Source organism: Amphritea sp. GJ51-11, from assembly GCF_055808735.1.
Map to the genome: position 1 here is coordinate 2,565,202 of NZ_CM147881.1, position 57,671 is coordinate 2,622,872.

Here is a 57,671-nt window from a genome sequence, read left to right on the forward strand (position 1 = left end):
CCATCTGCTTCTCGATTTGTATACCCGCAGCACGACCAAAGACAACCAAGTCAAGCAGTGAGTTACCACCTAAGCGGTTAGCACCGTGTACTGATACACAAGCCACTTCACCACAAGCAAACAGACCATCAATGATATAATCATTGCCGTCCGTATCGCGACCAATCGCTTGGCCACCAACGTTAGTGGCAACGCCACCCATCTGGTAGTGACAGGTCGGTACAACCGGCACAGGCTCTTTAACGGGATCAGCATGAGCGAATGTCTTAGACAACTCACAAATACCTGGTAGACGAGACTGCAAGACTTCTTCGCCGAGGTGATCGAGTTTCAGGAATACATGATCGCCGTTTTCACCGCAACCACGACCCGCTAGGATCTCAAGTACCATTGAACGTGCAACAACGTCACGACCTGCAAGGTCTTTGGCGTTTGGCGCATAACGTTCCATGAAGCGCTCACCGTCTTTATTGACCAGGTAACCACCTTCACCACGACAACCTTCAGTCACCAGTACACCCGCACCCGCAATACCGGTTGGGTGGAACTGCCACATCTCCATATCCTGCGCAGGCACACCCGCACGCAAAGACATACCCATACCGTCACCGGTATTGATCAGAGCATTGGTAGTAGACTGGAAGATACGTCCAGCGCCGCCAGTAGCCAGCACCGTAGCTTTCGCTTTAACGTAAACCGTTTCACCGGTTTCAATACAGATAGCGATAACACCAACAACTGCACCGTCTTTATTTTTGACCAGATCAACCGCATACCATTCATTCATGAAGGTCGTACCGGCTTTAATATTCGCCTGATACAGCGTGTGCAACAGTGCGTGACCCGTACGGTCAGCGGCAGCACAGGTACGAGCAGCCTGACCGCCCTCACCGAAGTTTTTAGACTGACCACCAAACGGACGTTGGTAGATACGGCCTTCTTCAGTACGGGAGAACGGCAGACCCATATGGTCTAGCTCAAATACCGCTTGAGGGCCAACAGAACACATGTATTCGATAGCGTCTTGGTCACCGATATAATCGGAACCTTTAACGGTATCGTACATGTGCCAGCGCCAATCATCGTTCGGATCAACACTCGCAATCGCACAGGTAATACCACCCTGTGCTGATACGGTGTGCGAACGGGTTGGAAATACTTTAGTAATACACGCGGTATTGAGGCCACCCTGGGCCAATTGCAGTGCGGCACGCATTCCTGCGCCACCACCACCGATGACAATACCGTCAAAAGTCAGCGTACGTAACTTGCTGCTCATCTTACACTCCCCACAGAATCTGAACGCCCCAAGCGACGTATATAAACGTCAAGAGACCACAAGCGGACTGGAACAAGAAGCGAATGCCAGTTGGCTTGATGTAGTCAGTTGAAATTGACCACATACCGATCCAGGCGTGAGCCGCCATAGACAGTATCGCCAGCAATGCAAAAATGCGCATAGCGGTACAACTGAACAATTCACTCCACTGCTGATAATCCAAATCTGGATTGAACAGCATGTAGCCCATCATAAAAACTGTAAAAGCAAGCAGCACAACAGCAGTTACACGCTGAATCATCCAGTCGTATAGCCCACTCCGGCCAAAACTTGTAATTGAAGTTACCATATCCATACTCCTGCCAGCAGAATAGCAACAGCAGATACCACCAAAGTAACCTTGGCAGCCATCTTACCGCTCTCTAACTCTTCACAATGACCAAAATCCATTACTAGATGTTTGATACCGGCAAAGAAGTGATACAGCAACGCTGAAACCAGTCCCCACGCAATCAGCTTCGCGAAGAAGCTCTCAGTCAACATCTGAGCAGCAGCATTAAAGCCTTGCTCGGACTCAAGAGACATTCCAAGTGCATACAGCATAAAGAAAGCGCCAAAGAACAACGCTAGCCCCGTTGCACGGTGCAGTATGGAAGTGATAGCCGGAAGTGGCTGTTTAATAGTTCGTAGATCTAAGTTTACGGGTCTTTTCTCGTTCACGGCTCTTGTTCACACTTATGTTAAGCCCAATTGCAGGGCCAGGTTGTTAAAGGTAGTGTACAAAGACAAAGATAAGTACCTCGGTCCAGCGCCTGCACCCCATCCCGAAATGAGCAATGCAAGCTGGAAACGGAGTATACCAGCAAATTGTCGCAATACAATTAACCAACACTGTTTCTACGTCTATTGTCTAGTGTTTTTTATACTGCACACAGCCTTCTAATCGCCTACAACCAAATGATTATTCAGCTAATTTAATTTTCCTGTTAGAGCGCTAATACAAAGGCTTAGCGCATTGCTGCATTGCAATAAAAGGAGGCGTAATTGAATTGACAAACGCATTCAACTCACTATAGTGTCAGGGTCCTGTTACGAGCTAAACCCTTTAGACTGTGACTGATAATTAAGGGCCGTGCGCCCACAGGATTAACTGCAAACCCTGCTGTGGCGACAAAATTACCCTACTACAATTTATAAAGTCATTCAGATTAAACAGAAATGATAGGAGCCTATAATGGCTGACAAAAAAGCACGCTTAACAGTCGACGGCATCGACGAGGTATTCGAATTACCGGTTTACACCGGTACTATGGGACCTGATGTTATTGATGTACGCGCCCTGACTGGTAAAGGCCTGTTCACTTACGATCCTGGCTTTGTTTCTACTGCGGCTTGTGATTCCGCTATTACCTACATCGATGGTGGCAAAGGCGTTCTATTGCACGGTGGCTATCCGATTGAGCAGCTGGCAGAAAATTCTGATTACCTCGAAGTATGTTACTTGCTGCTGAATGGAGAACTACCAACTCCCGAGCAAAAGCAAACCTTCGTCGATACTGTTAAGAACCACACTATGGTTCACGAACAGATGCTCCACTTCTTTAACGGCTTCCGCCGTGACGCACACCCAATGGCTATCATGGTCGGCGTTGTGGGCGCACTGTCGGCCTTCTACCACGACTCCTTGGATATCGATGATGCGCATCATCGGGAAGTCTGCGCTTACCGTCTGATTGCTAAAATGCCGACGATTGCGGCCATGTGTTACAAGTACAGCATCGGCCAGCCATTCCAGTATCCACGTAACGATCTGGACTATGCTGACAACTTCCTACAAATGATGTTTGGCAACCCATGTTCTGACTATGTCACTAATCCTGTGCTCGCCAAAGCGATGGACAAGATCTTCCTGTTGCATGCAGATCATGAACAAAACGCCTCTACATCTACCGTGCGTCTGGCTGGCTCTTCTGGCGCTAACCCATTCGCCTGTATCGCTTCCGGTATTGCTGCACTTTGGGGCCCTGCCCACGGCGGCGCAAACGAAGCCGTGCTGACCATGCTGAACGAAATTGGTGATGAATCCAATATCGAAGAGTTCATCCAGCGCGCTAAAGATCCTGACGATTCTTTCCGCCTAATGGGCTTCGGTCACCGGGTTTACCGTAACTTTGACCCTCGCGCCAAAGTGATGAAGCAAACCTGCGACGAAGTACTGGCTGAGCTAGGCATCGAAAATGACCCTCTGCTGAAGATCGCTAAACGCCTCGAGCAGATCGCCCTAGAAGATCAATATTTCGTGGATCGCAAACTCTATCCAAACGTAGACTTCTACTCAGGCATCATCCTTAAAGCGGTCGGCATTCCGACTAACATGTTCACCGTTATCTTCGCGCTGTCACGTACTATCGGCTGGATCTCCCATTGGAGTGAATTCCACAGCAGCCCGAACAAAATCGGTCGTCCACGTCAGCTGTACACAGGACCTGTACAACGCGATTACCCTAAGAAGTAATACGCCAAAGACAAAAAAGCCGCTACTAGCGGCTTTTTTTGTCTCTTCAATAATGCACGCACAGATCCACACCAACCACTCCTTCACACGATGACCACAGCCACAGCACGATCATTAATCCGCACAGTTCGCAGCACAGCCCAAGCCCGTCATGAGCCCCAGATACCGGCAAAACGAAGAACAACCCAACAAAACCCTAAAGATCAATCCTAAGGCCTTTTCAACAACCTCACCACTCAAGCAACAAAAACTTAACCGCTTTCAACACCTATGCCATAAACACAAAAAAACCAGGCAAGCCTGGTTTTTTAATCGGCCCGCTGAGGCAGGCTTAAGCATAGTGTTTATGCAAGCTTAGTCAGCCGATACCGACTCAATATTATGAATAGAGAGGTCCGCACCGCTGAATTCCTCTTCTTCATCAAGCCGCAGCCCCATAACGACCTTCAACCCACCATAAACGATAACACCACCGACCACCGCGATAGCAATACCCATCCCAGTACCGACCAACTGCGTCAGCAGACTGACACCGCCCAAACCACCTAACGCGGTTGAGCCAAAGATACCGGCCGCAATCCCGCCCCAGGCACCACAGAGACCGTGTAATGGCCACACACCGAGAACATCATCAATCTTCCAACGGTTTTGCACGATGGTAAACATCCAGACAAATAATGCTCCAGCTACACCACCAATTATCAGCGCACCGATAGGATGGACAATATCGGAACCCGCACAGATCGCCACCAGCCCAGCCAAAGGCCCATTATGAATGAAACCCGGGTCATTTTTACCCAACAGCAATGACACGATAATACCACCAACCATCGCCATCAAACTGTTCACCGCCACTAAGCCCGAAATACCTTCCAGCGTCTGCGCAGACATCACATTAAAACCGAACCAACCGATACATAGAATCCACGCACCGAGCGCCAAAAACGGAATATTCGATGGCGGAAACGCCACCAACTTGCCACCGCGATAACGCCCCTTACGGATACCCAACATAATCACCGCCACAAGACCTAACCAACCACCGACGCCATGTACCACAACCGATCCAGCAAAGTCATGAAATGCAGCACCAAAAGACGCCTCAAGCCAATCCTGAATACCATAGTTACCGTTCCAGATAATGCCTTCAAAAAATGGATAAACAAAACCAACAATCAACGACGAGGCAATCAAGAAGGGCCAAAACCGCGCCCGCTCAGCAATACCACCCGAGACAATAGCGGGAATTGCTGCCGCAAAGGTCAGCAGAAAGAAGAATTTAACCAACTCATAGCCATTACCTTGAGATAACGTTTCCGCATCCTGAAAAAACGTCACATCGTACGCCACCCAATAGCCGATAAAAAAATAAGCCACTGCGGAAAATCCGAAGTCCGTCATTATTTTCACCAACGCATTCACTTGGTTCTTCTGCCGTACTGTGCCTACCTCAAGAAAGGCAAACCCAGCATGCATGGCAAACACCATGATCGCCCCCATCAGAATAAATAACGTATTTGAACTCTGGACGAGTGTTTCTACAGCACTATTAACGCTTTCCACGGAGATCTCCTGCTGAATAACGCACTCATTTAAGGCTGACTTCTATCATCAGCACCTAAATAGTGCATTTAAATTTTATTAGAATAGTTTGGATGCTGGCAGCAACCCTCTATATCAACCTGATAGCGAGGGTTTATCGACAATAGCCAAAATCGCTCCAAAAAGGCGCAATATATAAAGCATAGACCATGCCAATCTAATCAACGCACCAGTTCAACGCAGCCTAAACGCGCCAAAAAAACCACCGCGAGGTGGTTTTTTTAACATGCAGCGTCATCTAAGCATTAATCGCCATCAATCTCAGATTTAGCGGATATTTCAAAGCACTGGTGAATCTTACTGTTACGCTTGAAATCCAGGTCGATCGTTTTACGGGTAATATCGACCACCTTAAAGCGCTCAGACAATACCGCATCAATTTTAAAGCGTCGGTAGTTATTGGAGAAAATCAACTTACCGTCGGGACGCAGCAGACCCATCGCTAGACTGATTAGCTCCCCATGATCACGCTGCACATCAAAGACATCATGCATCCGCTTTGAATTGGAGAATGTAGGCGGGTCCATAAAGATCAGGTCATAGCCCTCACCCTTCTGCGCCCGCAGCCATTTTACACAATCTTCCTGCAGAAAGTGGTTACGCGCTTCGGCAAAGCCATTCAGGGCAAAATTTTTCTTAGCCCAGTTCATATAGGTGGCGGACATATCAATACTAGTGGTCGACCGTGCACCACCTTTGGCAGCGTGCAGAGAGGCTGTGCCGGTATAACTGAATAGATTAAGAAAATCTTTGCCTTTCGCCTCTTGCTGAATCTGCAAGCGAATCGGACGATGATCCAAAAACAAACCAGTATCAAGATAATCATCTAGGTTAACCAGAATCCGACAACCCCCTTCAGTGATATCAATAAAGCGTTCGGTTTGATCCTGCTTCTCATATTGATTAGTCCCCTGCTGCTTGCGCCGTTGCTTGAGAATAATATTCTCCGCCGGGATATTCAGCACCGCTGGCAACACCGCGACAATTTCTTGCAAACGCGCAAAGGCTTTAACCACATCGACACTTTTAGGCGCCTGATATTCCTGCACATGCACCCAATCATTATAGATATCGATGGCGGCGGAATATTCCGGCAAATCAGCATCGTATAATCGATAACAAGTGATATTCTGACGTTTAGCCCACTTACTCAACTGCTTCAGATTTTTGCTCAATCGATTAGCTAACATCTGCGCGCCATCGCTTAATACAACAGGCGCAGCGTCTGCCACCGCATCATCAACGGATTCCGTTACCACCTCAGGCATAGCCTTCGCGGCCAGCACAGGCTTACTGGCTGCCGCGACCTCTTTCTCACTACGGGCGCGAATATTAAAGATTTGTAGCTGACTAGGGATCGCACCGTTATACAACTTATAGGTTTTATCCGACGCCAGTTTCATCATCTTGCAAAGTTCAGGGTTGCCGGTAAAAACCGCCGCCTGCCAACCGGTAAACTCTGCTTTCAAGCGCTCGCCAAGGTGCTGATAAAGGAAAAACAGGGTCGGCTCATCCCCTAAACGCTCACCATAAGGCGGGTTCGTTAATACCAAGCCTGCGGTATCAATGGCGGGATGCGATAATCGAGATAATTCGCGGCGCTCAAGATGAATCAGATTTTCGACACCGGCACGGCGCGCATTATCCCGCGCAATCCCCAACACCTTCGCATCCGCATCAAAGCCCTCAAAACGACTTGCCACCTGTTTGAGACCAACGTCACGGCGCTCCCGCGCCTCCTCCAGCAAGGTTTGCCAAAGGACGTTGTTATGCTGTGTCCAGTAAGTGAAGCCGTAATCACGCCGCAACAGACCTGGGGCAATATCAGCCGCCATCAACACACCTTCAATTAACAGGGTGCCTGAGCCACACATGGGGTCGAGCAACGCTTGGCCTTCACGCGCCTTCTCAGGCCAACCACAGCGATATAGCAGCGCAGCAGCCAGGTTTTCCTTCATTGGCGCAGCCCCCGACTGCAAGCGATAACCACGGCGATGCAAACTATCTCCGGAAATATCCACGGCAATGGTCGCCTCACCCCGTTGCAGGTGAACATTTACCCGTAGATCAGGCTTCTGCCGATCCACCGAGGGTCGACGACCGGTTTCATCACGAATCTGATCGACAATCGCATCCTTAACCTTTTGCGCACCGAACCGACTATGGTTAATCCCCTCGGACTGGCCGGTAAAGTCAATAATTAAAGTCCCTTCAGGCCGCATATGCTCGAGCCACTTGATTTCCTGAACACCACGGTAAAGCGCTTCAGCTGTTTCCGCTGGGCAACGGTGCAACTCAAGCAACACACGGTTAGCCACACGCGACCATAAGCAGGCGCGATAAGCGGCTTCTAAACCGCCAGAAAAATATACACCGGCCAAGGTTTGTTTTGGCGTTTCAACATTCAGGGCCTGAAGTTCATCAAACAGAACAGGCTCCAGCCCTTTCGGGCAGGTAGCAAAGAATTTCATACTCAGGGGATACCTCTTTTAAGAACAGGCATATTAACGGCAAACGCTTTTAAGACCAATGACTAAGATGCGAATTCAAAGAAAACTCTAATAAAGTGAATTTTTTTCAATCAGCCATTGTTGTTTGACAACCCCCACGCAAGCCGTTGAAGTCATGCTCTTTTGCCAATACATTTATGACAATTCAATTAAAATTCGATTCTTGATACTTTTTTTTAATTACACACAGGAAACCATTTCAGCCATTGTGAATCATAGTATTTAACACCAACAACAGGAGCTATATGTCACTGTAACTGGGATTACTGAAATGTAACCGGCGCCACGCTTAACAAAGAGCCAATGCGCTTGGTTGCCACATCAGTAACCCACCCGAAAATATTAAGCACTATATAGAGGCATCTTTACATGAAGAGACAAAAACGTGATCGTTCTTCAGTACTTTTCAACCGTGGCTTTACAGCCGGACTCGTGGGTAAATCTAAAGACGAGTGCCCAGTCACTCTGGGTGAGCTCCGTAACCACTGGTTAAGTGGTTGGCGCGAGGGCCGTGAAGCACATTGGGATGGTCAGTCGGGTGTCTCGGCTATACATATAAATCCATCTTTACATTAAGCCACCATATTAATGCTAAGGCATATAAACTGAGAAAGGCTCCTAGGGAGCCTTTCTTTTTGTTTACACCACAGGCGATTAACCACTTAAGAAAAAGCTATGCATCATCTCACTCAAAATAACCTAACTGAGATCTAGAACCCTAGTTCAGATAGCTCTTTTATAGCGTCACAGCATCAAGCTCGGCGATCGCTTTAACCGATTCCGCAATCAATTCAGGGCCGCGATAGATAAAACCGGTATACACCTGCACCAATGAAGCACCCGCTTCAATCTTCTCCGCCGCATCAAAACCATTGGTAATACCACCAACACCGATAATCGGCAATGCGCCACCCAGTTCACGAGACAGTATACGGATCGCTTTGGTCGCCGCATTACGCACCGGCACGCCACTTAAACCTCCCGCTTCTTGTGCCACCGCAGAGTCTTCAACACCGGCTCGCGAAAGCGTCGTATTGGTCGCAATCACTCCATCCATTTCATAAGATTTAAGCGCTGCAGCCACCAGCACGAACTCTTCTTCACTCATATCAGGTGCAATCTTAACCGCAACCGGAACATACTTCCCATGCAATAAGGCAAGTCGGGCTTGCTCGGTTTTAAGCGCTGCCAACAACTCATTAAGGGAATCACCAAACTGAAGGGAGCGCAGCCCCGGCGTATTTGGCGAGGAGACATTAACTGTAATATAGGTTGCTTTATCGTACACTTTACGCATACAGATCAGATAATCATCGATGGCATTTTCCACCGGGGTATCGAAATTTTTACCGATGTTAATCCCGAGAATACCGTTATAACGGCTCTTCTCAATATTTTTCAGCAGCGTATCAACCCCCTGATTATTAAACCCCATCCGGTTTATGATCGCTTGGTGCTCAGGGATACGGAACAGTCTTGGTTGAGGATTACCCGGCTGAGGCCGTGGCGTAACAGTGCCCACCTCAACAAAACCAAACCCCAATGACGCCATACCGTCAATCGCAATGCCGTTTTTATCCAGCCCTGCCGCCAGTCCCACCGGGTTTGGGAATTGAATTCCCATCACTTCAACCGGTTGACTGAGTGTTTTAACACGAAAAAGTGAATTTAATCCGACACTGGCCATCAGGTTGAGACTGTTCAGAGACAGGTCATGGGCCGTTTCAGGGTCGAGCTTAAACAACAGAGATCGGGCAGCTTGATAGAGCATGGAATTCCACAAGTCAATTTAAAGTGCGGGCATTATATGCAAAGTCGCCGGCACTGTAAAAAAATCAGAGCTTTTCTATGGCACTGAATTTACCAGAATCACTAAAAGAGATGCGAAAACTCCCCTGAATGCCATTATGAAGCAGATAAGGCTGCAACAATGATGATGGAAACCGCACCCGTCGGCCATCACGGCTTCTGGCCACCACATCCTTTACCTCTTGCCGATAGTGGGCGAGGTATTGTTCGGCAGTTAAACTGATATCGACGATGATAGATTGCATATACTCAGCGCTTAAGACCAGCTCTGCGGCCTCGTTATGGTTTGATAGCTATTTACGGTTAGCCTGCATCGGCGATCGGTTTTACACCGAGATCCACCATAACCCAGTCACAGGACAATGAAGGCACTCGGTGATTTAGCCTGCAGCTAGACCATTCAGGATTCTGAATATAGCAAAAACAATGGCTTATAAAACCCCAAAAGATATCTTTTAGAGCTATTTTTCAGTTATGCTACGATGCGTTGTAATAGCGGTCGCGAGACCGTCTATAGGCCGCTGTAGCCCGTCACATGACTCTTGGAGCCGGATAGTCAACCGGAGATAAAGCCACTTATGTCACACTTGCTTCACCATACCCGTTTACTCTTTGCCGGACTCATCGCCTGCTTATCTTTTCCGGCATATGCCCAACTGAATGTTTATCCTGATCGCTTCGCCATTGCGGAAGGGGAAACCATTCTGCTGACGGTTGAAGTCGACCAACGCACCGCTAGCCGGCCAGACTTTTCGCCACTCACACAAGATTTTCATTTTCTCGGCAGCAAGCAGATGACAGTGTCTAGCTACGCCAATGGTGCAAACCAAAACACCACACGCTGGAAAATCCTACTACGTCCTCGCCGGGCTGGGGATATACAAATTCCCGCGCTACACATGAACAACCAATATAGCGAACCGCAACTGATCAGTGTTGAGGGTTCTAGCGGGGCCGCGGCACTGGTTAGCCATGATGATTATCTCGAAAGCTCCGTTAACAGTCATGAGGTCTACCAAAACAGTCAACTGCTCTACAGCACCCGATTGTTTCACCTTAATGATCTTCCGCCAATGTCCACACTGTCAGCCCCCGTGCTGCCGGGCACTAAGATCATTCCACTCGGCGACCAACAACACTACAGTCGCCAAATGAAGGGCCAGACCTATCAGGTGACGGAGCAAAGTTATGCCTTATTCCCGGAAAAAACCGGCCAACTGACGATTCCCGGTGCAATTTTCAGTGCCGGCCCTGGGGCACCCGAACTCAATACCGAACCGATGGCGATCGATGTCTTTCCCCCTGTAGCGCAGCAAAAACGTGGCTATTGGCTACCAACCACCAGATTAGACCTTGAAGAACTGACCAGCGGTGCTGTAAACACCCTGACGCTGGGTGAAAGCCAGGTGCGTACATTTAGAATCAGTGCCGAGGGCTTACTGGCCGATCAGCTGCCGGCCATTATGCCGCTGCGTAATGAACTGGCACAAATTCGTGTCGATGATGTTAGCCTAGAACAAAAAGTCACGCCGAGTGGCATTATCAGTAGTCGAACCGAAACCGTACACATCACCCCAACCGAGCGTGGCGAAGTCACCCTCCCCGAGATTGCAATTCCTTGGTGGAATATCAATCAAGATAGTAGTGCAACCGCCCGCTTACCCCTGCGAATTTTAAACGTTACGCCAGCGACGCCAGCCTCTCAGGCCGTTGTCTTAAACAGCAATGACAAGCCCGCCGATCCCCCCGAACCAAGTCTCGATCCAGAGACAGAAAAAAATGCACAGTTGTTGGTATGGTTATTGGCGGCAATCGCAATCATTTCCTCCCTTGGCTGGTTATATAGCTATGCCTCTCAACGCCGTAAGAAGTTTGATATCGGTGAGCAAGACAAAGGATCAACAGCACAGAAACCGCAAGTGCCGCCATCGCCGCAGGCACAAAAATCCCGCGGGAAGCAGGAAACTAATCGGGACAAATTGAATAAAATGCTACAGGCCGAGCAAAAAGCATTTAACCTCGCCATTGAGGCCTGCTACAACGATCAACCGCTGGAAGCTCGGCTATTAATTCTCGAGTGGGCTAGGCTGTTCTGGCCCCACAACCGCTTTAATGACAGTCTCGATTTAAGTGATCTAAAAAAGAGTAAAACACTCGAGCTCTTATTGATCGATATGGAAAGTTATATTAGCGGCTCTGAGTCCGGCCAGTGGTCCGGCGACCTATTAGCCAAAGCCCTCGAGCATATCCGCTCATAACAACTAAACAAAATCCGACGCTATTCGCTGTATTTAATGCCCCTTAATGTGGTTTATCAATAATCTGCTTCAAAGCGGCGGACAGTTTAGGGTAGGCAAATTGATAACCCGCGTCGAGCAGACGCTGGGGGTAAACCCGCTGCCCCTTAACCAATAGATCACTGCCCTGACCCAGCAATAACTGAATCACAAAAGCAGGCACTCTAAACCAAGCGGGGCGAGATAGTGCTGCCGCCAGTTGATCACTAAAGACGGCATTCGTCACCGCCTCTGGTGAGGTAAGGTTGAAGGCCCCGTTAAACTGATCATGGGTTAACAACAGACAGATGCTCTCTATTTGATCATCCATATGGATCCAAGACATCCACTGACTGCCCTGCGCGACAGGCCCTCCTAGCCCAAGCTTAAACGCCGGTAACATTTTCGCTAATGCGCCACCGTCTCCCAATACAATTCCGGTTCTCAGTAAACACACTCGAACGCCCTGCGTCTGGGCCTTAAGCGCTTCCGCTTCCCAGCGTTGACATAATTGATGGGTGAAATCATCAACCACCTCTCCCTGTTCATCCAGTTGCAGTCCGTCACTGCGGCACCCATAGTAACCAATAGCAGAGCCACTGATCATCACATCAGGTTTATCTTCCAGCCGGCTAATCAAGCCGTTTATTTGAGCGGTCAGATCAACACGACTATCGACGAGAGTCTTTTTATGTGCTTCGCTCCAGCGCTTATCGGCAATTCCCGCACCGGCAAGGTTAATAATGCCATCAAGCCTCTCGTCACATAACAACTGATCAAGGTGAGTAATGACCTGTACCCGATCACCGAACAGCCCACGTGCTTTTGCTGCATCACGGGTCAAAATGATCAACGCATGTCCATCCTCAAGCAAACGCGGTACGAGATGGCTACCGATAAAACCGGTAGCGCCACTGATAAGAACCTTCATGCAGATCTCCTTTAAGGCATTGCAATCAATGCAGTCTGTCTTTATAACCATAGTCCAGTGATAATCAACAGGAAAAATTATGTTCACCGGTATCGTTCAGGGCACGGCTACAGTTGTTACGGCAATCATTAAAGACCAGTTTATGCAGCTCACACTGGCCTTTCCCCACTCTCATTGCGACAACCTACAAACCGGCGCCAGCATCGCCATTAATGGCACCTGCTTAACCATTACGGCGTTTAACGATAATCAGATCCAATTCGACCTTATTATGGAGACCTTAAGAGTCACCAACCTAGGCAAACTCAAAGCTGGCGACCGGGTGAATTTTGAGCGAGCCGCCCGTATCGGCGATGAAATCGGCGGACACCTGCTATCGGGTCATGTCCATGGGCAAGCGACCATTGTCGACATTGAGCAACCGGCGGATAATCGCATCGTTTGGTTTGAAGCCCCCGCCGAAATCATCAAATACATTTTACCCAAAGGCTTTGTCGCCCTGAATGGCTGCAGCCTTACCATCGGCGAAGTCGAGGCAAACCGTTTCAACGTCTTTCTGATTCCCGAAACACTCTCAGTGACGCTGTTTGGCCAAGCCGCGGTAGGCGACCCCATCAATTTAGAAGTGGACAGTCAAACGCAAGCCGTGGTTGATACGGTTGAGCGCTATATGCAATCGTCTAACCAATAGACGCGAACCATTTGCGACTCGATATGAATACAACGTTAGCCTCGCAGAAGATAAAATAGCCTTACCCATTGCGTTAGCTAAACAGCGATCTACAATAGCCGCTTTATTTCTGTACTCAGAGGCTTCTTTGATGGAAACCCGCAATATCCGTGCTGATCTAACGCTACTGCTCGTCGCTGCTATCTGGGGACTCGCTTTTGTTGCACAACGGATGGGCATGGACCATCTCGGCCCCTTTAGCTTTAACGGTGCTCGCTTTCTGCTAGGCGCCATATCATTACTACCATTACTGCTGATATTTCGCCCGAGTGCGGCACCAACCGCCCCCCGGGCGATGCTCAAAGGCAGTATTACCGCGGGTCTTTTTCTGTTTCTCGGGGCCTCATTACAGCAAGTTGGACTACTCTGGACATCCGCTGGGAATGCCGGTTTTATCACCGGGCTCTACATCATTATCGTCCCCATCATTGGTCTCTTTCTCGGTCATGTTACCCGCATTAATACCTGGCTCGGTGGGTTATTAGCGGTGATGGGGCTCTATTTTCTCACCGTAACGCAAACCGGTGGCGACAGCCTCGATATCAACACCGGCGACCTGTTAGTCTTAGGTAGTGCCTTCTTCTGGGCTGCGCATGTGGTGGTAATTGGCAAGTTAGCCAGTCAGCTCGACAACCTGCGACTCGCCATCATCCAATTTTTTATCTGTGCACTGCTGAGCTTTTTGATCGCCCTTATCTTCGAGATGGATAGTCTCAACCTCACCAACCTGTTACTAGCATGGCAGCCGATCGCTTATGCAGGACTATTATCCGTTGGTGTTGCCTACACCTTGCAGGTAGTAGCACAACGCCATGCTCCGGCGTCCCACGCGGCAATCATTATGAGTTTAGAAGCGGTGTTTGCGGTAATCGGCGGTTGGTGGTTACTGAATGAAGCCTTTAGTCAGCGAGCCATGATCGGCTGCGGTTTGATGTTATTGGGGATGATCATCTCTCAGCTCAACCTGTTCCGACATCGTAGCCCGGTGGCTCATAGCGAAGCGAGCTAATACGCCACCGATCGAGGCGCTAGTCAACGACGATCACAACCGGCCCGATGCCTTCACCGTTAAGTACTGATTGATTAAAGCCACCGGCAGCTGCTTAGCCAGCAGATCGAGAGGCATTGCACCTTGATGCCGTAAGGTCTCATGGTGCTGCTGTCGGCTGTCAAGGTACTGCTGCACTCCATGAAAACGCAGCGCTGAATCGAGATCAGAAACTCGCGTAGCTTGTGCCTTATCGAGCACCTGTTCACGCAGATCAGCCACCACCACTAGGTGGCGGCGAGACAGTAAGCGCACCGCCATCGCAAGATCATCACTGTCTTCATCACGGGTATTGGTGACCAATACGATCAACGCTCGTCGACGCTGTAGCGGCATCAGTTCCCGCGCCGCTTCAAGATAGTCAGCCGCTTCCATCGTCGCTTCAAGATCATAGCTACCGGCAATCATTTGGCGAACAACGGCGCTACCTTTGACCGGCGGAAACCACCGCTTGACACCACCAAAGGTATGAAAACCCACCGCATCGCCCTGCTGGGCCGCCACATAGGCCAGCAGCAACATCGCATTCAAAGCTTCATCGAGATGTCCACTCTCCTCTTCACGGTGACGCATACGCCGACCACAATCCAACATAAAAACAATCTGCTGATCCCGCTCATCCTGGTATTCACGGGAGATTAGCTTGTGATAGCGGGAGGTCGCCTTCCAATCGATTTGACGCAGTGCATCCCCGGCGCGATATTCCCGTAACTGATGAAAGTCGTTACCTTCACCACGGCGTAATCGATGCTTTATACCCAACTGGCTCAGTTGATGATCGGTCGCCAATAAGGTGTATTGGCTAACGGCTCTAAAATTAGGATAAACCTTAACGCTATCCGGCAGTGCCACATGCTGCTTACGCTGCCACAATCCCAGCGGTGATACGGTAACCAGATCGATACCGCTAAAGTCACCATCCCCGCGTCGATCTGGTTTAATACGGTAAACCGCTTTAGCGCCCCGTTGCGCCGGCAGTGTGAGTGTTAGCGGCAAGCCCTCGACACCATAATCAGCCGGGTGATGGTCATGCAATGTTAGCTGCTGCGCTCGCTGAGTGAGATTGGTTAATCGCAGCGTGACCTTACTCCATACGCCTACCGGAATACTGCCCTTTAACTCTCGCGAGACCTGCGCAGTCGGCTCTCGTCGATGTAACAACAAATCCAGTAACAATAAGGTGCTCGCCGCCGCCACGATCACATTACGCAGCCCTGCCAACGCAGGCCAGAATGCAGCACAGACCGCTACGACCAATAGCAGTGCGGCCAGCATCACCGTCCGGCGGGATGGGATCATACTCGTGGAGCCTGCACATTACTGAGGATGTCGTTTAACACATCATCGACCTTATAGCCCTCAATCTCCAAATCGGCACTGAGCTTAATGCGATGACGCAATACCGCCGGCGCAACCGCCTTGATATCATCGGGCGTAACAAAGCTTCGCCCGGATAACACCGCATTCGCTCGACCCGCCCGCAATAACGCAATGCTGCCACGAGGGCCGCTACCAGATTCAATACCACTCCAGTCTCGGGTGGCACGAACAATATTCACCGCATAACCCAAAATCTGCTCATCCACCGCTAATGTGGAGGTATAGCGTTGGAGATTAAGAATCTCCGCAGGGGTTAACACCTCTTCAATCTGTGACACATCGAGCTTATCGGCGACTGAACCGGCGGTAATCTGCTTCACCATCTCCAGCTCTTCCGACCTATCGGGGAAATCGATAAATACCTTGAGTAGAAACCGATCGAGCTGAGCCTGGGGCAACGGGTAGGTGCCTTCCTGCTCAATCGGGTTTTGCGTCGCCAACACCAAAAAGGGCAACTGCAAGCCATAGGTCTGCCCTTCGATCGTAACCTGCTGTTCTTGCATCACTTCTAACAATGAAGATTGCGTTTTTGCCGGTGCCCGGTTGATCTCATCAGCCAGTAAGAAGTTACAGAATACAGGCCCTTTGCGTACTCGGAAGGAATCACTTTTGCGATCAAACATAATATGACCACTGATATCGCTGGGCATCAAATCCGGCGTAAACTGTACCCGATTGAATACTCCGCCCACTGCCGCAGCTAAACTGCGCACCAACAACGTTTTACCTAAGCCAGGCACACCCTCCACCAGCACATGACCACCGGCCAATAGCGCAACCGTGGTATCACGAATCACCTGACGCTGCCCGATGACCGCTTTACCGATCTCCTGCTCCAACTGCCCGAGCTTGCGCAGCACCTTGTCTGACAGTTGCTCCTGCCCCTGCAAATCGCTCATCTTAACTCCCGCTGTTTTAAACCACTGGCCAGTTGCTGCAATACCAGTGTCGCTTTAATAAAATCCTGATCTTTGGCAATATCCTGATAAAGGCTACGCTCGACCGCCGCGCCGGCCATACCGGTTTTCTCGCCAATCCACTGCGCCCGCTGCTGGTTATCCATGCTATTCAAGCTTGGATGGCGCTTACGCCAAGCCTGCTCAATTACGTTACGATTATGTTCAAACAGACTGTCAGCCTTATCGATACGCCAAGCATAATCAGCCGTAGCATCGATGTGCTCCAATAGGTTGCGCCGCTGCTCTTTATGTAAATTAAGCGGTGGACCGGTATATAAAAACAAACGCCAGCCCATGCACAACAACAGCACAGCCAATGTCATGATTACAAAGGGTATTTTCTGCCATAACAGCTGAGGCAACGCCGGTGTATCATTACCATATTGCAACCACACCTTATGACGCCCGCCGACCAGTTGACCGAGTAAATAGGCATGATCGAATAACCCGATGCGTTCGTTGGTAAACAGATCAAGATCACTGAGTACAATCACGCGCCCCAGACCGGTTTCAAACAGTAGATACTGAGTGCCGTCGACACCAAACTGCTGAGATGCCCAGTGGTCACGATCCTGAAGGTATCGATTACGTCGAAAACTCGCCTCTATCGGTTCAGCTTCACCAGTGAACAACAACCGAATGGTTTGATAACCACCATCACTGGCTGCTTCGCTTTCGCTACCCGGTTGGCCAGCGTGTAAGATGTCCATTTCTGTCTCGATCTCGTCCACAGGCTCATCGATACTGCCGGACACCATCACCACACCAAGATCCGACAGAAAGTCATCACGGTTAGAGCCGTCACCAGTAAAATAAGGAGGGGTTACAATCAGTACACCACCGGCCTCTAACCATGTATTTAACCGCTCCCGCTGCTCATCCGAAAGATCCGTTTGCATCCGCCGCACCAACAGTGCATCACTAGGTGGCGGTAACTTCGAGATTAAATCCCGGGCGCGAAAACTCTCTGCCTGATACCCCAGCGTTTGTAGAAATCGTTCCGCCGCCAAAAAAGGGTTGCGCTGCGCCGCCGGCGATACGTCCACCCGCTGTGACTGGGTCTGCCGCTGGTAGTTGTTAAAAAACCATTGGCCATACCACGCGAGGCACAGTAGCAACACGCCGCCTAAGCCCCACAACACAAGGCGATTAGTCTTCGACACGGCCGTAGACCTCCTGCCAATGTTCACAAAGCGCTAACACAGGCGCTTCAGCAGGGGCTATATGCCCATAAGCCATGCGCAACCAATGCTCGGTCAACTGATTAAAGTATTCCGCTTCTAACTCACTGCGATAAGTTCGAACCAATATTTCACACTCACCCTCAGTGGCACTATCCGGTATATCGATATGCGCTCGAGTCACTAGATACACCAACGCACCGCGATATAGTAAGCTCAACGCTTCACGGTATTCCCCTTGCGTTATCAGTCGATGGGCATCAACTGCAGGATCTGACGGCAACGCCTCCGGTCGCAGATCTAAACCAAACAGTTCTACCGGTAAGGTTTTATCGGCACCTGAGGACTGGCGCTGAAATGCTCGTAACCATTGGCGATTATTAACCACTTTATAGAGCAGAAAAACACTCAGTAAAATCCCCGCAATCCAGATAAGAATTTTGCCCACTGCCGCAATAGCATCATAGGAATCCTCTGCACCGTTAAAAAAACCCGCCAGCCACTCAATAAAAGCATTGGGGTCTGAGCTTTCTTCAGCTTCGTTGGGTTGACCAATATACTGCCAGTATTGGGTTTCTTCTATCCGGCCAAAGGCTTCATCCTGCAGCACTTGCTCAATTAACGGTTTAGCATCGGCGGCATTTACTGATTGGGCTGCATCGGCAGGCGAACTGGTGAGTGGCGACAGGCACACGAAGACTGCGATTAGTAACAGGGTTTTACCGCGACGCAAACCTACTGACGCCGCTTTAATACGCTCACCGGTACGGCGAAAGCTGATCTCAATATCCCAAGCTTCTAACTCACTGCGACGGTTAAGATAGAGGGCAAACCCTGCCGCTACATAAAAGGGGGCAATAATCGACATACAGAGCAAACCACCGAACCACTGCAACCAGTCGCCAACACTACCTGGGGCCAATAGCAAATCGCTAAAACTAGCCCAGCGTAAATCCTCCGGTATCAGCAAGTAGACCCCAGTCATAAAGGCGACCTCCAATACCGTCTCAAGATGAATACCCACCACCGTCAACCAAGTTGCCGCATGCTGATTCCGGGACAAGACCCGTATCCGCTGACGCCGAGCTTTTCCCTGCAACCCTTCAAGTAACGCAACCGGCAGCGTAAATGAACGGGAAGGATTAAGACGACGCAAAGTAAGATTAAGCAGCAGTTGCGGCCGAACAACCGCCCACCACTGTCGTAATACAACTTTAACCGGTAGCGATTCACCAAATACTGCGCGACTCAACCAAAACATGAGTGGCGGTTCGTATAATGGTTTAAACCACCAGATCAATAACATCAGTAACCAGAACTGGTCATATAAAAAGAAAAACAGGCAGAGCCCTACCGGCACGGCGGTACTGATCCAAAGTAACCAAAGCGGCATAAACCATCGACGGGCTAGCGCAAAGCCAAGATCGATCGCCTCCCAAGGAGTTCGCCGACGCAGGGATATTTCGAGTTTATCGAGCTCCACTCGCCCCCCGGCCTGCATAGACAAAATAAACAATCATGGTTATCCAGAGAATCAGCGAAGCTACATACTTAATCCCATTAGGCAGGCTACTCGCCGACCAGAACGCCTCAATAAAAGCCGCTGCCAACAACATCAGCCCCGCCCCCATCACCAAGGGTATGGCGCGGCCCGCCTGCAACCGAATAGCATCGAGGCGACGATAACGACCGGGGCAGATCACCCCTCGACCGACCATCAAACCCGCCGCTCCACTGATAACAATCGCCGTCAGCTCCAATGCCGAATGCCCGCTGACAAAGGGCCAAAATGTCTCGGTATACCCAAGACCAGTGAGATAGCCCGCCACACCACCGATCACCAGACCGTTATAAAACAATGTAAACACCGTACCAATACCGGCCAAAATGCCCATGGCAAAGGTACGAAAGCCGATACCGATATTGTTATAAATGTAAAAACCAAACATAGCGAAATCAGATTCTGCGCTGCGCTCAAAAGTTCGACCTAGATGAGCATTGTCGGGCCGATACATCTCTTCCATTTTGCTCACTTCAGCCTCACTCATCAGGCTGTAGATAAAGCTATCGTCATAGATGCAATATCCCCCCACCAACATCCCCGGCAGCAAAAACAGTGATAACGCCACCCAGAAGTATCCACGATTCAATCTCAGGCTCACGGGGAAGTCACGCCCCAGAAAGGTCAGCAAACGCCATAACCAAGCCCCTCGGCGGGTATAGAGTTGTTGATGTCCACGCAGCACAAGGCGGTGTAAAAACTCGACTAACTGAGGGCTATAACGACGCGTCTTAGATAACGCATAATGATTACACAGTTGGCGATACAGTTGGGGCAGGTCAGCGGGCAACTCAGCCTTGCGGCGTAAACGAAAGGATTCCAGCTGATTCAGTTGCTCATCTAGCCGTTGCCAAAGCGGCTGATAACGCGCTTCGAACTGCTCCTGCTTCATCGACTGCCCCGAGTTAGCCAAGCTGCATAAGCTAAAATCTCTTGCACAGCACCCGCGCATCGCTTACCGGTCACCGGGAAAAGTAAACTCGCTAACTCAATCTGCCGTTCCCGACTCAATTGCGGGCAACGCTCGGCAAAACGAATAAGCTCGCGTTGTTCATCGACACTCAAATCTACCGGCGGACGGCGCCGCTCCGTTTCTGGTAACTGAACCCGCGGCGAGGCGGTCTCACGATAGATAACTAAGGTGCCGGCAGCCAAATCACCAAGACGCTGAAATTGACGATTCAGCAACATTGACAATAGACCTGCGGCATAGAGAAAGGGTAAGAAGTCCGCTGCGCGTAAAAGATTGCGAATCAGAGAAGAGGAGAATGTTACCGGGGTGCCATTATCCTGAATCACCACCAGCCCCATGGCTTTTTTACCCGGCGAAGCACCGTTATATAACTCAAACAACACCGGGTAGAACCACTCGATCAGGAAGAACAATATCAACATCAGCGAAGTACCCACACCACCGAAAAAGGCGAAAACGCCCGCTACCAAGCCATACAGAATGACCCGGATTAGCATATCGATACTCCAGGCACAGGCTCTTACTACAGGCCCCGCTAAGCGTAGCTCGAGTAAGATGCCTTCCGGCGTTTCATGTTCTCTGACGGTATCAGTCAGGGGCACTGGGTTACGCACAAGCGTCAATTTCACGCATTAACCGTAAAAAATATCACGATAGGCGGTATACATTGATGCAGCAATCATCGGCACCACCACCAGCAGCCCTAAGCCAAACGGAATAGCACCCACGATAAACAGAACCATTGCGATAAGCGAAAAGACCAAACCGGGCAGCATGTTTTTCAGACAAGCACTGAAGCTTAGCTTCATCGCCGCAACGGCGGACATATCATTCAGCGCGACCAACGCCGGTGCAAACCAATACGCCATCACAATAGGGATAATCAATAGCGTACCGATCAAAACAGGCAACATCATCGCTGACATATCCTGTCCTAAACTTTCAAAGCTATTGCCCGCTACCAAAAAGAAGCCACCGATAATGAGCAACATCGCCACAAAAATAAACACGAGATAGAGCAGACCCACCAAGATCAGCTGCCCCACATTATGACTAAAGCCACTAAAGAGATGACCGATACGGAAATCATCGCCCTCCTCTTGAGCCTGGCAGCCCAACATAAAGCCAGCGGTAATCACCGGCGATAGCAACGTCACTAAAATGGAGCCAACCACCGGAATAATACTCAAGACGGTAGACAGCACGACCCAGATTAGCAATGCGACAAGCCAAGCAACGGGGTTTTGTTTGAAATGGTTAAACCCATCCGCCAACCAGCGCCAACCATGACCTGCAGGTACAGAAACAGGTCCGGTTAAATCGTCATCTTCATACGCCTGAGTCAAATCAGCTTCGGGTGCCTGATAAGGGTTTGAATAGCCGGTATCCGCGGTGGCTTGATCATCTGAAGAGCTGGACGAGGCACTAGATGAGGCATTAGAAACAGAATAATCAACCACACCTGACGCGGCCGGTGCAAGACCACCGGACTGTAGTGCCAAATATTTAGAGATAATAATCTTACAGCTTAGGCAGCGGTCATCCGCCATTTCCACCGAACCACATTTAGGGCAGGATTTAATGGTTTCTCCAGAAGCGGGATCCACCGTCTCATTGTCGGGTTCATCACCTTCGAGTTCAAAGCTAATGCTTGGCTTAACGACTAGGGCGACAACCTCAGTCTCAAGTCCTATCGCCGTTAATACCGCCTGATATTTTTCAGCCTGCAGTTTATCGAGATCACTTTTGATGACGGTTTCTTTACCCGACATCACCAACGCCCGCGCCTTGGTTTCACTACATCTGAATTTTTCAGCAAATGCCGCTATGACGTCTTCTGGCTCATGCTCGTTGGCCAGCGTTCCAGTAAAGACTACTTTAAATTGATCTGACATTTGCAAATATCCCTGTTGCGCCCAGTTTGAATGGTTTTCATTCTAACGCCAACCAGATTATTCACAAGAGTAAACACTTAGAAATAGGACTGAAAAACACGTAAAATTAGTAGCTTACTGCCGTTAAACTCAAAGACAAAGCTGTTCACACCGAGCTGGCAAACACGCCTCAATAACCCATTAGCGAGCCAGATCAACCGACACTTCCTCACCACCATAGCCATGCACAAGATCATGTGCACGCACTATCACTCGCGTAATATGGGCAGGAATCACCACGCCGGTCAAACCACGGGTAAAAGGCTGCTCATCTACATGGGGATGCAGTAAGACTCGACTCGCAATAATGTTACCTTCAACATCAATTAGGTCCCACTGATTGGCATAGTGATCCCAACCACTGTCTGCATGTCGAACAGTGACACTCACATCATAACGATGTGCTCCCTGCGGAATCATCTTAACCGCAATAACATCCGCCGCACCGCCCAGCGAAACACCCGGCAGCAATAACAAACCACAAAAGAGACCTACAAAATATTTAGAATTCATAACGGCAATATAACCTATTCAGCAAAGCTTCGGTCTCAGCATTTCTATTAGAACGCCCGGACGCATTAATATTCAGCTATCCCACCCTCAAACCGCAATAACTCTACGCCGATACGCCACGATCATCAGCAAACAGCTACAGGCAACAGCAATAGACAACGGAAACAGCACCGTTGTGATGGAGTAATGTTCCAACGCAAGAATAACAAACACATTACGCAGCATAAACGAGAGAAAAAACAGCTGATTCTCTTGATGTGGAAAACCATAGGCTTTACGCATTGTCGGCCCAAAGCCCAGCAGATCAACTAGGGTCAAAACAACCACCGTCCATAACGGATCTGAGGTTAAATACCAGAACGGCAACGACGCCAATGCAATCGTAAAGAACACCCAATCTGTACGCGTAATACTGATATCCGCTCGCTTAAGGAAGGCTAATACAGCAACCCCCACGGTAACAACGCCGGATAAACCGATAGGCCAAGCCCCGATGCCGCCTTGCGCTTCAAGCTGAGCAAAGAAAACAATAACCGTGGTGATGCCCCAGATAAACCAAGAAAAAACATGTGGCCGCGTGTTACCTCGTAAGATTGAACGAATATAGGGAACAAACGCCGCGAAGGTTAACAGGATGGCCAATCCACTGAAAATAAGCTTAAGGTGAGTATCAATCATAACGTCGGCTATTCCTTTTTAACGCTGCAGGGCACAAAACAGAACCCACGACTCTATCAAGAACGATCATTCTTAATAGTCTGCACAAGAAGGTCAATGCCCGTTAACGACGCCTTATTGATGAGAATTCACCAAGACTCTCCACCAAGATAGACACTCACTTAAGCCATAAAATATCAACGGGTCCGCTGCTTTAGCTTCATCAACCATACACCCTTAGCATCCGCCTATGGTGGCCTTACCGGCCACTAACACTGCCAATCATTAACGCTTGCTCAGAGTACTTGCCTGAAGACGACACTGAGACACAAATGAAAACAAGTACGCTTTAATAAACCAAAAAGGCCGATACATCGCGGTATCGGCCTTTTTACATACTCGACATTAACAGCTCTTAAAGCATTTCAACCGCAACGGCTGTCGCTTCTCCGCCGCCGATACAGAGCGTCGCAACACCCGTTTTCTTACCTAGGTTTTTCAGTGCATAAAGCAGTGTCACCAGAATGCGTGAACCGGATGAACCGATCGGATGACCCAAGGCACAAGCACCACCGTTAACATTCACTTTACTAGCGTCCAGATCCAGCTCACTAATCGCCAACATAGACACCACCGCAAAGGCTTCATTGATCTCATACAGATCAACATCATCTTTGCTCCAACCCGCACGCGCCAGCACTTTACTGATGGCACCAATTGGGGCGATAGAAAACTCGGCCGGTAACTGTGCATGAGTCGAATGTGCAACGATACGGGCCATCGGTTTAAGACCCCGTTTTTGTGCTTCAGATTCGCGCATCAACACCAATGCAGAACCACCATCAGAGATTGAACTTGAATTCGCCGCAGTGATAGTGCCATCCTTTTTAAAGGCGGGGTTCAGCTTACGAATTTTTTCAACCTGGGCATTACCAGGCTGCTCATCGGTATCAATCACCGTATCCCCTTTACGGGACTTAACCGTTACCGCGGCGATCTCATCTTTGAAACGGCCGGTTTCGATCGCTTTCAATGCCTTTTCCAGTGAGCCAATGGCGAAATCATCCATCGCTTCGCGGGTCACATTAAAATCATCAGCGCTTTGCTGAGCAAAACTACCCATCAAACCACCTTCGTAAGCATCTTCAAGGCCATCAAAAAACATATGGTCTATCGCTTGTTGATGCCCCATACGCATACCTGCCCGCGCCTTAGGTAACAAATACGGTGCCTGACTCATATTTTCCATGCCACCAGCAACCATAATATCAACCTGCCCCGCTTTGAGCTGATCATGCGCCAGCATCACGGCTTTCATACCAGAACCACACATCTTATTGACGGTGGTTGCTCCAGCAGCATCATGAATGCCTGCACCACGAGCCGCTTGACGCGCGGGCGCTTGCCCCAAACCAGCTGGCAGCACACAACCCATGATAACTTCATCAACTTCGTTACCCTGGACACCTGCGCGCTCCAGCGCCGCTTTAATCGCCGTGGCACACAGATCAGGAGAGCGCACATCACTCAACGCGCCCATCATTCCGCCCATAGGTGTACGGGCTGCACTGACAATTACAATTGAATCCTGACTCATCTTTCTCCACTCCTGACCAGATAGATTAAACCTTAACGGTAAACTTGACGGTAAAAAGGGACGCAGGCTTGCGTCCCTTTTATAGTATCTATGCGTTTAAAAACAGCGCATTCAGATAATTAGCATGACAGCCTTAGTTGAAGTTTTTCTTCATCATCTTTTGGAACTCACCCACTAAACCGCTGCGGAATGCCAAGACACAGATAATAAAGATAACGCCCATCACAATATTGATATAGTTACCCAATTCGCCCCCAGACAGTAGGTTCTGAATTGAGACCACCACACCGGCCCCCACCAAGGGTCCGAAAATAGTGCCCATACCACCGAGCAAGGTCATCAACACCACTTCACCGGACATGTGCCAATGAACATCGGTCAATGACGCCAACTGGAATACCAATGTTTTGGTTGAGCCAGCCAAACCGGCCAAGGCTGACGAAATAATAAAGGCGACCCATTTGTAATCATTAACGTTGTAACCCAGAGACACGGCACGCGGTTCATTTTCACGAATCGCTTTCAAGATTTGCCCAAATGGAGAGTGCACCGTCCGATGAATTAACCAGAACCCGAAGACAAAGATCGCTAAGACAAAATAGTACATGGCGAAGTTGTCAGATAGATCGATCAAACCGAACAGCGAACCACGCGGCACCCCTTGCACCCCATCTTCACCACCGGTAAATGGCGCTTGCAGATAGAAGAAGAAGGCTAACTGAGCCAATGCCAGTGTCACCATCGCAAAGTAGATACCCTCACGTTTAACCGCCAACTTACCGTAAACAGCGCCTAGCAATCCGGCACCAACCGTCCCGGCCAAAATACCCAGCTCAGGCGTAATTCCGGTTTCCAACATTAGATAACCGGTGATATAGCCCCCGGTTCCGAGAAACGCGGCATGACCAAATGAAAGTAAACCAACATACCCCAACAACAGGTTAAAGGCGCAAGCAAACAGTGCAAAGCACAGTAGTTTCATCAAAAAAACTGGATACACAAGACTCGGTGCAACCAAAGCAACAACGATCAGAAACAGGTAGAGTTTATTTATTTTCATGTCTAACTCCTACGCCTCTTTACCAAACAGACCGGCTGGCTTAACCAGCAGTACGATCACCATAAAGAGGAAAATCACAGTCGTGGATGCCTCTGGGTAGAAAAACTTAGTTAGTCCTTCAACCACCCCCATCATCAGGCCGGTGAGAATCGCGCCGCCAATGGACCCCATCCCACCAATAACCACGATGGCAAACACCACAATGAGAAGATTCGACCCCATATCAGGACTGACGGAATAAACAGGCGCTGCCAGCACACCCGCGAATCCGGCTAATGCCACACCAAAACCGAAGGTTAAGGTAGTAATCAACGGCACATTAATACCGAACCCTTGCATTAACTGAGGATTTTCCGTGCCTGCCCGCAAATAAGCTCCAAGCTTGGTTTTTTCTATCACCCACCAGGTGCTAAAACAGACCACCAACGAGCTGACGATAATCCATGCACGGTAGTTAGGCAGATACATAAAGGGTAATTTAGTCCCACCTTTCAGCTCATCAGGAATCTGATAAGGCAAACCGGAAGAACCATAAATATGGGTAAACGCCCCCTGCAGCACCAAGGCAATACCAAAGGTTAGCAGCAGACTGTAAAGGTGGTCCTCGTTAGCAATCGGACGCACTAAAAAGCGCTCCATCAGAATGGCTAACAAGCCAATCGCTATCGGCACCAGAATCAGCGCCCACCAATAATTGATGCCCATGTAATTAAGGGCCATCCAAGCAAAGAAAGCGCCGAGCATATACATCGCGCCCTGCGCGAAGTTTATAATTTTTAACAAACCAAAAATAATCGCGAGGCCAAGACTTAGTAGTGCATAGAAAGATCCATTGATCAGTCCTACTAACAATTGTCCCGACAGCGCAAACAGATTAATACCAAATATCGTCGCCATAACATCACCCAGAAGCAAGGCGCGATGTAAAATTGTCCCCTTCGGCCAACCTCACATACGCCTTTCAAACTATCTTTTCAGATAAGACCGGGGGTAGGTAACAGCGCTACGCCACCCCCTAATTTCAAGTAAAACCGATAAGAGTTGTTACTCAGCCTTATTTGAAGTCACACTCAGGTAGCATAGGGTTAAATGCCACGTCACCTGGAATCACCGCTTCGATGTTATAAATATCATCTGAAGATGAACGGCTTGCTGCATCTTTGATGCTAACCAATAACATATCGTGAACCATCCGGCCATCGTTACGCAGGGTCGCATTACGGGCAAAGAAGTCATCAGGCTTAGTTTGCTTCATCTGCTTCATAACCGCATCAGACTCATCAGTGCCGGCCGCTTTAATCGCATTCAGGTAATGCATGACCATTGAATACTGACCTGCCTGACCCATTGATGGGATAACACCATGACGTGCCTTAAAGCGAGCAGACCACTCACGTGTTTGATCATCCATATCCCAATAGAAACCGGAAGTCGCTTTCATACCCGCGGCAATAGCGGGATCAAGTGCCAAGGCATCATTGGTAAATACCAACAAACCAGCAACTTCTGTTGTTTCAGTCAAACCAAATTCAGCAGATGTTTTCAATGAGTTAACAAAGTCACCGCCGGCATTAGCCAGACCGACTACGTCAGCACCGGATGCTTGAGCCTGAAGTACGTAAGAAGAGAAATCGGTAGTACCGAAAGGTGCACGCACCGCACCTACCACTTCACCACCACTGGATTCGATAACCTTAGTCGCAATACCTTCTAGCGCATGACCAAAGGCGTAATCAGCGGTGATAAAGAACCATTTTTTCTTACCCGCAGCCACCATCGGCTTAACGGTACCGTTAGCCAGTGCGGCAACGTTATAGGTCCAATGAACATTATAAGGTGAACATGATTTCGTCGTGAACGCATTACTTGCAGAGGTCGAGATCAGGGCAATTTTCTTCGCATCGGTCAGTACTTTAGTCGCCGCACCGGTCACTGATGAAGCCACCAAGCCGGTTACCACATCAACATTATCACTTTCAATCCACTGGCGAACTTTAGCGGAACCCACGTCAGGCTTGTTTTGATCATCGGCACTCACTATTTCAATGGGCTTACCCAGAACAGTACCGCCAAAATCTTCAACGGCCATTTCTACCGCAGTTACACAGCCTTGACCACAGATATCGGCATAAACACCGCCCATATCGACCAAAACACCGATTTTAACCACATCATTAGAGATACCTGCAGCCTGAACACCGGTGGTTGCAGCCACAGTCATTGCTACAGCCAAAAGGGTCTTCTTCATTGCTTTCATGTTGTCACTCCTGATTGAGAACTTTTTATTTTTATCGAACTTCATTTTTAGAGCTTTTTCTTGCTGGATAATCTTGGTTTAAACACCTAGATAGGTATTCAATAGTTCTGTTTTTGCCGCCAGCTCATCTTTCTGAACTTGCTCAACAATATGCCCGTGCTCCATCACATAGTGCCGATCCGCAATCGGTGCGGCGAAACGGAAGTTTTGTTCGACCAATAAAATGGTCAACCCCCGTTCTTTAAGCATTAAGAGAACCTCCGCGAGCTTTTGCACAATTACCGGAGCTAAACCCTCGGTAATTTCATCTAGCAGCAGAATATTAGCGCCGGTACGTAAAATACGCGCCATCGCTAGCATCTGTTGTTCACCACCGGATAAACGGGTCCCTTGACTATAGCGGCGTTCAGCTAAGTTAGGGAAGATCTCATAAATTTCATCAACACTCATGCCGTCGGAACGAACGTTCGGCGGTAGCATCAAGTTTTCTTCAACATTCAAGCTTGAAAAAATACCGCGCTCTTCTGGACAGTAACCAACACCGAGATGGGCAATTTTATGTGCCGGCATGCCGATAGCTTCATTACCGTTGATATTAATTGAACCGGTACGCCGACCGACCATATTCATGATGGCTTTCAGTGTTGTCGAACGACCCGCACCGTTACGTCCGAGCAGCGTGACCAACTCACCCTGCATAATGGTCATATCGATACCATGCAGAATATGGGATTCACCGTAATAAGCATGCAGATCATTTATGCGGATCTTTTCACCTGTTGTGCTCATACCTCCTCCCCTTTGGCTGCGCTCGCTTTTCCAGCGACATTGGCGGCGGCAATCGCCTGAGCGACTTCATCATCGGCTTCAACCCCCATATACGCCTCGCGTACCTGTGGATCTTGTGACACCGTTTCGTAGTCACCTTCAGTTAGGATGGCACCACGCTGTAATACAGTGATAGTATCCGCCAGTTGAGCCACTACATGTAAGTTATGCTCAACCATCAAGATAGTGCGATTCGCCGAAACCTTTTTAATCAGATCGGCAACCACGCTGACATCTTCATGTCCCATGCCTTGAGTTGGCTCATCCAGCAATAACATTTCAGGATCGAGTGCCAAAGTAGTAGCGATTTCAAGAGCTCGTTTACGGCCATAGGGCAGATCCACGGTCAACGCATCGGCATACTCTTTCAGACCGACTTCATCTAACAGTTCCAGCGCCCGGTCATTGAGTTTATCCAACACCTTAACTGACTTCCAAAAATGGAAACTATTACCCTCATTACGTTGCAGAGCAATACGTACATTTTCAATAACGGATAGATGTGGGAATACGGCGGAAATTTGAAATGAACGAACAATGCCTTTTCGAGCAATCGCCGCAGACTTCATTGAGGTGATATCTTCACCGTTATAAAGAATAGTGCCCCGAGTGGGCGTGAGAAATTTTGTTAGCAGGTTAAATACAGTTGTCTTACCGGCACCATTAGGCCCGATCAGCGCATGTATTGTTCCCCGCTCAACTTTGAGATTTACATCATCAACGGCGGTAAAGCCCTTGAATTCCTTAACCAGATTCCTGGTTTCGAGAACATAGTCGGCACTCATGAAGAACCAGCCCCACTTATTTTGTTTATATTTGTTTTTATTATCAAATGGACAGAAATATCTACTGCCCATATCAGCCTTGCAACCAAGTTAGCAATTTCCCCTACTGGATAACAAGTACTACTTTAGTCTAACACTACAACTATGTGATTAGCTACCACAACTAGAATCGTTATTTATCAATCAGTTAAGTCAATTCATACAAAATGTAACAGTTTAGGGGATTTCACTTATATGCTTTACGTTTACGTAAACTTCCGCTACATTATCCCTCAATGAGTCAATCAGCGAGGTCAGTATGCAGATTAACAATACAGGTACTTTTTCAATTAGCGAACTGGCCAGCGAGTTTGATGTAACGACGCGTAGCATCCGTTTTTATGAAGATCAGCAGCTACTCTTCCCTACCCGCCGCGGGCAAACCCGTATCTACAGCGCGCAGGACAGAGTACGGTTAAAGCTGATTTTACGAGGCAAACGCTTAGGCTTCTCTCTTGCAGAAACGCGCGAATTGTTCGCCCTTTGGGATGAAACGCCCACCGGCAGCATAAAGCAGCTACAGTTACTAATGGCCAAGATCGAAGAGAAGAAGGCTGCTCTTGAGCAACAGCTTAACGATATCGCCATGCTGCAGTTGGAGCTGGACAGTGCAGAAAGCCGCTGCCGTGAGGCGATGACAGAATTAAATGCAAAAACAGCAACTGAGAAGTCGGTTTAGGTCACTGCATTAATGCAGCCCATGCCAGATAACGATAGGTTGGCGACAAACCAACAACAATAAACGTAAACCGGAAACGGCCAAGGCAACCTTAACAACTTGCCCAGCCAACTCCTAAAGCCAGGTGGACAGAAAATGATTGCACAGTATAGCTCACTTAATTTTGGACTCGGCGAAACACTGGACATGCTGCGAGAGCAGGTCAACAGTTTTGCTGCACAGGAAATCGCCCCTCGCGCTGACCAGATCGACCGCGATAACGAGTTCCCCAATGATCTATGGCGCAAATTTGGTGATATGGGTTTGCTCGGGATTACCGTTAAAGAAGAGTACGGCGGCGTTGAGATGGGTTACCTTGCCCATATGATCGCGATGGAAGAGATTAGCCGAGCGTCTGCTTCTGTTGGTCTGTCCTACGGTGCCCATTCAAACCTGTGTATCAACCAGATCCACCGCAATGGTACTCATGAACAAAAGTTAACTTACCTACCGAAGCTGATCAGCGGCGAACACATCGGCGCACTGGCAATGTCCGAACCGAATGCGGGCTCCGATGTCGTTTCCATGAAACTCACCGCCCGCGATAACGGCGATCATTACTTGCTGAACGGCAACAAGATGTGGATCACCAATGGTCCAGATGCCAACACGTACGTTATTTATGCTAAAACCGATGTTGCTGCAGGTGCTAAAGGGATCACCGCCTTTATCGTTGAACGTGATTACCCTGGCTTTTCTCGTCACCAGAAACTCGACAAACTGGGGATGCGTGGATCCAACACCTGTGAGCTCGTTTTCCAAGACTGCCCAGTACCAAAAGAAAATATTCTCGGTGAGCTGAATGGTGGTGTTCGCGTATTGATGTCTGGCCTAGACTACGAACGACTGGTACTAGCAGGCGGCCCACTGGGCATTATGCAAGCGGCGATGGATATCACCATTCCTTACACCCGCGACCGGGTACAGTTTGGTAAAGCGATCGGTGAGTTCGAAATGGTACAGGGCAAAGTAGCCGATATGTACACCCTGATGAACGCCTCTAAATCCTACGCTTACACCGTTGCACAATCTGCAATGCGCGGCGAAACATCACGTAAAGACTGTGCTGCGGTCATTCTCTATACCGCGGAGATGGCTACCAAGATTGCCCTCGACGCTATTCAGTTACTGGGCGGCAACGGTTATATCAATGAGTTCCCAACCGGACGACTGCTGCGCGATGCCAAGCTTTATGAAATCGGTGCCGGCACCTCTGAGATCCGCCGGATGCTGATCGGCCGCGAATTGTTCCTGAATAAATAGATCCGTTTCATCAGTGGATCCTTCGTAAGAAGGTTTGGGGGTGGCGCAATCCACCCCTCGTTTTCACATAGATAAACGATGTCAGATACCGATGGTACGTCCAGCGGGCGTGATATCAGAGGAAGAGCAATGGCTACAATTACAACAAAAATAAATCCCCGAGCGGAAGAGTTTCGCGCTAATTACGACGCGATGACCGCCGAGGTAAACGACCTGCGCGAGAAAGCAGCCAGGATTCACCAAGGTGGCGGCGCTAAATACCAAGAACGCCATCTGTCCCGCGGAAAACTACTGCCACGGGAACGTATTAATACTCTGCTAGATGACGGTTCCCCGCTGTTGGAACTCTCTCAACTAGCCGCCTATAAAGTCTACGATGACGATGTACCCGCTGCGGGTATCATCACTGGCATAGGCCGGGTTAGCGGTATCGAATGCATGATTATCGCCAACGATGCCACCGTAAAAGGCGGTACTTATTTTCCACTGACCGTGAAAAAACACCTTCGCGCTCAAGAGATTGCCGAACAAAATCACCTGCCCTGCATCTACCTAGTCGATTCCGGCGGCGCCAACCTGCCGCAACAAGATGATGTGTTCCCCGACCGCGACCATTTTGGCCGCATCTTTTACAATCAGGCACGCATGTCTGCCAAAGGGATTCCGCAAATTGCCGTCGTCATGGGTTTGTGTACCGCAGGCGGTGCTTATGTCCCCGCGATGGCTGACGAATCCATTATCGTCCGCGATCAAGGCACTATTTTCCTAGCCGGTCCGCCATTGGTAAAAGCCGCCACGGGTGAAGTGGTCAGTGCTGAAGATCTAGGCGGTGCCGATGTGCACTGTAAAGTCTCCGGGGTAGCCGATCATTATGCCGAAAACGATGCCCATGCACTGGAAATTGCCCGCACCTGCATCGCTAATTTGAATCGCCGTAAAGAGATCAATATCAAGACCCAGGCCAGCAAAGCACCACTCTACCCGGCTGATGAACTGTACGGCATTGTCGGTACTGATTTGAGAAAACCTTACGATGTCCGTGAAGTGATTGCCCGGATTGTCGATGGTTCTGAGTTTGACGAATTCAAAAAACTCTATGGCACCACCCTCGTTACCGGTTTTGCCCATATTCATGGCTATCCAGTCGGTATTGTCGCTAATAACGGCATTCTGTTTGGTGAATCGGCTCAGAAAGGTGCGCACTTTATTGAACTGTGCTGCCAACGAAAAATACCGCTACTGTTTCTGCAAAACATTACTGGCTTTATGGTTGGGCAAAAATATGAATCCGAAGGGATCGCTAAGCATGGTGCCAAAATGGTTACCGCCGTGGCCTGTGCCGATGTACCTAAATTTACCGTTCTGATCGGTGGTAGCTTTGGGGCCGGTAACTACGGCATGTGTGGCCGAGCCTATAGTCCTAACCTGATGTTTATGTGGCCCAATGCCCGCATCTCGGTAATGGGTGGCGAACAGGCCGCCGGCGTACTGGCAACCGTTAAACGCGATAACATGGACCGTACCGGTGAGCAGTGGTCAGCGACTGAAGAGGCCGATTTTAAGCAGCCGATCATCGATACCTATGAGCACCAAGGGCACCCCTATTATGCCTCTGCTCGCCTTTGGGATGATGGCGTCATCGATCCAAAACAAACCCGCGATGTGATCGGCATGAGTTTATCGGCCGCACTCAATAAGCCGGTGGGCGATACCCACTTCGGCGTATTCCGGATGTAATGGAGAGCCTGCAGATGTCGATCAAACAAAAACAATTTGTGCTGCTAGAAAAAAGCAGTAACGGTGTTGCTGAGCTGATTATCAACCGTCCTGAAGTGCACAATGCTTTCGATGATGCGGTTATCGAACAGCTTATTGAGCAGCTAGAAGCAACCCACATAGATCCCGACGTTCGGGTGTTAGTGCTACGTTCTCGCGGCAAGAATTTTTCCGCCGGTGCCGACTTGGCCTGGATGAAACGCATGGCTAACAACACCCATGCAGAAAATCGGGTGGATGCGGGTCGTCTAGCCAAACTGATGGAATTGCTGAATAACCATAGCAAACCGACCATCGCCCTGATCCAAGGTGCCGCCTACGGGGGCGCCGTCGGTCTCGCTGCCTGTTGCGACATTGTCATCGCCGCCCAAAGCAGTGCTTTCTGCCTGTCGGAAGTTAAAATTGGCTTGATCCCCGCCGTCATCAGCCCCTATGTCGTACGGGCCATTGGTGAGCGTCAATCGCGCCGCTATTTCCTCACCGCCGAACCCTTCTCAGCCCACACGGCTCAGCAGTTTGGCTTGGTACATGAAGTGGTCGAGAACGTTGAACAACTGGACGAAGCCTGCGACCGCATGACCGCCACGCTGCAAAAAAACAGCCCGCAGGGGATGCTAGCCGCTAAACAGCTTATCTATGCCGTCAGTCAAAAAGAGATCACTGCTGAAGTGATTGATGACACCGCCCGTCGCATTGCCGATATCCGTGTCAGCGACGAAGGCCAGGAAGGGCTTAGCTCCTTTCTGCAAAAGCGTAAACCGAACTGGATTCAGGAGTAAACGGCATGTTTAATAAAATTTTAATTGCTAACCGTGGTGACCAGTTGCGCAGCAAGCTGGCGGCGAAGCCAAATTGCATGCTTAAGCACGCAGTGCGTGCAGGCAAGTTCGACACGGAGACTCACTATGTTTAATAAAATCTTAATCGCAAACCGTGGCGAAATTGCCTGCAGGGTTATCCAAACCGCTCACCGCATGGGTATCCGTTGTGTCGCCGTCTACTCTGAAGCCGACAAAAACGCCCGTCACGTCGCCATGGCCGATGAAGCCTTTCTGCTAGGTCCTGCGCCGAGCAGTGAAAGCTACCTGCGCGGCGATAAAATTCTTGAGATAGCGATACAGTCCGGTGCCCAAGCGGTGCACCCTGGATACGGTTTCCTGTCGGAAAATGCCGCCTTCGCCAAATCCTGCTTCGATAATGGTATCGAGTTTATCGGGCCACCAACCGGTGCTATCGAGGCGATGGGCTCAAAGTCTGCCGCTAAAGAGATTATGTCTCATGCTTCAGTGCCTCTGGTGCCGGGCTATCATGGCGAAGATCAATCATCTGAAGTGTTAAAAGCCGAATCCGTTCGCTGTGGTTTCCCTCAACTGCTGAAAGCCGTCGCCGGTGGTGGTGGTAAAGGGATGCGGGTAGTGGAATCGATTGAAGAGTTCGATGAAGCACTGGTATCGGCGTGCCGCGAAGCGAAAAATGCCTTCGGCAACCCGGATATGCTGATCGAACGCTATCTGACCCAACCCCGCCATGTTGAAATCCAAGTTTTCTGTGATAAACAGGGCAATGGGGTTTATCTAGCAGAACGGGACTGTTCAGTACAACGCCGCCATCAAAAAGTTATTGAGGAAGCACCGGCACCCAACTTGCCTGATGCCACCCGCAAAGCAATGGGTGAAGCCGCGGTCCGCGCCGCACAAGCGATCGATTATGTCGGCGCCGGTACCGTCGAGTTCCTCTATGATGTCGATGGTTCATTCTACTTTATGGAGATGAACACCCGATTGCAGGTTGAGCACCCGGTCACTGAGATGATTACCGGCCAGGACTTAGTCGAATGGCAGCTCAGAATCGCCAGCGGTGAACCGCTACCGTTACAGCAAGATGAGATTCGTATTAACGGCCATGCACTGGAAGCCCGTGTCTATGCAGAAGACCCTGATAATGATTTCTTGCCAGCCACCGGTACCCTGCGCTATCTGCGCACCCCTGAAGAAAACCGGCATGTACGGGTTGATACCGGAGTCGTCGAAGGCGATGAAGTCAGTGTATTTTACGATCCGATGATCGCCAAACTGATCGTTTGGGATGATGACCGCGACCGCGCGATTGCCCGTATGGAACAAGCTCTTGAGGAGTACCGCATTAGCGGTTTAACCACCAACCTGCGTTTCTTACGTAATCTAGCCGGTAGTGCGCCGTTTAAAGCGCTAGATTTAGACACCGGCTTTATCGATAAGCATGAGCAGTTGCTGTTCCCTGCCAGCAATCTTAACACCGCGTTTTGTTTAGTCATGGCGGCATGTTTCTTTAGCGAGAAAACCAAGCAACAGGCGAATAATCCAGATGACCCCTACTCCCCATTTGGCTACCAGAACAACTGGCGGCTTAACTCAGAGTATGCCCGCCCGTTAACACTGATCCATGCCGAAACCGAGTATCAGCTTAATATTCTGGAGCAAAGCGCTGAAGACTCAGGTCATTATCAGGTACAGATTGATGATGCCAGCTATCAGGTCAGCGCTGTGCTCACTGACGATCAGCTCAAAGTAGTTATTAACGGCCATCAACTGAGTGTGCATCTGTATAACGATGGCGACCACCTCACCCTGTTCCACGAAGGCGAGCAGTTTATCTGTGAACAGCACCGGGAGACGTTCGGTAGTGATGATCACGCCGCTGATAACAGCCTTACCGCACCGATGAATGGTGCTGTCGTCGCGGTGCTAGTGACTTCGGGTCAGCAGGTAAAAGCCGGCGACACCTTGGTCATTATGGAAGCAATGAAGATGGAACATAGTCTTAAGGCGCCCCATGATGGCACGGTAGCAGAGATCTATTTCGCAGAAGGCGATCTCGTGGCCGACGGAGCCGAACTGATCTCCCTTGATATCATGGAGGCGTAACAATGGCATTGCCAAAAACGGTGCGCCTATTCGAGATGGGCGCCAGAGATGGATTGCAAAACGAGTCGGGGCCCATCATTGAAACGGCCATTAAAGTTGAGCTGATTAATCGGCTCAGCGAAACCGGCCTGAGCCACATTGAGGCGGCGAGTTTTGTGTCGCCAAAATGGGTGCCTCAAATGGGCGATGCGGCAGCCGTCATGGCCGCTATTCAGCGCAAACCGGGTATCACTTACTCTGCTTTAACCCCCAATTTGAAAGGATTAGAGAGCGCTATCGCCGCTGGCGTCGATGAAGTTGCCGTGTTTGGCGCGGCCTCTGAGGCGTTTACCCAAAAAAATATTAACTGCTCAATAAAAGAGAGCTTAGCGCGCTTCGCACCGGTGATTGAGCTGGCGCGGGCCAACAACATCCGCGTCCGTGGCTATGTTTCCACCGTGATGGGTTGTCCTTACGAAGGTGAGATTGACCCAGCACAGGTTGCCAGCGTTAGCCGTGATCTACTGGATATGGGCTGCTATGAAATTTCCTTAGGCGACACCATCGGTGTTGGTACACCGTTAAAGGCTAAACGGATGCTCGAAGCCGTAAGCCAACAGGTGCCCATAGACAAACTCGCGGCTCATTTTCATGATACCTACGGCCAAGCCTTAGCCAACCTCTATGCGGTTATCGAAGAAGGCGTTGCCGTCATTGATGCGTCTGTTGCAGGTTTAGGGGTTGCCCCTATGCCAAAGGCGCATCGGGCAATGTCGCCACAGAAGACGTGCTGTACATGCTAAATGGCCTAGGTATCGAGACCGGGGTCGAGCTTGATAAGTTGGCACAAACGGGCCACTGGATCAGTGCCCAATTAGGTCGCCCGAGCGGCTCTAAAGTGGCCTTAGCACTGGGCTGCCAAGCGGTTAAATAATGATGCGGGCGCTTTCTAAGCGCCCTGCCATCTTGGCCTTAAAAGAACGCCTTGAAAGAACATAAGGGTTTACCCTAGTATAGACACTCTATAAGACTCAGGATAAGCCACTGCTTATTGGCTCTGAAGGACAAAAATAATACGGAGTACGACAATGTCACAACCTGATCATGTTACCGCACTAGACCTTAACTATCCGTCACGGGACGAATTACCTGACGATGTTAAAAAATACTTTGATGTCTGCAATGAAAAACTGGGCATGATTCCGAATGTCCTGAAAGCCTACAGTCAAAATCTGGCGCAATTAGAGGTTTTCTCTAAGTTTTATAACGAACTCATGTTCGGCGAAAGCAATATAACCCCCCTCGAACGCGAGATGATCGCCGTGGCGGTTTCCTCTCAGAACCATTGTTTCTATTGCATCGCCGCTCATGGCGCAGCACTACGAAACTATTCCGGCGATCCCGCTTTAGGTGAACTGATCGCAATTAACTATCGGGCCGCTGATCTATCACTGCGCCATCGCGCCATGCTTGATTTCGTCGTCAAAATGACGATTTCACCTGATTGCATTATCGAGAGTGATCGTCAGGCCCTAAGAGACGCTGAATTCAGTGACCAAGATATCTGGGATATTGCTAACGTGGCCGGGTTCTACAATATGACCAACCGGGTCGCCGGCGCCGTTGATATGCAGCCTAATCCTGAATATCACGCCCAAGCACGATAAAGACAACACAGCAAAGGACCGCCCTGCCAGATTGACAGGACGAAGAACTAATCCTCGATTTATAAAAATAACGGTGGGAAACAAGCAATGAGCAACACACAACCCAGCTATACCAGCGGCACCAGCAACACTCCCTTGCTGGGCATGACCATTGGCGATAAATTTGATGAAACCTGCGCGACCTATCCTGATAACGATGCGTTAATCGTGCATTATCAGAATATTCATTGGAGCTACGCAGAATTACAAGCAAAAGTAGAACAGTGCGCTCGCGCCCTGCTGGCCGTCGGTATCGAACCCGGTGACCGAATTGGTATGTGGTCGCCGAATACGGCACAGTGGACCATCACCCAATTTGCCAGCGCCAAAGTCGGCGCCATACTGGTGAACATCAACCCAGCTTATCGCCTGCACGAACTGGAATACGCCCTGAACCAGTCCGGCGCCCGGTTCTTAGTAACAGCGGACACCTTTAAAAGCTCTAACTACACCCAAATGCTGCTAGAGCTTGCGCCCGAGCTAAACCAGTGCGAACCAGGCCAGCTCAAATCTGCCAAGCTGAAGCAACTTGAATGCATTATCAATCTCTCGGATGAGCAACATCCCGGTATGTGGCGTTGGGATGATTTTGTCGAACAGGCGGATAAAGTTGAGCTGCAACGGGTGAAAGATATTCAGGCAACCCTACAGTTCGATGACCCCATCAATATCCAGTACACCTCGGGCACCACAGGCTTCCCCAAAGGCGCTACGCTGAGCCACCATAATATTCTTAATAACGGTTTTTTTGTTGCCGAAAGCCAGAACTTTACCCACAAAGACCGGCTGATTATTCCTGTGCCGCTCTACCACTGCTTTGGCATGGTGATGGGTAACTTAGGTTGCGTCACCCATGGTGCTACCATGATCTACCCCACTGAAGGTTTCGAACCTAAAGCGGTATTGGAAGCCGTACAAAAAGAAAAGGCCACTGCACTGTATGGCGTGCCAACTATGTTCATCGCCGAACTGGAAGATCCTGACTTCGATAGTTATGACCTCTCCTCCCTGCGCACCGGTATTATGGCGGGTTCAATCTGCCCCGCAGAAGTCATGAAAGCGGTTAACGCTAAGATGAATATGAAAGAGGTGCAGATCGCCTACGGTATGACCGAAACCAGCCCGGTATCGACGCAAACCGCCGCTGACGACCCGTTTGATAAGCAGGTTACCACCGTTGGCCGGACTCAGCCTCACCTGGAAAGTAAAATTACTGATCCGCTAACCGGACGCATTGTGCCCCGCGGCGAAATCGGAGAGCTTTGCACTCGAGGTTACAGTGTGATGGTCAAATACTGGAACAATGAAGAGGGTACGAAAAAAGCCATTGATGAAAATGGCTGGATGCATACCGAAGATCTCGCCACCATGGATGAAGAAGGCTACATTCAGATCGTGGGCCGTATCAAAGATATGGTTATCCGCGGCGGTGAGAATGTTTACCCTAAAGAGATCGAAGAGTTTCTCTACACCCATCCTAATATCACCGATGTTCAGGTGACAGGCGTACCGGATAAAAAATATGGTGAAGAGCTGATCGCCTGGGTGAAACTGAGTGTCGATTCTGAAAGCGTTACCGAACATCAACTGCGGGAGTTCTGCAAAGGCCAGATCACCCACTTTAAAATCCCTCGATACTTTAAATTTGTCGATGAATTTCCGATGACGGTGACCGGTAAGATCCAGAAATTTAAAATGCGCGAGATCTCCATTAAAGAACTAGGACTCGATGATATCTAAAGCATCAGGGTGATACTATACGGGGTCTTATGACCCCGTTTTTTTTGGCGCTTAACCCCGCTAAACAGCCCATTAAATCATCTAAACAACAGACCAACGCTTAAGAGTAAGGACACACCGATGGATATTGATCAACATTACAGCCATCACACAGATGAAACCTTTCTACTGCAGCAGTTACGTGAACGTTACCCTGAGGGCCCCTCGGTTTATCAACTCGCCCCGTTGGATCAACTACACATTGGTGGCATCAAAGCCTCTGAAAAGCTGTTACACCAACTGAAACAAGACCAACCAAAGCGTATTCTTGAAATTGGCTCCGGCATCGGAGGACTGATGCGTATGCTGGCGGCCACAGAGACCGAGGTGATTGGTATTGATATCACCCACCGTTTTAACCGCCTTAATCGTGCCATTAGCAACCTAACAGTCCCCGTAACATCACCCTCAGTGATCACCTGTGATGCTCGCCAACTACCTTTCGCCAACCATTACTTTGACTGCATTATATTTCAACACAGCTTATTAAATATTCCCCAAACCGATCTTTGCTTGCAAGAGTGTCGTCGAGTACTTACTACCAACGGCTCATTATTGTTACATGAGGTACTCCAGGGACCTAACCCTCATAACATGCGTTATCCTGTCCCGTGGGCGAGCTGTGCTGAACAATCTCACCTGCTAACATTTGAAGCGATCAATGGTATGTTACAACAGCATAATTTTAGCCTCGAAAGGGCTGAAAATTGGTCTAGTGACGCGTTACAATGGCGCCAACGACAGGCCAAAAAAGAAGATTCAGTTAAAAGTCCTGCGACCCTGTCACCGTCAAAGATTCTGGGTAAAACATTCAGCCAGATGGGGCCGAATGTGATGGCCAATCTAAATGCCGGTGCAGTTGAGGTGTGGCAACTCAGTTGTCGGGGTCAAAAGGCATAATCACTGCCATTTCGGACGCCTTTCCTGTATCCTTCGCGCTCCTGTCATTTCGACAATGTAGTTATAGAGAGAGTGCATGAAATTTACTGATCTGGGCCTATCGGCACCGATACTTGATGCCGTTACCGATAAAGGTTACGAGACCCCTTCGCCCATTCAGGCGCAAGCAATTCCGGCGGTGCTGGAAGGCAAAGACCTGATGGCTGCGGCCCAGACTGGCACCGGCAAGACCGCAGGCTTTACCCTGCCACTACTTGAGCTATTAAGTCGTGGTGAACGCGCCCAAGGCACACAGATTCGTGCCCTGATTCTGACCCCCACCCGAGAACTGGCGGCACAGGTTGCCGAAAGTGTCGGTGACTACGGTAAACATCTGCCGTTACGCTCCGCTGTGGTATTTGGTGGTGTCAGCATCAACCCACAAATGATGCAGCTACGTAAAGGGGTCGACATTCTGATCGCCACCCCGGGCCGCTTGATGGATCTGTATAACCAGAATGCTGTCAAATTCAATAAAGTCGAAGTACTGGTGCTGGATGAAGCCGACCGGATGCTGGATATGGGCTTTATTACCGATATCAAAAAAATCATCAACCTGTTGCCTAAGCAACGGCAAAATCTAATGTTCTCTGCGACCTTCTCAGATTCAATCCGCAATCTGGCAAAAGGCCTGGTCAACAACCCAGTTGAGATTTCCGTCGCCCCTCGCAACACCACGGCGAGCAACGTCAAGCAGTGGATCTGTCCGGTCGATAAAAAACAGAAATCAGGCCTGTTCAGCCATTTGCTGGCCGAGCATCAATGGCATCAGGTATTGGTTTTCACCCGTACCAAGCGTGGCGCAAACCAACTCTGCAAACACCTCGACTCAGAGGGTGTTAAAGCGGCGGCTATTCATGGCAACAAGAGCCAATCAGCCCGGACCAAAGCACTGCTTGAGTTCAAACAGGGTAAGATACAGGTCTTAGTTGCCACCGATATCGCGGCCCGCGGTCTGGATATCGACCAACTGCCTCAGGTGGTCAATTTTGATCTACCGAATGTCGCTGAAGATTATGTTCACCGGATCGGTCGTACTGGCCGTGCGGGTGCAAGCGGACAGGCTATCTCATTAGTCAGTGCCGATGAGTTTGATCAACTGTCCGATATAGAACACCTGATTGGTCGAATACTCGAGCGTGAAGAAGTACTCGGCTTTCAGCCACTGCACAATTTACCAGAATCGAGCCTCAGCAACCGTAAGCGCAAACCCAACAAACCGAAACGCGCTAAACCACAAGGTGGTCATCAAGATGGGCAGCGCTCAGGCGATGTCGCTCGGGGTCACAAACCAGCGGGCAAAAACAAACGTCATCGTAGCAGCACCGGTAACCGTCAGGAGCAGCCAAACGCAGCAGGTAAACCTGCTCAACGTAAAGCGCCGGCTAAAGCCGCCCAAGGTAAAGCCAGCGGCACAGCACAACAGCCCGCTAACCGCGGCCGCTCTAATAACGGCAATGTTCCGGCAAAACCGGGCAACCGTCGTCCAGCACGCAATAACCCCGGCCCTAGTCGCGGTTAATCGTGCCGGATGGTCGGCTATTACGGGTGGAAATCATCACCGCTTAAGGTAAAGTGCTACTCTCATTCAGAAAACAATATGAGTAGGTAACACAATGCGTTTTCTTTTTATCGGCGCCGGCGGTATCGGCTGTTACTACGGCGCTAGACTTCAGCAACAGGGGCACCAGGTTGTGTATCTAGCTCGAGGTGAACACCTACGAGCACTGCAGGACAACGGCCTGAGTATCAATCACCCCGAGCTTAGCTTCAACCAACCGGTTGAGGCTCTGGACGATAAAAGCCTGCAACGCCGCTATCACTGTGACAATTTCGACCTCATTCTGATGACCCTCAAAGCTGGCGCCACTGCCAGCGTACTAGATCAGATGGCCGACTGGCTCAATACCGCAGAAACACCCGTTCTGTCATTACAAAACGGCGTTGATAACGAACCACTGATTGCACAGGCCCTTGGCCGTCACAGGACCCTCGGCGGGCTGGCAGTCCGCATTGGCGGCCATATCATCGCACCCGGCAAGATTGAGGCTACCGGCCCTGCCCAAGTCGTTATGGGCAGCTGGCCAAACCATCAAAGTGAAGATATTTTTCCTGCAGCAACACTAGACACCTTTGCCACTGCCTTTAATGACGCCGGCATTCCCACCCAACTCAGCCATGACATCCGTCATGAACTATGGCGTAAGCTCATTATTAATAATGGCGTTAACCCGCTTTCAGCACTGACCCGACTGGATACCCGAACACTGACCTCCCACCCCGCCTTCGGTAAAACCGTCTACCGAATGATGCAGGAAGTGGCCGCCGTCGCGCCAGCGGATGATGTTATCCTCAGTCAGACAGATGTGGATGAGATGTATCAGTTGATTTGTCATTTTGATGCGATTAAAACCTCGATGTTGGTCGACAAAGAGAAGGGCCGCCCCCTTGAGTTGGATGGCATTAGCGGCGCAGTAATTAGCCGGGCAATTAAACTCAATATTGAGGTGCCCAATACCGAATTAATTCATGCCCTGCTATTACAGCAGGAATAAGCCTTTTAATTGAGCAAGACAGGAGTTCCGAATGGATCTGCAGCAGTTTATCCAACAACTAGACCAACCCGGTAACATCGACTTTGAAGATAGCATGGCTGTTATCGAAGCGAACTACGATTATTCACCGACCCGCTTCTTCAATGGCGAACTAATCAATGAAGCCGGCACCAATGAAGGCTCTTGTAAAATCTTCGCCTTTGCACAGCTAAACGGTCTGTCAGAGCAGCAAACACTGAACTGCTTTGGCCGCTTCTATCATCAAGATGTATTGCAACATCCAAATGGTAATGATCATGGCAATATCCGTAATTTTATCACCCACGGATGGTCGGGTGTGTCTTTTGATCAAGCTGCATTAGTGCCGAAATAACCTTACACCAACAGCCGCATACCTGAGGAAAAAGTTTCTATAGCTAGGCCTAGCGATTACTGTCACCAAAAGCAGACGCTAAGGTCGCCTAATCCAGACAATTTTAAGACTTTTTCCTATAGCCAGGTTATAACGATATAGCCATAATTACTTCCGTTGGATCGACACTCTTTAGGGATGAGGAACAAGCTGGGGGAACAAGGACGTAGTAAAGCGATATGGATATGTCCTATTGGCAGGACGCTAGCGGGGATTTCGCATAATAATTTCCATGGACGGGAGGCCTCTTCTGGGATCTTGAAGAGGCTGCAGTATGGATCTGCAACCACAGCAGGATGGATTATAGAAAAAAGAGCTACAGGCGACTGTAGCTCTTTTTTTATTTCCACTAATCAGTACTAACATTCGCGATATCACAGGCAAAGCCCACCACAAACCCAGAACGCCAATCCGCTCAATACGTCTAGGTAAGGCTATCCACCTACAGCAAGATTTACATAACCGAGCTGATCATCTTAATTGCCAGCCCTAACAGCAGCAGCGCGAATACTTTCTTCAATATAGGCACCGGCAACAGGTGCGCCACATGTGCGCCGACAGGCGCCATCATCGAACTCATCAATGAAATCAGTATCACGCCGGGAAGGTAGATAAAACCAACCACATAATCGATCTGCAAATCTGCCGATAAACCGTTAACGATATAACCGATGGTACCAGCAACTGAAATAGGCAAGCCAATGGCCGCTGAGGTGCCGATCGCTTTCTTCACATCGATATTGTGCCAGCTAAGGTAGGGCACCGTCAGAGTTCCGCCACCAATGGACACTAATGCTGAGATGCTGCCAATCACACTACCAGCGGCAAACAGCGCCGGCGTACCCGGCAAATTTCGGCTCGGTTTAGGCTTAATATTAAGAAACATCTGCGTTGATGCATACACCAGAAAGCAGGAAAAAAAGATCCCCAGAAAAGCGGAGCTAAGCACTGAGGCCAAAAAGGTTGCCAGAAAAGCCCCGACAACGATACCCGGTGCCAGTCGCTGAACCACCGACCAAATTACACCGCCTTTCTTATGATGCGCTCGCATACTGGAAATCGATGTAACCACAATCGATGCCATTGATGTTCCCAGTGCTAAGTGAACCACCTGATCGACAGGAATCCCCTGCCAGATAAATAACGACGTTAGCACCGGCACCATCACGAGGCCGCCACCAATACCCAGCAAACCCGCTAAGAAACCGACCACCGTGCCCAGCACGATAAACGCAATAATTAATTCAATATCCATTCTCTACATCCGCTATAAATAAAAACCGCGATGGTTGTCGCGGTTTTTCATCGTTAACAAAATCTAATCAACCCAACTTATCGGCCGCAACCTTATAGTCTGGATCTTCATCCCGATTGATTTCAACAGCCGTACCCGCTTTTTCCAACAGATGAATACACTCATCGCTAAGGTGGCGAATATGAATATCGATATTCGCTTTCTCATACCGTTCGACCAGGGAATCAATCACCTCTACACCGGAATGATCCATCACACGACAGTTAGCGAAATCGATAATCACTTCCTGTGGGTCAAACTTAGGCGTGAAGTTATCACGGAAGGCTTGGACCGAACCAAAAAACAGTGGGCCATGGGGCTTATAAACCTTCAAAAAACCGTTATTTTCGATGCTGGTATCGATACGCATATGCTTAGCATGCTTCCAGGCAAACACCAGTGCCGACACGATCACACCAACAATCACCGCAATTGCCAGATCAGTCAATACAGTAACGACGGTGACGACCACAACCACGATAGCATCCGAGGGTGGGATTTTACGCATCAAATTAAGGCTAGCCCACTCAAAGGTGCCGATCACGACGATAAACATCACCCCAACGAGCGCTGCCACTGGAATCATCTCGATCCAGCTAGAACCCACCAGAATGAAGAGCAGCAAAAACAGCGCTGCAGAAATACCGGAAGCACGCCCCGTACCACCCGAGCCAATATTAATCATGCTCTGACCAATCATTGCACAACCCCCCATACCACCGAAGAAACCGGTAGCAACATTGGCTACGCCCTGGCCTACACATTCCCGGTTGCCTCGACCACGGGTCTCAGTAATCTCATCGATTAAGGTTAGTGTCAGCAACGACTCGATCAAACCGATGGCCGCAAGAATAAGCGCATATGGCAAGATAATACGCAGGGTTTCAAAGTTAAGATCGACCATTGGAATATGGAACTGTGGCAGCCCACCCGCAATGCTCGCAGCAGGATCACCGGTCATATCAACCAGCACATCCTGTACACTGCGTGCCGCATCAATATCAAGGCCAATCACTAAACCGGTCACGACCAGAATGGCCACCAGCGTCGATGGTACGGCTTTCGTCAATTTAGGTAGGAAGTGGATAATTGCCATCGTCAAGACCACCAACCCTAACATCACCCCCAGTTGTGAGCCTTGCATCCAGCCCAACACGCCATCGGCATCTGACACTTGAAACTGCTTCATCTGCGCCAGAAAGATAACGATCGCTAAACCATTAACAAAACCCAACATGACAGGATGAGGCACCATGCGGATAAACTTGCCCAGCCGGAAAGCCCCAGCCAGTATTTGCAGAATCCCCATTAACACCACGGTGGCAAACAGATATTCAACTCCATGTTCAGCCACAAGACTAACCATCACTACGGCCAAGGCACCGGTAGCACCGGAAATCATGCCTGGACGACCACCGATTGTCGCGGTAATCAAACCGACCATAAAGGCCGCATAAAGGCCGACTAATGGATCCACCCCAGCAACAAACGCGAATGCCACGGCTTCCGGAACCAGCGCTAATGCAACCGTAAGGCCGGATAGCACATCGGATTTCATGCTTTGAGAACGTTTATAAATCAACTGCAGCATAATAGAATACTTTTCCTAAATTGAGCTTTCAAATCGAGCTCTGGCGGCAAAAAAAGCGCGATTATAGCACTGTGCAACTGCACAAAATAGAGTCAGGAACGGATATGCTTGAACAGTTTACCACGAAGGGTAACAAGGTTAGTCGCGGCAATATCCGAGGCTAGCGCTCTCACCGCGGTAGATACATGGGCTTTATAATGACTTTGCAGTTGCATCAAATTACGCCATGCAGGGGGAGTTTATCGGCTTGGGTTAGCATTCCGCCGTCAGGGTCTCGGGCGATATAACGGACAGAGCCAATGCCTGAAACCAGTAAGCGTGTAAGACACATTGGGCAAGGTTCCAATGTCACCAACAGCGTTAACTGCTCCGCAGGGTGTGGCACCAGCCCAGCTTCCAACTGATCAATAAGCAACATCTCCGCATGAGCGCTGCTGTGGTAATCAGCAAAGGCCGCGTTCGCACTGTCTTTAGAGGCCACTGCCTGACTGAAAACCCGATTTTCCGATTGCGCCACCACCTGCCCTTGGGGATCAATGAGTAGCGCCGCGACACCATAATTCCCCTGTTCCAGCGCATCAAGCGCTAGGCGGCAAGCATCTATGCCATACAGATCGTCACGATACGCCGGGTCAGGCTGAAGCCGATTTAAGCGATTGATCAGTGTGCTTATTTGCGCACTATCTTGAACGCTTTCCTGATCAACTCTAACCATCGGTCTACCTCTTCGGCGCCCCCATTAAAGAAGCGACTATTAACCCCATCACTAGGTGTTTAGTTAGCATACTTAATTATTCGTTTAAGCAATTATTCCAGTAATTTTAACTGCACCGCTTGTTGTTGGTTCTTTGCTTGCAAACGGTAGCCTACCCCAATTAAACGCACTTTTTTTGCCTCGAAACCAAGCTTCATGACAGAGATGCTGATACAGCACCAACGGACATTCCGCAGCACTTTGCTCAACGGTGGTCTGGGTAAAATCCGAAAACTTTAACTTCATCACTGCACCGGCTATCTCACGCTGCTGCGCATGTTTCTGAAAGCGTAGTGCCAGTTCGCTCAACATGGCCGGCAACTTTTCAATACAGCTATCGAGATCAGGTAAATCAGCAGCAAAGGTATGCTCCACACTGATCGATTTACGTTCTCGGCTCGTTTTCACCGGGCGGTCATCAACACCTCGGCTTAGTTCATATAAGCGTTTACCGAAGCGACCAAAGCGATCGACCAACTGAGCCATGCTCAATGTTCTTAGATCAGCACAGGTTTCTATGCCCATCTGTTGTAACTTAGCGCCAGTCACCTTGCCTACACCAAAAATCTTTTTAACCGGCAACTCAAGCACAAAGGCTTCTAACTTTTCCGGGGTTATGACGCAAAGCCCATCCGGCTTATACCAATCGCTGGCTATTTTAGCGATAAACTTATTAGGCGCGACGCCGGCGGAAATAGTAATCCCAACATTGTCCCTCACCCGCTGCCGTATCTCCTGTGCAATTAAGGTTGCACTACCGCCCTTAATCGTCGAACCGGTCACATCAAGATAAGCTTCATCGAGGGATAGCGGTTCAATCTGATCAGTATAGTCGGAATAGATCGACATGATCGCGACGGATGCCTGTCGGTATTTTTCCATGTTACCGGGAATGACGGTCAGATTGGGGCACAACTTCATGGCATGGGCGGTTGCCATTGCCGAGTGAATACCAAATTGTCTAGCGGGATAATTGCAGGTGGAGATCACACCACGACGGTCAGATGAACCACCAATGGCTAAGGGGATATCACTCAGGGATGGATTATCCCGCATCTCAACGGCAGCAAAGAAGCAGTCACAATCACAATGAATAATTTTACGTAAAGGTGTATCAGTCACTTCATGGCCCGGATCAACACAAACTGGTTTTGTATTTACCCAAGCCTACTACGAAATACTGTACAAAAAAACAGTTACTTGATTTCTAACGCTTGCTTTACACGATTAATATTTTCGCGTAACCAGTCAGGATTAATAGCCCCCCAATTATCGACCACATAGTAACCATCGTTATTACGCCGCCCATCCTGCTTAAAATAGACATTAACCCCCATCCCGGGAATTGCTTTAATAACATCCTGAATGGTACGCCGTGGCCAACCAGTTTGCTCCATCAGGACCGGTACACTTGGACGTTCGGTTGTTGCTATCAAATATGAGATAAACAACCGACGCGCAAACGTCCTGTTGAGATTGTTCATGATACTTCAGATTCCTTAGACGAACTCAAAGCCAAAAGACTAAGATTCACAATTGCTAAATTAGAAAACCTTATTATAAGGCCTAAGCATGATAACGTCCAAACAATCGGATCAAAACTCGACCTTGATCGTATATAGCCCCATGAAGCATTTTTCAGCCTCGAAATAAATCAAAAGTCTTCTAAGCTTTAGCTATAAGAAATAGGACATAAATGATGACAAGCGATAAAACCAACAAAACAACCGGTCATGAAACGCCCTTTAACGACAAGCGTTCAGGTCATGACCGACGTGAACACAAAGACCGCCGTGATGAGATACGCTTCCAAGAGAATCGGCGTAAAAACCACGGACGTCGTATCGAAGATAAAGACCCTTGGAAGGATGCCCTCGAGTTTGATTAATAGCCCTTCTCTTAACAGCACTCGCCGGTTACTGCCGGCGTTGTAACTACACTGTCACCTTTCTGACAACCTACTGTCACGCAAATCACATAAATTCGACAGCTGAATAGTCATCAGAAAGGTTAGCGATCGTGATCAACGTTGAACAGGTCATCACCCATAAATACCCCTCTTTTGCGTCCAGACCCTCCGTTATTCGAAATACTGCGCTATTTGCTATGCGACGTATTTTTCATGAACAGGAGGTCAACCGCTTTCTTGAGGAAAACCACACCTATCAAGGGTTTGATTTTATTGACCGCGTACTCGATTACTTTAATTTCACGTACTCGCTGAGCCATAAAGATGTAATGAATATCCCCTCCAGCGGGCGAGTGCTGATCATTGCGAATCACCCCCTAGGGGCGCTCGATGGACTGGCTCTGTTAAAAATGATTGGTGAAATACGTAAGGATGTACGTATTGTCGCTAATGACATGCTGTCATCATTTACTCAGCTGAGCCCGCTATTACTGCCCGTCGACAATCTCAATAAAGCGACCCGCAAACAGGATATCGCCAATATCAACAACGCTCTCCATAACGAAGAAGCGGTGATTATTTTCCCTGCCGGCGAGGTCTCCAGAGCCGGCCCTACCGGTATTAAAGATAGCCACTGGAATCAGGGCTTTCTTCACTTTGCGCGCAAAACCAATAGCCCGATCCTACCCATTTTCATTGGCGGTAAAAACTCCTCACTGTTTTACACCGTATCCGGTTTCAATAAAGCGCTTGCCGCACTGCTGCTTCCGCGGGAAATGTTTAATAAACGCGCCATGAACCTGCAGTTCAAAATCGGCGAACCCATTCCCTACAGCCAATTAGATAAGCTGCCACTACCCAGCCAAGAAAAAAGCAAAATGGTACGTAAGCATCTCTACCGGCTGGCAAAAGGTCGAAAGCCAATCTTTAAAACCGAAAAAACCATCGCTCACCCGCAAAACCGACAAGCGTTAAAAAAAGAACTCAAGCAATCTGAGCGTCTAGGAGAGACCGCCGACGGTAAACGCATCTACCTATTCGACTACCATGCCGACTCGGCTGTTATGCGGGAGGTGGGCCGCCTGCGGGAAGTATCGTTCCGCTGTGTTGGTGAAGGTACCGGCGAAAAACTCGATATCGATCGTTATGATGCCCACTATCGCCACCTCATTCTATGGGATGAGGAAGAGCTAGAGATCGTTGGAGCCTACCGTCTTGCTGAAGCTTGGCGCATGAATAACAGTGAAGATGATCAGCTCTATAGCTCGACACTGTTCAACTATACTCCTGCAATGCAGCAATATTTTGAACAGGGTATCGAGTTGGGCCGAAGCTTTGTGCAACCTAAATATTGGGGAAAACGCAGCCTAGATTATCTCTGGTATGGAATCGGCGCCTACCTTAAACGGCACCCAGAAGTACGCTATATGTTTGGCCCGGTAAGTCTGAGTAATAGCTATCCGCAACATGCTAAAGATCTACTGGTATATTTTTATCGTTTGTATTTCCCCGACAACGATAGCCTAGGCAAGTCATTGACCCCTTATAGCATTAAACCGGACACCATTAGCGACCTACAAACGCTATTCTGCGGCAACGACTATAAAGAAGATTTCAAGATACTCAAACAGCAGATGGATTTCCTTAACTGCACGGTGCCAACCCTGTACAAACAATATGCGGATGTCTGCGAAGCCGGGGGCGTGCGCTTTCTTGATTTTGGTGTCGATGCCGACTTCAATTTCTGTGTGGATGGGTTGGTATTGGTCGATATGAACCACCTAAAAGCCAAAAAACGCAGCCGCTATATCGGCTCATTGAATTAACCCATTTAGTTTTAGATCATAAAGAGGCTGCAAGGCCTCTTTTTTTCTGCCAGACTTTCCGACAGACACTTATTTTCAGTCAATACTCGTCAGGTCTGAACCCTATGAAAGATAAACACGCTCTCAGCCCACGCTCCAGCGAGCAAGAAATTGAAGCGTTTCTGCAACAAGCACGACAGTTGACAGTCCCCCAAGGTAACGGCCGGTTAATCTTTGCCCTCGATGCCACCGCGAGCCGCGAGAAAACCTGGGATCATGCTTGCCATCTACAAAGTGAGATGTTTCTCGAAACTCAAGAACTCGGCAAGCTAGCAGTGCAGCTGTGTCACTACGGTGGCATGCAGCAATTCCGCGCCAGTGAATGGCTACAGGACACCCACAGCTTGCTCAACCGAATGAATCAAGTACAGTGCCTCGGGGGTCATACCCAGATTGCTCGTTTGCTACAACACAGCCTCAAACAAACCCGCCAACAGGCCATCCAAGCGATTATCTTTATTGGCGACAGCGTCGAGGAGCCGGTCGATTTTCTCTGCCAACTTGCCGGACAGCTCGGTATTCACTCCACGCCATTATTTATCTTTCAGGAGGGCCGCGACATCACCGCAGCTAACGCCTTTAAACAGATGGCTAAACTCTCAGGCGGAGCTTACTGTCGCTTTGACAACAGCAGTGCTGCCACCTTAAAAGCGTTATTAAGTGCCGTAGCGGTCTATGCGACAGGTGGTCGACGGGCGCTGCTCGAGTATGCTAAGCAAGGCCATCCGGATGTTCTTCAACTTACTCATCAGCTCAAATCCTAAGGATTCTCATCTTGAACCCCATTGTTCTTATACTGCTCGGCTTACTGTTATTGTGTTGGTTCTTTTGGCTGCGCCGCAAATCACCTGCAGATCAACGCAAAGCCAATATTATGCTACTGCTCGGTGTACTCGGCGCCGCCCTCTTCTATCTCACCTTTACCGGCAAGCTCCATTGGCTAGGTGCCGTATTTGCTATCCTACTGCCCTTCGCGCGGCGATTGATTCCGATGCTCCCTATCGTTGGCAAGCTCTTTAAACACTATCAAAGCAAGCAAAGCAGCGCCGGCAACACCTCAGAGGTCAAAAGCCGGATTCTCAAGATGCAACTAGATCACGACAGTGGCTCACTCGAGGGAGAGGTGCTGGAGGGTCCATTACTGGGGCGTCAACTGGCGAGCCTAAGTGAAGCGGAGTTTATTGATCTACTGAGTTACTGCCGCCAACACGATGTCCAATCCGCCCGACTGCTAGAAACCTATCTAGATAAACGTTTTGGTGACAGCTGGCATACCGATGATCACGATCACGCCAGCGCACCCAGCGAAATAGACAAGGCCTATCAAATACTCGGCCTTGAGTCTGGGGCATCAAAAGATGACATTATTGAAGCCCACCGCCGGCTGATGCAGAAACTGCACCCGGACCGAGGCGGTAGCGATTACTTAGCGGCGGAGATTAATCAAGCCAAGGATCTTTTATTAAAACAATTTGGCTAAGCAAACACCGTAGCTACTTTTGCTTAGCATCATCCACAATAATCTCGTTTAACAGTTCATCATCGATATCCGCCGCCTGCACGGGCGAGTTATGCAACACGGCACCCGTCAGTGGAGAGGGGGCGGGCGTCGATGAATCGTCAATCTCAGACGCGGTCGCAGTGGGTACTGGGTTATCACTCGCTAACAATACATTCATGATAGTGTCATGATCATCGCTTATCTGCCGTTCTTGGTCAGACGGCAATAACTGCCCCCCTCCAACCCTGAAGGCTGCCAAAGCTGAAACGTGGCGCCTAAGGCCGCCAAACGCTCGGAACCGGTTTGTAACACCAACGGCCCAGCGGTGGTACGACGAAATAACATCAGATACTCGTGTTGATTAGCATCCAACATACTAAAAATTAGCTTGCCTGACTGAAGGTATTGCCAACGCCCCTTTTCAGTCACAACCTTGCCAGCGGCATCACGGCTGACCAACTGAACTTGATTATCGTCAGATAACTTAAACATCACCTGATGTCCCTCTGGCGGCTGATACCAGTATAGTCCTGTCACCGCTTCGATCGCCGTATGACCTTGACGGGCACACCCGGAATACTGCTGGCCGAAAAAAGTCATCTGCGCCGTCAACGGCAACAGGGTGCCACTGGCGCTATCGATGCAACGCTGCTGCATTATGGTTATCTGAAATGGCTTTTTACTTGGCTTTACCTCCTGATAACGGGCTATCACAGGAAATGGCGTCTCAACCTCGGTGTCATCATCTTTGGAGCCCTTGGCTTCGGACTCCCCCAGCGTTTTAAAACGGTAACGTCCCAGCGGCTTGATACTTTTAACCACAACATGGTCAGTTCTTATATCGGCAACCCAATAAGGATCGCTACTCGCCGCCCGAAACACTATACCATCAAGGCGAAAGTTACAGGTGGCGGCCGTACCGCCCACCGTATCGATCTGTTTAACCAATAATCGATTATCCAGTGCAGGCTCCACCGCCCCCTGCAACTCCATATATAGCTCTTTTTTGCTAAATTCAGTGAACCGCTGGTAATACCCCGTCAACGCTTGCTGTTCGGTAAAATCCTGCAGCGGCCACCAACGCTTTTCATGGCAAGGTTGAAACCAGAGCTGATCCTGGCTTTCAACCACCACACCGGACAGCGACTGTAGCGGCGCTTGAGAAGGAAAAGGCTTCGGCTTTTCTACCGCACATCCTGCTAACATCAGCGTCATTAACAAAGGCGAAATATGAACAACCGTTCGAATCATCAGTTTTGTCATGTCTAACTCATTAAATTCCTTCTAGCATACCCTGCAATACAGACCACTTAAAGTAGTGCACGGGGACGAATTATCAGTTTATACTCTGCTAAAATCACTCTCACTTTCAAATAATTAGGGCCCCTAGGCAATGAAGCTAGCGCGATTTAAGCATGCAGAAAAAGAACAGCTAGGGTGTGTTGTTGCTCAGCAGATCATAGCCATTCCTGAAACGCTTTTTTCGGGCACAATGCCAGCGTTGCTGAACCAGTTTGAAGTATTTAAGCCACAACTGGAACAGCTGATATCCACCGCTAACAGCCCTCTTGATTTGCATCAAGTACAACTATTGGCACCGATTCCTCAGCCGGAAAAATTTATCGGCGTCGGGCTGAATTATGCCGACCATATCGCGGAAACCGGCTTAGCCATCCCGGAATTCCCAACTCTGTTTAATAAACAATCAAGTTGCGTCACTGACCCAGAGGCGCCTATTTACCGTCCTCATATCTCTGACAAGCTCGATTATGAAGGCGAACTGGCACTGGTGATTGGGCAATATTGCCGCAACATTAGTGCGGCGCAGGCACCTCAAGCCATTGCTGGATATACCATCGTTAATGATGTATCGGTGAGAGACTGGCAAATTAAATCCCCCACTTGGACTCTGGGGAAATCGTTTGATAGTCACGGTCCCATGGGGCCTTGGATTGTTACATCCGACAGTATTGAGCCACACAATCTAGACCTCAAGACTTGGCTAAATGGCGAGTTACGCCAGCACTCCAACACCCGCCACCTAATCTTCGACTGCTATCAGTTAGTCGCTACACTCTCGTCGGTATGCACGCTCAAACCCGGAGATGTCATCGCCACCGGCACCTGCAGCGGCGTGGGTGTAAAAATGAAACCCCGAGGTTATATGAAACCGGGTGATATCGTAACGATCGAAATCGAAAATATTGGCCGCTTGAGCAACCCTATTTTGCAAGAATCAGAGAACAATAGCTTCATCAGTCAACGGCCAGTGTCTTAAAATAATAACCCTTTAAGTTATTGTTTTATAAAAGAACAGTAAACACCGACTAAATACACGTCTGCTTTTAGAGACAACATTAAGAAGTTAGTTCATACTAGCCTACATGAACGCCCATTAAACAAAAGCTATCTTATTGTTTAATAGGTTATTTTATAAATACGGCCTAACAATTGCTTATCACTGAATAACAGGCAATTATTAGGAGATCGGGTATGCATAGGGCAACCATACTATTAGCACTGACATTGACAGCAACAATGGCACAGGCGGAACCTGAATACCGATTAAAACGGCTATCGAATGTCGAAGTCATTGAACATATTCGTTCTGAGCTGCCTAAAGAGGCAAAGCTTGTGAACAGAACACGTTCATTAACAATGTTTGAATCACTCGATAGAAATCATGACAATGAAGTATCATTAACTGAGATGCGGCAGCATCCAACACTGGCAAGCAGTTTTCATAAACTGGATATCAACAATGATGGCGTGCTTAACCAGCAAGAGGTCGCACCACTCCAAGCAGAAGTGAAAGGGTTTCGAAGCATACTCAACCTTTCAGCACTGAGAATTATCTAACAATGCATTGTTTAGGAAACGTCATACTATAAATAATTTAAATACTGTGAAGCGTTCTTCGCTGCAAACACGATCATTAATGCAACTGGTGGTGTTGGCTTTTTTCTAGTTGTCGCCCCCTTGGGTGTACTTATCTACCAAGCAACGGACTCGATGGTGACTTTGTCTCGCCAGGGACGCGAGCACGCCAAAGAAGCGCTTGATTTTTTCAGTCGCAGCCAACACCTCCGAGAGCTCTCCGGCGATCTAGTTCGCTCAGCACGACAATACGAAGTGCTTAAAAAGACCGAAATAGAAGATCGTTTTCGGTCGCAACTCGCTGAATATAAAGAACTCCTACAGCTACACAGCTTTCTGATTGATTCCGGTAATATCGCCACTATTTTTTCGCTGATCGCCGAACTTGAAACCTTACCACTGGATAAAGAGACCGCCGAAAAAGTCAGTAGACTGGTGCCTCTAACCCAGACATTGTATGATGACACCCGCAAGAAACTTGACCAACGCTTAGAATTTCTCAATGCGAAAGCAGAAGAACAGCAAAATCTGCTCTGGCTGCAGGCAGGGTTACTGATAACCCTATCGACCATTCTGATTCTCTTTTTCAGCATCCGAATCACCCGGCCGGTCAAACAACTGATGTTACGGATCAAGGCCTTAGGTCATGGTCAGCTGGATATGTCTGAACCCTTTAAGGGACCAAAAGAGTTTCTTGCTCTGAATGATCAACTCGAATGGCTTGAAACCCATTTGCAGTTGCTCGAACAGGAAAAACAGGCTTTTTTAAGGCATATGTCTCATGAGTTAAAGACACCTCTAACAACACTGAGAGAAGGGACCGATTTACTCGCCGAAGAGCTGGCCGGTCCGCTGACCCAGAACCAGAAAGAAATTATCGCGCTGATGCAGGAAAACAGCCTCTCGCTACAGTCACTTATTGAGCAATTATTAGATTACAACCGCTTACAACACGGCGGCGAGCATGAACTAAACAGCCAGTCGGTTTTGCCCATCATCAAAGAATCTCTGGCATCCCATAAACTGTTGCTCAAACAGAAGCAGATTCAGGTAACATTACCGAAACAAGATTGCCCTTGGTGTGTCAACAAAGCGTTATTACAACGTGCGTTAAGCAATCTTATTTCCAATGCATCGGTTTACGGTTGTGAAAAGGGGCTACTCAAAATAGGATTAACAACCCAAAATGACAGTCTCAAAATAGAGATCGGAAATACCGGCCCAGAGATCCCCGATAGCGACTTAGCACAGCTGTTTGATCCCTTCTATCAGGGGGTCAATAAACGTCAAGGATCAGTCAAAGGCTCCGGCATCGGTTTAAGTATTGCCCGTGAATCAATCAAAGCCATGGGCGGCAATTTAGAACTACATAGCAATAAGGATGGTTTTGTAAGTTTTATGATCAGTATTCCAAACCAAAAACAGG

Annotated in this window: 54 protein-coding genes and 2 pseudogenes (2 of these 56 only partly in view); 25 read left to right on the plus strand and 31 right to left on the minus strand. The window is 49.2% G+C overall.

All coding sequences use genetic code 11. The annotated features are described in order from the left end of the window. The 3 genes in view from sdhA to sdhC are tightly spaced (at most 1 nt apart) and all read right to left on the minus strand, a layout consistent with a single transcriptional unit that may run on beyond the window. Window positions 1-1,279: the 5' portion of a succinate dehydrogenase flavoprotein subunit gene (sdhA, locus tag AC0L4K_RS11520; RefSeq protein ID WP_417222186.1), read on the minus strand. It extends 497 nt beyond the left edge of the window; 1,279 of the gene's 1,776 nt are visible here — the first part of the coding sequence; its start codon is at window positions 1,277-1,279; the stop codon falls past the left edge of the window. Window position 1,280: 1 nt separating this feature from the next. Further along, window positions 1,281-1,628, minus strand: coding sequence for a succinate dehydrogenase, hydrophobic membrane anchor protein (sdhD, locus tag AC0L4K_RS11525; RefSeq protein ID WP_417222184.1), 348 nt, complete (start codon window positions 1,626-1,628; stop codon window positions 1,281-1,283). Next, window positions 1,622-1,999: a succinate dehydrogenase, cytochrome b556 subunit gene (sdhC, locus tag AC0L4K_RS11530; RefSeq protein ID WP_417222182.1), complete on the minus strand. Its 378-nt coding sequence runs from the start codon at window positions 1,997-1,999 to the stop codon at window positions 1,622-1,624. The genes sdhD and sdhC overlap by 7 nt, the downstream gene beginning before the upstream one ends. 514 nt (window positions 2,000-2,513) lie before the next feature. Between sdhC and gltA the strand changes: the two genes are divergently transcribed. Next, window positions 2,514-3,794, plus strand: a complete 1,281-nt coding sequence (gene gltA, locus AC0L4K_RS11535) for a citrate synthase (RefSeq protein ID WP_417222179.1) — start codon at window positions 2,514-2,516, stop codon at window positions 3,792-3,794. A 354-nt stretch (window positions 3,795-4,148) separates the two neighbouring features. On the opposite strand, the gene AC0L4K_RS11540 is transcribed toward gltA, so the two are convergent. Continuing rightward, entirely contained in the window at window positions 4,149-5,357 is a 1,209-nt protein-coding gene (locus tag AC0L4K_RS11540; RefSeq protein ID WP_473266229.1) for an ammonium transporter, read from the minus strand. 284 nt (window positions 5,358-5,641) lie between these two features. Beyond that, window positions 5,642-7,867 (minus strand): bifunctional 23S rRNA (guanine(2069)-N(7))-methyltransferase RlmK/23S rRNA (guanine(2445)-N(2))-methyltransferase RlmL, encoded by a 2,226-nt coding sequence (gene rlmKL / locus AC0L4K_RS11545; protein ID WP_473266232.1) that lies wholly within the window; start codon window positions 7,865-7,867, stop codon window positions 5,642-5,644. A gap of 408 nt (window positions 7,868-8,275) precedes the next feature. Here rlmKL and rmf point away from each other — a divergent pair, with 408 nt between their 5' ends. Then, window positions 8,276-8,482 carry a ribosome modulation factor gene (rmf, locus tag AC0L4K_RS11550; RefSeq protein WP_417222174.1) on the plus strand — a complete coding sequence of 69 codons (207 nt, stop codon included), beginning with the start codon at window positions 8,276-8,278 and terminating at the stop codon, window positions 8,480-8,482. A gap of 160 nt (window positions 8,483-8,642) precedes the next feature. On the opposite strand, the gene AC0L4K_RS11555 is transcribed toward rmf, so the two are convergent. Next, complete coding sequence (locus AC0L4K_RS11555; protein WP_417222171.1) at window positions 8,643-9,677, minus strand: quinone-dependent dihydroorotate dehydrogenase; 1,035 nt, start codon at window positions 9,675-9,677, stop codon at window positions 8,643-8,645. Window positions 9,678-9,741: 64 nt separating this feature from the next. After that, complete coding sequence (locus tag AC0L4K_RS11560) at window positions 9,742-9,960, minus strand: DUF2835 domain-containing protein (protein ID WP_417222170.1); 219 nt, start codon at window positions 9,958-9,960, stop codon at window positions 9,742-9,744. Window positions 9,961-10,293: 333 nt separating this feature from the next. On the opposite strand from AC0L4K_RS11560, the gene AC0L4K_RS11565 reads away from it, so the two are divergent. Continuing rightward, entirely contained in the window at window positions 10,294-11,973 is a 1,680-nt protein-coding gene (locus AC0L4K_RS11565) for a BatD family protein (protein ID WP_473266235.1), read from the plus strand. Between the two features lie 43 nt (window positions 11,974-12,016). Here the strand turns inward: AC0L4K_RS11565 and AC0L4K_RS11570 are convergent, their stop codons facing one another. Then, window positions 12,017-12,922: a TIGR01777 family oxidoreductase gene (locus AC0L4K_RS11570; RefSeq protein ID WP_473266236.1), complete on the minus strand. Its 906-nt coding sequence runs from the start codon at window positions 12,920-12,922 to the stop codon at window positions 12,017-12,019. Between the two features lie 79 nt (window positions 12,923-13,001). Between AC0L4K_RS11570 and AC0L4K_RS11575 the strand changes: the two genes are divergently transcribed. Continuing rightward, window positions 13,002-13,613: a riboflavin synthase subunit alpha gene (locus tag AC0L4K_RS11575; RefSeq protein WP_473266238.1), complete on the plus strand. Its 612-nt coding sequence runs from the start codon at window positions 13,002-13,004 to the stop codon at window positions 13,611-13,613. Window positions 13,614-13,743: 130 nt separating this feature from the next. Further along, complete coding sequence (locus AC0L4K_RS11580; protein WP_473266240.1) at window positions 13,744-14,661, plus strand: DMT family transporter; 918 nt, start codon at window positions 13,744-13,746, stop codon at window positions 14,659-14,661. A 33-nt stretch (window positions 14,662-14,694) separates the two neighbouring features. On the opposite strand, the gene AC0L4K_RS11585 is transcribed toward AC0L4K_RS11580, so the two are convergent. The 15 genes from AC0L4K_RS11585 to AC0L4K_RS11655 form a co-directional block, all read right to left on the minus strand. Then, window positions 14,695-15,999 carry a DUF58 domain-containing protein gene (locus AC0L4K_RS11585; RefSeq protein WP_473266242.1) on the minus strand — a complete coding sequence of 435 codons (1,305 nt, stop codon included), beginning with the start codon at window positions 15,997-15,999 and terminating at the stop codon, window positions 14,695-14,697. Further along, on the minus strand, window positions 15,996-16,979 hold the full coding sequence (locus tag AC0L4K_RS11590; RefSeq protein ID WP_473266243.1) for an AAA family ATPase: 984 nt from the start codon (window positions 16,977-16,979) through the stop codon (window positions 15,996-15,998). The genes AC0L4K_RS11585 and AC0L4K_RS11590 overlap by 4 nt, the downstream gene beginning before the upstream one ends. Next, window positions 16,976-18,202 (minus strand): DUF4350 domain-containing protein, encoded by a 1,227-nt coding sequence (locus tag AC0L4K_RS11595; protein ID WP_473266246.1) that lies wholly within the window; start codon window positions 18,200-18,202, stop codon window positions 16,976-16,978. Before AC0L4K_RS11595 ends, AC0L4K_RS11590 begins: the two co-directional genes overlap by 4 nt. After that, window positions 18,189-19,736, minus strand: coding sequence for a hypothetical protein (locus tag AC0L4K_RS11600; protein WP_417222155.1), 1,548 nt, complete (start codon window positions 19,734-19,736; stop codon window positions 18,189-18,191). The genes AC0L4K_RS11595 and AC0L4K_RS11600 overlap by 14 nt, the downstream gene beginning before the upstream one ends. Next, window positions 19,690-20,673, minus strand: a complete 984-nt coding sequence (locus AC0L4K_RS11605; RefSeq protein WP_417222154.1) for a stage II sporulation protein M — start codon at window positions 20,671-20,673, stop codon at window positions 19,690-19,692. Before AC0L4K_RS11605 ends, AC0L4K_RS11600 begins: the two co-directional genes overlap by 47 nt. Further along, entirely contained in the window at window positions 20,670-21,383 is a 714-nt protein-coding gene (locus tag AC0L4K_RS11610; RefSeq protein ID WP_417222153.1) for an RDD family protein, read from the minus strand. The genes AC0L4K_RS11605 and AC0L4K_RS11610 overlap by 4 nt, the downstream gene beginning before the upstream one ends. A 3-nt stretch (window positions 21,384-21,386) precedes the next feature. Beyond that, window positions 21,387-22,649 (minus strand): BPSS1780 family membrane protein, encoded by a 1,263-nt coding sequence (locus AC0L4K_RS11615; RefSeq protein WP_417222151.1) that lies wholly within the window; start codon window positions 22,647-22,649, stop codon window positions 21,387-21,389. Window positions 22,650-22,829: 180 nt separating this feature from the next. Then, a complete protein-coding gene (locus AC0L4K_RS11620) occupies window positions 22,830-23,201 on the minus strand; it encodes a hypothetical protein (RefSeq protein ID WP_417222148.1) in 372 nt (123 codons plus the stop codon). A gap of 87 nt (window positions 23,202-23,288) precedes the next feature. After that, window positions 23,289-23,879, minus strand: coding sequence for a hypothetical protein (locus AC0L4K_RS11625; protein ID WP_473266249.1), 591 nt, complete (start codon window positions 23,877-23,879; stop codon window positions 23,289-23,291). Window positions 23,880-24,273: 394 nt separating this feature from the next. Beyond that, complete coding sequence (locus AC0L4K_RS11630) at window positions 24,274-25,455, minus strand: thiolase family protein (RefSeq protein WP_417222144.1); 1,182 nt, start codon at window positions 25,453-25,455, stop codon at window positions 24,274-24,276. A gap of 133 nt (window positions 25,456-25,588) precedes the next feature. Continuing rightward, entirely contained in the window at window positions 25,589-26,515 is a 927-nt protein-coding gene (locus AC0L4K_RS11635; RefSeq protein WP_417222141.1) for a branched-chain amino acid ABC transporter permease, read from the minus strand. Between the two features lie 9 nt (window positions 26,516-26,524). After that, complete coding sequence (locus AC0L4K_RS11640; protein WP_417222139.1) at window positions 26,525-27,412, minus strand: branched-chain amino acid ABC transporter permease; 888 nt, start codon at window positions 27,410-27,412, stop codon at window positions 26,525-26,527. 157 nt (window positions 27,413-27,569) lie between these two features. Beyond that, window positions 27,570-28,772 carry an ABC transporter substrate-binding protein gene (locus tag AC0L4K_RS11645; RefSeq protein WP_417222137.1) on the minus strand — a complete coding sequence of 401 codons (1,203 nt, stop codon included), beginning with the start codon at window positions 28,770-28,772 and terminating at the stop codon, window positions 27,570-27,572. Between the two features lie 78 nt (window positions 28,773-28,850). Beyond that, window positions 28,851-29,561: an ABC transporter ATP-binding protein gene (locus AC0L4K_RS11650; protein ID WP_417222135.1), complete on the minus strand. Its 711-nt coding sequence runs from the start codon at window positions 29,559-29,561 to the stop codon at window positions 28,851-28,853. Beyond that, window positions 29,558-30,385 carry an ABC transporter ATP-binding protein gene (locus tag AC0L4K_RS11655; protein ID WP_417222133.1) on the minus strand — a complete coding sequence of 276 codons (828 nt, stop codon included), beginning with the start codon at window positions 30,383-30,385 and terminating at the stop codon, window positions 29,558-29,560. The genes AC0L4K_RS11650 and AC0L4K_RS11655 overlap by 4 nt, the downstream gene beginning before the upstream one ends. A gap of 298 nt (window positions 30,386-30,683) precedes the next feature. Between AC0L4K_RS11655 and AC0L4K_RS11660 the strand changes: the two genes are divergently transcribed. The 13 genes and pseudogenes from AC0L4K_RS11660 to AC0L4K_RS11720 all read left to right on the plus strand — a co-directional run bounded on the left by AC0L4K_RS11660 (window position 30,684) and on the right by AC0L4K_RS11720 (window position 44,415). Further along, window positions 30,684-31,103, plus strand: a complete 420-nt coding sequence (locus AC0L4K_RS11660; RefSeq protein ID WP_417222130.1) for a MerR family transcriptional regulator — start codon at window positions 30,684-30,686, stop codon at window positions 31,101-31,103. Window positions 31,104-31,238: 135 nt separating this feature from the next. Then, window positions 31,239-32,405, plus strand: coding sequence for an isovaleryl-CoA dehydrogenase (locus AC0L4K_RS11665; RefSeq protein WP_417222127.1), 1,167 nt, complete (start codon window positions 31,239-31,241; stop codon window positions 32,403-32,405). Window positions 32,406-32,534: 129 nt separating this feature from the next. Next, entirely contained in the window at window positions 32,535-34,142 is a 1,608-nt protein-coding gene (locus AC0L4K_RS11670) for a carboxyl transferase domain-containing protein (protein WP_417222124.1), read from the plus strand. 14 nt (window positions 34,143-34,156) lie between these two features. Then, window positions 34,157-34,960, plus strand: a complete 804-nt coding sequence (locus tag AC0L4K_RS11675) for an enoyl-CoA hydratase/isomerase family protein (protein ID WP_417222122.1) — start codon at window positions 34,157-34,159, stop codon at window positions 34,958-34,960. A gap of 5 nt (window positions 34,961-34,965) precedes the next feature. Next, window positions 34,966-35,094, plus strand: coding sequence for a hypothetical protein (locus tag AC0L4K_RS11680; protein ID WP_473266255.1), 129 nt, complete (start codon window positions 34,966-34,968; stop codon window positions 35,092-35,094). Then, window positions 35,087-37,084: an acetyl/propionyl/methylcrotonyl-CoA carboxylase subunit alpha gene (locus tag AC0L4K_RS11685; RefSeq protein WP_417222119.1), complete on the plus strand. Its 1,998-nt coding sequence runs from the start codon at window positions 35,087-35,089 to the stop codon at window positions 37,082-37,084. Before AC0L4K_RS11680 ends, AC0L4K_RS11685 begins: the two co-directional genes overlap by 8 nt. A gap of 2 nt (window positions 37,085-37,086) precedes the next feature. After that, window positions 37,087-37,997: pseudogene (locus tag AC0L4K_RS11690) on the plus strand (hydroxymethylglutaryl-CoA lyase). A 154-nt stretch (window positions 37,998-38,151) separates the two neighbouring features. After that, entirely contained in the window at window positions 38,152-38,730 is a 579-nt protein-coding gene (locus tag AC0L4K_RS11695) for a peroxidase-related enzyme (protein WP_417222114.1), read from the plus strand. An 87-nt stretch (window positions 38,731-38,817) separates the two neighbouring features. After that, window positions 38,818-40,509: an AMP-binding protein gene (locus AC0L4K_RS11700; RefSeq protein ID WP_417222111.1), complete on the plus strand. Its 1,692-nt coding sequence runs from the start codon at window positions 38,818-38,820 to the stop codon at window positions 40,507-40,509. Between the two features lie 120 nt (window positions 40,510-40,629). Next, complete coding sequence (locus tag AC0L4K_RS11705) at window positions 40,630-41,448, plus strand: class I SAM-dependent methyltransferase (protein ID WP_473266256.1); 819 nt, start codon at window positions 40,630-40,632, stop codon at window positions 41,446-41,448. A gap of 76 nt (window positions 41,449-41,524) precedes the next feature. After that, window positions 41,525-43,009 (plus strand): DEAD/DEAH box helicase, encoded by a 1,485-nt coding sequence (locus AC0L4K_RS11710; RefSeq protein WP_473266257.1) that lies wholly within the window; start codon window positions 41,525-41,527, stop codon window positions 43,007-43,009. Between the two features lie 94 nt (window positions 43,010-43,103). Then, window positions 43,104-44,042, plus strand: a complete 939-nt coding sequence (locus tag AC0L4K_RS11715) for a ketopantoate reductase family protein (protein WP_473266258.1) — start codon at window positions 43,104-43,106, stop codon at window positions 44,040-44,042. A 31-nt stretch (window positions 44,043-44,073) separates the two neighbouring features. Beyond that, window positions 44,074-44,415 carry a HopJ type III effector protein gene (locus AC0L4K_RS11720; RefSeq protein ID WP_417222101.1) on the plus strand — a complete coding sequence of 114 codons (342 nt, stop codon included), beginning with the start codon at window positions 44,074-44,076 and terminating at the stop codon, window positions 44,413-44,415. 493 nt (window positions 44,416-44,908) lie between these two features. Here AC0L4K_RS11720 and AC0L4K_RS11725 read toward each other — a convergent pair whose 3' ends face one another. From AC0L4K_RS11725 to AC0L4K_RS11750, 6 genes and pseudogenes are all read right to left on the minus strand, one after another. Further along, window positions 44,909-45,709, minus strand: coding sequence for a sulfite exporter TauE/SafE family protein (locus AC0L4K_RS11725; protein ID WP_473266261.1), 801 nt, complete (start codon window positions 45,707-45,709; stop codon window positions 44,909-44,911). Between the two features lie 67 nt (window positions 45,710-45,776). Continuing rightward, window positions 45,777-47,339: a SulP family inorganic anion transporter gene (locus AC0L4K_RS11730; RefSeq protein WP_417222096.1), complete on the minus strand. Its 1,563-nt coding sequence runs from the start codon at window positions 47,337-47,339 to the stop codon at window positions 45,777-45,779. Window positions 47,340-47,431: 92 nt separating this feature from the next. Further along, on the minus strand, window positions 47,432-47,554 hold the full coding sequence (locus AC0L4K_RS11735; RefSeq protein WP_473266264.1) for a hypothetical protein: 123 nt from the start codon (window positions 47,552-47,554) through the stop codon (window positions 47,432-47,434). Further along, window positions 47,554-48,054, minus strand: coding sequence for a nucleoside deaminase (locus tag AC0L4K_RS11740; protein ID WP_473266266.1), 501 nt, complete (start codon window positions 48,052-48,054; stop codon window positions 47,554-47,556). Before AC0L4K_RS11740 ends, AC0L4K_RS11735 begins: the two co-directional genes overlap by 1 nt. A gap of 92 nt (window positions 48,055-48,146) precedes the next feature. Further along, window positions 48,147-49,149 (minus strand): annotated as a pseudogene (gene dinB, locus AC0L4K_RS11745) (DNA polymerase IV). Window positions 49,150-49,289: 140 nt separating this feature from the next. After that, on the minus strand, window positions 49,290-49,577 hold the full coding sequence (locus AC0L4K_RS11750) for a helix-turn-helix domain-containing protein (RefSeq protein ID WP_417222088.1): 288 nt from the start codon (window positions 49,575-49,577) through the stop codon (window positions 49,290-49,292). Between the two features lie 212 nt (window positions 49,578-49,789). Here AC0L4K_RS11750 and AC0L4K_RS11755 point away from each other — a divergent pair, with 212 nt between their 5' ends. The 4 genes from AC0L4K_RS11755 to AC0L4K_RS11770 all read left to right on the plus strand — a co-directional run bounded on the left by AC0L4K_RS11755 (window position 49,790) and on the right by AC0L4K_RS11770 (window position 53,347). Beyond that, window positions 49,790-49,981: a hypothetical protein gene (locus AC0L4K_RS11755; protein WP_473266267.1), complete on the plus strand. Its 192-nt coding sequence runs from the start codon at window positions 49,790-49,792 to the stop codon at window positions 49,979-49,981. A gap of 131 nt (window positions 49,982-50,112) precedes the next feature. Beyond that, a complete protein-coding gene (gene olsF / locus AC0L4K_RS11760) occupies window positions 50,113-51,828 on the plus strand; it encodes a bifunctional ornithine lipid synthase OlsF (RefSeq protein WP_473266269.1) in 1,716 nt (571 codons plus the stop codon). 104 nt (window positions 51,829-51,932) lie between these two features. Then, the gene (locus AC0L4K_RS11765) at window positions 51,933-52,631 is read left to right on the plus strand and encodes a VWA domain-containing protein (RefSeq protein ID WP_417222081.1); all 699 of its coding nucleotides are present in this window, start codon (window positions 51,933-51,935) and stop codon (window positions 52,629-52,631) included. An 11-nt stretch (window positions 52,632-52,642) separates the two neighbouring features. Beyond that, the gene (locus AC0L4K_RS11770; protein WP_473266271.1) at window positions 52,643-53,347 is read left to right on the plus strand and encodes a DnaJ domain-containing protein; all 705 of its coding nucleotides are present in this window, start codon (window positions 52,643-52,645) and stop codon (window positions 53,345-53,347) included. Between the two features lie 13 nt (window positions 53,348-53,360). Here the strand turns inward: AC0L4K_RS11770 and AC0L4K_RS11775 are convergent, their stop codons facing one another. Further along, entirely contained in the window at window positions 53,361-53,546 is a 186-nt protein-coding gene (locus tag AC0L4K_RS11775) for a hypothetical protein (protein WP_473266273.1), read from the minus strand. 20 nt (window positions 53,547-53,566) lie between these two features. After that, entirely contained in the window at window positions 53,567-54,631 is a 1,065-nt protein-coding gene (locus AC0L4K_RS11780; RefSeq protein ID WP_473266275.1) for a hypothetical protein, read from the minus strand. Between the two features lie 130 nt (window positions 54,632-54,761). On the opposite strand from AC0L4K_RS11780, the gene AC0L4K_RS11785 reads away from it, so the two are divergent. The 3 genes from AC0L4K_RS11785 to AC0L4K_RS11795 form a co-directional block, all read left to right on the plus strand. Next, the gene (locus tag AC0L4K_RS11785; RefSeq protein WP_473266277.1) at window positions 54,762-55,646 is read left to right on the plus strand and encodes a fumarylacetoacetate hydrolase family protein; all 885 of its coding nucleotides are present in this window, start codon (window positions 54,762-54,764) and stop codon (window positions 55,644-55,646) included. Between the two features lie 215 nt (window positions 55,647-55,861). Next, window positions 55,862-56,227 (plus strand): EF-hand domain-containing protein, encoded by a 366-nt coding sequence (locus AC0L4K_RS11790; protein ID WP_473266278.1) that lies wholly within the window; start codon window positions 55,862-55,864, stop codon window positions 56,225-56,227. Window positions 56,228-56,347: 120 nt separating this feature from the next. Continuing rightward, window positions 56,348-57,671, plus strand: partial view of a sensor histidine kinase gene (locus AC0L4K_RS11795; RefSeq protein WP_473266280.1) — the 5' portion only. The gene runs 14 nt beyond the window's last position; the window shows 1,324 of its 1,338 coding nt (coding positions 1-1,324); its start codon is at window positions 56,348-56,350; its stop codon lies off the right edge, out of view.

What these genes read in the sequence shown, in the direction of transcription:
- sdhD (WP_417222184.1), bottom strand. Translation starts at nt 1,628, where the DNA reads ATGGTAACTTCAATTACAAGTTTTGGCCGGAGTGGGCTATACGACTGG.
- gltA (WP_417222179.1), top strand. Translation starts at nt 2,514, where the DNA reads ATGGCTGACAAAAAAGCACGCTTAACAGTCGACGGCATCGACGAGGTA.
- rlmKL (WP_473266232.1), bottom strand. Translation starts at nt 7,867, where the DNA reads ATGAAATTCTTTGCTACCTGCCCGAAAGGGCTGGAGCCTGTTCTGTTT.
- rmf (WP_417222174.1), top strand. Translation starts at nt 8,276, where the DNA reads ATGAAGAGACAAAAACGTGATCGTTCTTCAGTACTTTTCAACCGTGGC.
- AC0L4K_RS11555 (WP_417222171.1), bottom strand. Translation starts at nt 9,677, where the DNA reads ATGCTCTATCAAGCTGCCCGATCTCTGTTGTTTAAGCTCGACCCTGAA.
- AC0L4K_RS11560 (WP_417222170.1), bottom strand. Translation starts at nt 9,960, where the DNA reads ATGCAATCTATCATCGTCGATATCAGTTTAACTGCCGAACAATACCTC.
- AC0L4K_RS11565 (WP_473266235.1), top strand. Translation starts at nt 10,294, where the DNA reads ATGTCACACTTGCTTCACCATACCCGTTTACTCTTTGCCGGACTCATC.
- AC0L4K_RS11570 (WP_473266236.1), bottom strand. Translation starts at nt 12,922, where the DNA reads ATGAAGGTTCTTATCAGTGGCGCTACCGGTTTTATCGGTAGCCATCTC.
- AC0L4K_RS11575 (WP_473266238.1), top strand. Translation starts at nt 13,002, where the DNA reads ATGTTCACCGGTATCGTTCAGGGCACGGCTACAGTTGTTACGGCAATC.
- AC0L4K_RS11580 (WP_473266240.1), top strand. Translation starts at nt 13,744, where the DNA reads ATGGAAACCCGCAATATCCGTGCTGATCTAACGCTACTGCTCGTCGCT.
- AC0L4K_RS11585 (WP_473266242.1), bottom strand. Translation starts at nt 15,999, where the DNA reads ATGATCCCATCCCGCCGGACGGTGATGCTGGCCGCACTGCTATTGGTC.
- AC0L4K_RS11590 (WP_473266243.1), bottom strand. Translation starts at nt 16,979, where the DNA reads ATGAGCGATTTGCAGGGGCAGGAGCAACTGTCAGACAAGGTGCTGCGC.
- AC0L4K_RS11605 (WP_417222154.1), bottom strand. Translation starts at nt 20,673, where the DNA reads ATGAAGCAGGAGCAGTTCGAAGCGCGTTATCAGCCGCTTTGGCAACGG.
- AC0L4K_RS11615 (WP_417222151.1), bottom strand. Translation starts at nt 22,649, where the DNA reads ATGTCAGATCAATTTAAAGTAGTCTTTACTGGAACGCTGGCCAACGAG.
- AC0L4K_RS11620 (WP_417222148.1), bottom strand. Translation starts at nt 23,201, where the DNA reads ATGAATTCTAAATATTTTGTAGGTCTCTTTTGTGGTTTGTTATTGCTG.
- AC0L4K_RS11625 (WP_473266249.1), bottom strand. Translation starts at nt 23,879, where the DNA reads ATGATTGATACTCACCTTAAGCTTATTTTCAGTGGATTGGCCATCCTG.
- AC0L4K_RS11630 (WP_417222144.1), bottom strand. Translation starts at nt 25,455, where the DNA reads ATGAGTCAGGATTCAATTGTAATTGTCAGTGCAGCCCGTACACCTATG.
- AC0L4K_RS11635 (WP_417222141.1), bottom strand. Translation starts at nt 26,515, where the DNA reads ATGAAAATAAATAAACTCTACCTGTTTCTGATCGTTGTTGCTTTGGTT.
- AC0L4K_RS11640 (WP_417222139.1), bottom strand. Translation starts at nt 27,412, where the DNA reads ATGGCGACGATATTTGGTATTAATCTGTTTGCGCTGTCGGGACAATTG.
- AC0L4K_RS11645 (WP_417222137.1), bottom strand. Translation starts at nt 28,772, where the DNA reads ATGAAAGCAATGAAGAAGACCCTTTTGGCTGTAGCAATGACTGTGGCT.
- AC0L4K_RS11650 (WP_417222135.1), bottom strand. Translation starts at nt 29,561, where the DNA reads ATGAGCACAACAGGTGAAAAGATCCGCATAAATGATCTGCATGCTTAT.
- AC0L4K_RS11655 (WP_417222133.1), bottom strand. Translation starts at nt 30,385, where the DNA reads ATGAGTGCCGACTATGTTCTCGAAACCAGGAATCTGGTTAAGGAATTC.
- AC0L4K_RS11660 (WP_417222130.1), top strand. Translation starts at nt 30,684, where the DNA reads ATGCAGATTAACAATACAGGTACTTTTTCAATTAGCGAACTGGCCAGC.
- AC0L4K_RS11665 (WP_417222127.1), top strand. Translation starts at nt 31,239, where the DNA reads ATGATTGCACAGTATAGCTCACTTAATTTTGGACTCGGCGAAACACTG.
- AC0L4K_RS11670 (WP_417222124.1), top strand. Translation starts at nt 32,535, where the DNA reads ATGGCTACAATTACAACAAAAATAAATCCCCGAGCGGAAGAGTTTCGC.
- AC0L4K_RS11675 (WP_417222122.1), top strand. Translation starts at nt 34,157, where the DNA reads ATGTCGATCAAACAAAAACAATTTGTGCTGCTAGAAAAAAGCAGTAAC.
- AC0L4K_RS11680 (WP_473266255.1), top strand. Translation starts at nt 34,966, where the DNA reads ATGTTTAATAAAATTTTAATTGCTAACCGTGGTGACCAGTTGCGCAGC.
- AC0L4K_RS11685 (WP_417222119.1), top strand. Translation starts at nt 35,087, where the DNA reads ATGTTTAATAAAATCTTAATCGCAAACCGTGGCGAAATTGCCTGCAGG.
- AC0L4K_RS11695 (WP_417222114.1), top strand. Translation starts at nt 38,152, where the DNA reads ATGTCACAACCTGATCATGTTACCGCACTAGACCTTAACTATCCGTCA.
- AC0L4K_RS11700 (WP_417222111.1), top strand. Translation starts at nt 38,818, where the DNA reads ATGAGCAACACACAACCCAGCTATACCAGCGGCACCAGCAACACTCCC.
- AC0L4K_RS11705 (WP_473266256.1), top strand. Translation starts at nt 40,630, where the DNA reads ATGGATATTGATCAACATTACAGCCATCACACAGATGAAACCTTTCTA.
- AC0L4K_RS11710 (WP_473266257.1), top strand. Translation starts at nt 41,525, where the DNA reads ATGAAATTTACTGATCTGGGCCTATCGGCACCGATACTTGATGCCGTT.
- AC0L4K_RS11715 (WP_473266258.1), top strand. Translation starts at nt 43,104, where the DNA reads ATGCGTTTTCTTTTTATCGGCGCCGGCGGTATCGGCTGTTACTACGGC.
- AC0L4K_RS11720 (WP_417222101.1), top strand. Translation starts at nt 44,074, where the DNA reads ATGGATCTGCAGCAGTTTATCCAACAACTAGACCAACCCGGTAACATC.
- AC0L4K_RS11725 (WP_473266261.1), bottom strand. Translation starts at nt 45,709, where the DNA reads ATGGATATTGAATTAATTATTGCGTTTATCGTGCTGGGCACGGTGGTC.
- AC0L4K_RS11730 (WP_417222096.1), bottom strand. Translation starts at nt 47,339, where the DNA reads ATGCTGCAGTTGATTTATAAACGTTCTCAAAGCATGAAATCCGATGTG.
- AC0L4K_RS11735 (WP_473266264.1), bottom strand. Translation starts at nt 47,554, where the DNA reads ATGCAACTGCAAAGTCATTATAAAGCCCATGTATCTACCGCGGTGAGA.
- AC0L4K_RS11740 (WP_473266266.1), bottom strand. Translation starts at nt 48,054, where the DNA reads ATGGTTAGAGTTGATCAGGAAAGCGTTCAAGATAGTGCGCAAATAAGC.
- AC0L4K_RS11750 (WP_417222088.1), bottom strand. Translation starts at nt 49,577, where the DNA reads ATGAACAATCTCAACAGGACGTTTGCGCGTCGGTTGTTTATCTCATAT.
- AC0L4K_RS11755 (WP_473266267.1), top strand. Translation starts at nt 49,790, where the DNA reads ATGATGACAAGCGATAAAACCAACAAAACAACCGGTCATGAAACGCCC.
- AC0L4K_RS11765 (WP_417222081.1), top strand. Translation starts at nt 51,933, where the DNA reads ATGAAAGATAAACACGCTCTCAGCCCACGCTCCAGCGAGCAAGAAATT.
- AC0L4K_RS11775 (WP_473266273.1), bottom strand. Translation starts at nt 53,546, where the DNA reads ATGAATGTATTGTTAGCGAGTGATAACCCAGTACCCACTGCGACCGCG.
- AC0L4K_RS11780 (WP_473266275.1), bottom strand. Translation starts at nt 54,631, where the DNA reads ATGACAAAACTGATGATTCGAACGGTTGTTCATATTTCGCCTTTGTTA.
- AC0L4K_RS11785 (WP_473266277.1), top strand. Translation starts at nt 54,762, where the DNA reads ATGAAGCTAGCGCGATTTAAGCATGCAGAAAAAGAACAGCTAGGGTGT.
- AC0L4K_RS11790 (WP_473266278.1), top strand. Translation starts at nt 55,862, where the DNA reads ATGCATAGGGCAACCATACTATTAGCACTGACATTGACAGCAACAATG.